This window comes from Faecalibacterium prausnitzii (genome assembly GCF_003287405.1).
Classification (GTDB): domain Bacteria; phylum Bacillota; class Clostridia; order Oscillospirales; family Ruminococcaceae; genus Faecalibacterium; species Faecalibacterium intestinale.
On sequence record NZ_PRLD01000015.1, the window covers coordinates 1 to 46,899 of the forward strand.

The following is a 46,899-nucleotide window of genomic DNA, read 5'->3' on the forward strand; positions in this document are numbered from 1 at the left end:
TTCCGGCTCTACAAGCAGATGGGCGAACCGCTCTACTGTGAAACGATGCGGCTGATCGTGGCAGCATGGGAGGGCAAACCGGATTCGTTCCGGGCCTCTGTTCTGAAAGGCATGATGCACTTTGTGGAACTGTACCACGGCGAGTTCAACGAAGAACGGCTGCTCCGTGCGCTGCGCAACATCCACCCGGTCGATATTTATCGCATCGGGCAGGACGACCCCGCAAAGCTGCGCGGATGGAAAAAGTACGTTTTCCCCATCTACACCGCCTACAACGGCAAGTGCAGAAAAGACGCACTGCCGATGAAATTCTGATATTCACAGGCATTCCTCCCATATACACAAGGGGCATCCGCAAACCGCAGATGCCCCTTGTTACATATTAAGACCCTATTATTTAATTATTAAAACACACAGGAAGGGTGATTGAATGGTCGATAAATTTTCTCAGGTCGCATCCAACATCCCTGCGGCTAATGCTGATACCAACAAACAGTATTTGGTAATCAACGGCTATCCCGTTGTTTTCAGCTTCTCCAACGAACCGAACCCGGAAGCATTTGAACGTATCCGGGATATTCTGCTTGCCACAAGCTACACAAAGAAAGCGGGTTGACATCGTGGACGAAAACCTAAGCACTCGTTATACTGAGGATGGCTGTGGTGTTTTGGTCAGACAAAGAACCACGACCACCCGTTCTTTGGCAACCGAATAGTACCCATTCTCACTTCTATTATAAAGTGAGGAATCGAAAATGAATGAAATGAACAATCGCGTCTGCTGCCTGTACCGTGTTTCCACCGACAAACAGGTGGATTTCAACTCGAATCATGAAGCAGACCTTCCTATGCAGCGCAAGGCGTGTCACAAATTTGCCGAAGCGAAGGGCTGGGTCATCGTCCATGAGGAACAGGAAGAGGGCGTGTCTGGCCACAAAGTCCGTGCAGAAGCCCGTGACAAGCTGCAAATCATCAAGGATTATGCCCGAAAAGGCAAGTTTGACATTCTGCTGGTGTTCATGTTCGATCGAATCGGACGCATCGCAGATGAAACGCCGTTTGTTGTAGAATGGTTTGTGCGAAACGGCATCCGGGTGTGGAGTACCCAAGAGGGTGAGCAACGATTCGACAACCACACTGACAAATTGTTGAACTATATCCGCTTCTGGCAGGCAGACGGTGAAAGCGAAAAAACTTCTGTCCGTACCCGTACCAGCCTGCGGCAGCTTGTGGAAGAAGGACACTTCAAGGGCGGCAGTGCGCCGTATGGTTATGACCTTGTGAAAAGTGGCCGCATCAACAAGCGCAAGCACGAACTGTATGAACTGCACATCAACGAGCGTGAAGCTGCCGTAGTTCGGATTATTTTCGACAAGTATGTGCATGAAGGCTATGGACCGCAGCATATCGCAACTTATCTGAATGATAACGGCTACCGCGCAAGGTCTGGGAAATGCTGGCATCCGGCAAGTATCCGTGGAATGGTTCGGAACCTGACCTATACAGGCGTTCTCCGCTGTGGGGATGCCCATTCGGAATTGCTGCAAGAGTTGCAGATCATCCCAGCGCAGCAGTTTGAAGCCGCCCAGCGTATCCGTGAAAATCGTTCTAACCGTGCAGCACAAGAATCCGAATATCGCGTTCCGCTGAACATTCACGGACAATCTCTGCTTTCGGGCAATGCTTATTGTGGACATTGCGGTGCAAAGCTGACCTTGACTTCCAGCCGGAAGTGGCGCAAGCTCTCCGATGGAACACTGGACGATACGCTCCGTGTCCGTTATACCTGTTACGGAAAGCTCCGTAAGCAGACCGGCTGCACCGGGCAGACGGGTTATACGGTACATATTTTGGATGAGATCATTGATAAGTCAGTCCGTCAGATCTTTTCCAAAATGAGAGGCATCCCGAAAGAGCAGATCATTACAAGGCGTTACGAGCGGGAAGTTGTCGAACGCAAGAATCATCTGCAAACTATTCAGGTAGAGCGGGATAAAGCCCAAAAAGACTTGATTTCCCTGAAAGCCGAGATTCTTGCCTGTATCAAAGGTGAGAGCGTCTTTCCCAAAGAAACCCTTGCCGAGATGATTACAGCGCAGGAGGAAAAACTTCGGGAATTGGATGCTCTTTATGAATCTTCCTATGCAGAAACAGAAAAAACTGCCGAACTGATGGACAACGTATCAAAACTGTACGAAGAACTGATTTCTTTTTCTGATCTCTACGACAGTGCCAGTTTTGAAGCAAAGAAAATGATCGTCAATCAGCTTATCCGCAGGGTAGATGTTTATCGTGGGTATCAGCTCAACATTACCTTCAACTTCGACCTTACGCCGTACATTGAAGGGGATGATACAACAGCCTGCTGAAAAAACGGGCGGAAAACATTCCTTTTTGAAAATGGTGTAAAGTCAAAAGTTGGGGGTTGTATAGGAACCGCCTGCAAAAGCCTGAAAACGGTGCAGGCGAAGCAATGCAGCCCCCAAAAATCGGCTTCAGCAAAAAGAAAAGCACCATACTTCCTACGAAGTACAGTGCTTTTTTGGTGGAGAATAGCGGGATCGAACCGCTGACCTCTTGCATGCCATGCAAGCGCTCTCCCAGCTGAGCTAATCCCCCATAAATTCCAGAAGCAAGCCTCTGGAATGGAAAATCTTTAGTGGGAACTTAATCGTCATCAACCATCGCTGTGGGGGTGTGTTTCTGGGTGCATCGCGCTCCCAGCTGAGCTAAACCCCCAGATGTCTGGCCTGTTGCCTGACGACATGGGTTATTATACCAGCCGGAGGGGCGCTTGTCAACGGTTTTTTACAAAAATCTATTCTCTTTTTTCAGCGGCGCAGCGCACCCGGAAGCTTTTGACGCAGCTGCGTTTTTCCCGGGGCTGCTCTGCCGCAAAAGACTGCCGCATTACCTGTCCCATTTGTCACACAGGGCGTTGATCTGGTCGGCAAATTTTGCCAGATCCTTATTTGCGCCGCCCTCGTTGTGCTCGATGACCCGCAGCAGGCGCTTGCCGGCGCTGACCAGCCGCTGGAACACGGTAGCGGCGCGGTTTGCACCCTCGCCGGTCCTCTGCTCCACGCGGACTTTCGTGCCCTCCTGCAGGCAGACTGCGCCCTCGGCACCGATCGCCCACTGCGCACCGTTGTAGGGCGCACAGGCGGTAAAGCCCTGTTCGGTCAGGGTGTCCACAAAGCGGTTCTCCACCTCGTCCTCGCCGTGGATCACGAACACCCGCAGGGGCTTTTCTGTAAAGGCGTTCACCCAGCGCAGCAAGCCGTCTTTATCGGCGTGGCCGGACATTCCGGTCAGCTGGCAGATCTCCGCCTTCACCTCGATGGGCTCGCCGAACAGCTTGACCGAGTCCACCCCCTCGATGAGGGTGCGTCCCAAAGTGCCCACCGCCTGAAAGCCCACGAACAGGATCGTGCATTCCGGCCGCCACAGGTTGTGCTTGAGGTGGTGGCGGATGCGTCCGGCTTCGCACATTCCGCTGGCGGACAGGATGACCTTGGGCGTGCGGTCGGTGTTGATCATGCGGGAGTCCTCGCTGGTCACGCTGATGCGCAGCCCCGGCACGTTGATGGGGTCGATGCCCTTTTCCAGCAAAGCGCGGGTCTGGGCGTCAAAGCAGCCGGGGTCTGTATCCCGGAAGATGCGGGTGGCTTCGGTGGCCAGCGGGCTGTCGATGTAGACCGGGAAGTTGCCGTGCCCTTTGACCAGCCCTTTTTCCTTGATCTCCCGCAAAAAATACAGCATCTCCTGCGTGCGTCCCACCGCAAAGCTGGGCACTACCACGTTGCCGCCCCGGTCAAAGGTGCGCTGCAAAATTTTTGCCAGCTCTGCCACATAGTCCGGTCGAGGGTCGTGGTTGCGGTCGCCGTAGGTGGACTCCATGAACACATAGTCCGCCTGCTGGATATAGGTGGGGTCTTTGATGATGGGCTGCTCCAGATTGCCGATATCGCCGGAGAACACCAGCTTTGTGGTGGTGCTGCCCTCGGTGATCCACAGCTCGATGCTGGCAGAGCCCAACAGGTGTCCCACGTCCACAAAGCGTGCTTCGATGCCTGAGGCAAGCTGGACGCGCTTGTCGTACTCCACGCCCCGGAACAGGCGGCAGGCGGCTTCGGCGTCCTGCACGGTGTACATGGGCTCTACCGGCTCTGCGCCGGAGCGTTTGCCCTTGCGGTTTTTCCACTCGGCTTCAAACTCCTGAATATGCGCCGAGTCCCGCAGCATGATGCCGCACAGTTCCACGGTGGGGATGGTGGCGTAGATCCTGCCCCGGAAGCCGTTGTGCGCCAGCAGCGGCAAAAGGCCGGTATGGTCGATATGGGCATGGGTGATGAGCACAAAGTCGATCTCGCCGGGGGCTACGGGCAGGGGCTGGTTCTCGTACACATTTTTGCCCTGCTCCATGCCGTAGTCGATGAGGAATCGCTGCCCTGCCGCTTCCAGCATGGTGCAGCTGCCGGTCACCTCGTGGTTCGCGCCTAAAAACGTAAGCTTCAATGCAGAACACCTCCGGTTCGTTTTATAGCTTTAGTATAGCATATTTTTAAGGTACACGCCGCACAAATCTGCGGAAAGTTTACGGGCATAATGCTGAATTGCAGAAAAAATTTTTATACAATCTTGACAAACCACCCTGTTCTGTTATAAACTTAGGTTTGTATGACGTTCGTTCGTATTTTATGAGTCTTTTTAAATAGAGAGGTAGAAATTTATGGTTCGTAACGATTTGCGCAACGTTGCCATTATCGCTCACGTTGACCACGGCAAGACCACGCTGGTGGATGCCCTGCTGCGTCAGAGCGGCGCTTTCCGCGACAATCAGGCCGTGGCCGAGCGCGTGATGGACAGCGGCGATATCGAGCGTGAGCGCGGCATCACCATTCTGGCAAAGAACTGCTCCTGCACCTACAAGGGCGTCAAGATCAACATCGTCGACACCCCGGGCCACGCCGACTTTGGCGGCGAGGTGGAGCGCGTGCTGAAGATGGTCAACGGCGTGCTGCTGCTGGTGGACGCTGCCGAGGGCTGTATGCCCCAGACCCGCTTTGTGCTGCAGAAGGCTCTGCAGCAGAACCTGAGCCTTGTGGTGGCCATCAACAAGATCGACCGTCCCGATGCCCGCATCAAGGAAGTCATCGACGAGGTGCTGTACCTGCTGATGGATCTGGGCGCTACCGACGAACAGCTGGACTGCCCCATGCTGTTCTGCTGCGGCCGTGACGGCACCGCCAGCCTGGACCCGGATGTGCCGGGCACCGACCTGATCCCCCTGTTCGACACCCTGCTGAGCACCATCAAGCCGCCCGAGGGCGACCCTGAGGCTCCCTTCCAGATGCTGGTGTCCTCTGTGGACTACAACGACTTCGTGGGCCGCATCGGCATCGGCCGCATCCAGAACGGTGTTGCCAAGGTAGGCGAGGAAGTGGTCGTGTGCGACTGGCACAACCCCGACCTGAAGATGCGCGGCCGTCTGACCAAGCTGTACGACTTCCAGGCCAACGGCCGTCAGCCCTGCGACAACATCACCGCAGGTGATATCGTGGCATTCTCCGGTCTGCCGGACGTGACCATCGGCAACACCCTGTGCAGCCCCTCCAACGTGGAGCCGCTGCCCTTCGTCAAGATCAACGACCCCACCGTGGAGATGACCTTCTCGGTCAACGACAGCCCGCTGGCCGGCCGTGAGGGCAAGTTCGTCACCAGCCGTCAGATCCGCGACCGTCTGCAGAAGGAACTGTTGAAGGACGTGGCCCTGAAGGTAGAGGACTCCGCCACCACCGATTCCTTCCGTGTCATGGGCCGTGGTGAGATGCACCTGTCCATCCTCATCGAGACCATGCGCCGTGAAGGCTATGAGCTGCAGGTCTCTCCCCCGCACGTTCTGACCAAGGTGATCGACGGCAAGACTTACGAGCCCATGGAGCATGTCGTCATCGACGTGCCCACCCAGTATCAGGGTGCCGTCATGACCGGTCTGGGCCAGCGCAAGGCCATCCTGCAGCAGATGGAGTCCCTGGGCTCTGACCGTGTGCGTTTGGAGTTCCGGATGCCCAGCCGCGGCCTGTTCGGCTACCGCAACCAGTTCCTGACCGATACCCACGGCGAGGGCATCATCAACCAGATCTTTGACGGCTACGATGTGTGGGCTGGCATGATCGCCAACCGCTCCACCGGTTCTCTGGTCAGCTTTGAGACCGGCGAGGCCGTCACCTACGGTCTGTTCAACGCTCAGCAGCGCGGCACCCTGCTGGTGGGCCCCGGCGAGAAGGTGTACGAGGGCATGGTCATCGGCTACACCGCTTCCGGCGAGGATGTGGACGTGAACGTCTGCAAGACCAAGCACCTGACCAACACCCGTTCTTCCGGCTCCGACGACGCTCTGCGCCTGATCCCCATCAGCAAGCTGAGCCTGGAGGGCTGCCTGGAGTTCCTGGCACAGGATGAGCTGCTGGAGGTCACCCCGGAGAATCTGCGCATCCGCAAGCAGATTCTGAACCATGAGCAGCGCATGAAGGCCAAGAGCAAGCTGAAGTAATTTCAACTTATAATAGCAGCGCAGAAGCACCCACGGGCGTTTCTGCGCTGCTTTTTGTGCCAGTTACCCCCTCAGTCAAAGCCTGTCGGCTTTGCCAGCTCCCCCAAGGGGGCGCCTTCAAAGGGAAATTGATTTCCGAATTTTTGCAAAAAAGGCTTGCAAAAGCGCGGTGACTGCGGTATAATGTTTCTCGCAGTCACTGTTATGCCTCTTTAGCTCAGTCGGTTAGAGCACCTGACTGTTAATCAGGGTGTCGCCTGTTCGAGTCAGGCAAGAGGCGCCAGCAAAGCGATGGATATTTTTCCATCGCTTTTTTGTATTTCTGTATCTTTTTTTCACGCATTCTTAACGGTTCTTAAAAAATATCGCCTTGAAGAACACTAGTGGATGTGGTATACTTTTATAAGTTTATAGATGTAGAAAGGCTGCATGGCTTTCCCGCATCCGCAGACAGGCGCTCCTCCGGTCAGAAAGCTGCCGTGCAGGAGCGCAGTTTTTTCGTTGGTCAAATCAGCAGGCAGGCCGGCGGCTCTGTGCGGCAAGCACGGGCGGCAGGGCGGCTTTGTGTCGTTTGAATAAATCTGTAGAATAAAAGGAAACATCTATGCGTTATACCTACGTCCGGCAGCACGATACCACCGACTGTGCGGCTGCCTGTCTGGCCATGGTGTGCCTGCACTACAAAAAGGAAGTGACCATCACCCGCCTGCGGGATATGATGGGTACCGACCTGAAAGGCACTAACCTTGTCGGCCTGCAAAAAGCCGCCAATGAACTTGGCTTTACCACCGCCGCAGTCCGCGTGGACCGCGAAAACTTCCTGAGCGACTTCTCGCTTCCCTGCATTGCACAGGTGATCACCGATCAGGGTCTGGCTCACTTTGTTGTGGTGTTCAAAAAGACCACCATCAAGGACGAAGGCGCGCGCCGCAAGCATATGCTGCAGGACGCCGAGACCCGCAAGGAAGAAGAGAAAAAGGGCAAAAAGCATAAGTGCAAGGATTACGTCATCATCGGCGACCCCGGCACGGAGCTGAAAAAGATCAGTCTGGACGAGTTCTACAAGAACTTTACCGGCGTGCTGCTGCTGCTGAACCCCACCTCCGAGTTCAAGGGCGGCAAGCTTGGCAGCAGGGACGGTAAAGACGGCAAGGACGGTAAGGACGGCAAGAGCGGCAAGTACGGCATGATGAAGCGGTATATCGACCTGCTTCTGCCCCAGAAAAAGCTGTTCTTCTACGCCATCCTCAGCTCGGTGATCACCACCATTCTGGGCATCGCGTCCTCCATGTTCAATAAGATCCTGATGGACGAGGTGCTGCCCTACGGGCTGAATAACCTTTTGGTCACCCTGATCCTGGTGTTCAGCGTGGTCAGCATCACCAGCACGCTGATCGGCTTTGTGCGCCAGTGGGTGCTGATCCATCTGTCCATCAAGATCGATATCCCGCTGATGCTGGGCTACTTCGGGCACATCTTCAACCTGCCCATGAAGTTCTTTGCCACCCGCAAGACCGGTGATATCACCACCCGTTACTCGGACGCTGACACCATCAAATCCATCTTTACCAGCATTGCGCTGAGCCTTGTGATGGATATCTCCATGGCAGTCATCACCGGCATCATCCTGTTCCGCATGAACGCCATGCTGTTCTCCATCTCGCTGTTCATGGCACTGGTCAGCATCCTGCTGGTGCTGGTGTACAAGCAGCCCTATAAGCGGATCAACGAAGAGAGCATGGCACAGTCTGCAGCGCTGAACAGCCAGATGATCGAGAGCCTGCGCGGCATCGAGACCGTCAAGTGCAACGCCAACGAGCAGACCGAGCTGGATAATCTGGAACGCGAGTACATGAAGAGCCTGAAGATCAGCCTGCGCTCCAGCCGCATCAGCACCACGCAGGGTCTGATTTCCTCCTTCATCTCCACCGGCTTCAGTATGCTGACCACCTATGTGGGCATCAGTCAGGTGCTGAACGGCGAGATGACGCTGGGCGGCTTTATGGCATTCAGCACCCTGTCCAGCTACTTCACCTCCCCCCTGAGCAACCTGATCGGCCTGCAGATGCAGATCCAGGAAGCCAGCATCTCCATGAAGCGTCTGACCGAGATCATGGACTACCCCGCTGAGAACGAGACTGCCGAGGGTATGGAGCAGAGCGAGATGGAAAAGGTGGAGGGCGACATCGAGTTCAAGGACGTCACCTTCCGCTACGGCAACCGTGCCCCGGCACTGGATCATGTCAGCTTTACCATCCCCGCCGGCAAAAAGGTGGCGCTGGTGGGCAGCAGCGGCAGCGGCAAATCCACCATTACCAAGCTGCTGCTGAAGTACTACGACCCCGAGGACGGCGAGATCGATGTGAACGGCGTGAATCTGGCGGAGTACAGCAGCCACTCGGTGCGCCGCGCCATCGCCTATGTGCCCCAGAACGTTGAGCTGTTCAGCAAGACCATCTACGACAACATCCGCATCTCCCGCATGGACGCTACGCTGGACGAGGTGAAGGAAGCTGCCAAGAAGGCTGACGCGCACGAGTTCATCCGCCACCTGCCGCTGCAGTACAACACCTATCTGGAGGAAGCCGGCAACGGCCTGTCCGGCGGTGAGAAGCAGCGCATCGCACTGGCGCGTGCCTTCCTGAAGGACTCCAACCTTTACATTCTGGACGAGTCCACCAGTAATCTGGACTTTGCCACCGAGACGCTGATCTTCAACATGATCTACGAGCAGCTGGCAGACCGCTCCATGCTGATCGTGGCGCACCGCCTTTCCACCATCCGTGACTGCGACCTGATCCTTGTGATGGATCACGGCAAGATCGTGGAGCGCGGCAACCATGAGGAACTGATGGCAAAGGATGGCCGCTATGCCGAGCTGTGGAATATGCAGCAGGGCATCTTCCGCAAGCGCAAAGCCGAGCCTGCTCCGCAGGCAGTTGCCGCTGTGGTGGAAGAGGACGACGACGGCGAGTCCATCACCTACTGACCGCATCCGCAACTCTTGCCCGGATGCAGCATAAGCTTTTTCCCGCCCGGCGGGAAACCGAAGAATGCCTCGTTATGGTGTGCCCGGAGGCAGACGCTTCCGGGCACCTTTTTGTTCCGGCTTACATTGAAAAAATAACAGGATTAGGGGTAATTTACTATGAACGAGATCAAAGTTGCTGAAAACAAGACCCTCAAGCTGACCAATGTTCTCTCCCGCGTTGTGCAGCCGGAGGAGCTGGCAAACCTGCCGGTCATCCTGACCCAGATGCAGAACTTTATGAAGAGCAACGGCGCACAGCCCATCGGCCCGCTGGTGCAGGCTATCGTGGAAGGCACCGGCCCGGACCATATGCCCGTCATGTACATGATGCAGCAGGCCACCCAGATGATCACCCAGATGGAGCCCGGCTACCACATGGACGCTGTGCTGCGGGTAAAGAACTGCTTGTACGCCCACTTTACCGGCCCTCTGGCCTTCAACCAGCTGGCCACCGCCAAGCTGCAGGTCCTGGCTTTTGAAAACGACATCAAGCTTAGCGGCAACAGCTACACCATCTACGTCAATCAGGACGAGGACGACGGCGTGATCGACGTGTTTATGGAGACCAAATAATTATGACAACGACCATTCAGAACCTTTCGGATCTGCAGGACCGCCGGATCATGATGGACAAAAAGCTGCCCCCTTACGGGTACGCCTTTGTCATTCTGACCGGGCTGTTCATGATCTTTCTGGTGATCTGGAGCACCCAGACCAACCGCATCTATGTCAGCCAGAACAGCGGTGTGGTGCAGGCCGCCAACAAGACCTACATCATGTCCAGCTACTCCGGCTCCATTACCGAGCTGTATGTCTCGGAGGGCAGCTATGTGAACGAGGGCGACCTGATCGCCCGGCTGAAGAGCACGGATCTGGATATGCAGAAGGACACCCTGCAGAGCCAGCTGGATATCTACCAGAAGCAGCTGGATCAGTACAACAAGCTGCTCAAGTGCATTCAGGACGACACCAACTACTTCGACGAGACCAGCGCTGAGGATCAGCCCTACTACTACCAGTACCAGACCTACAAAAGTCAGGTAGCACAAAAGACCTTTGACGCTTCTACCTATCAGGCTGCCGGCTACTCCGACACCCAGATCAAGGCTTTGATGGAGCAGAACCAGAGTGAGCTGGAGTCCCTATACTACTCCACCATGCAGTCCATCTCCCAGAGCATCAACAGCGCACAGGTCAATGTGGACAACCTGCAGGCGCAGATGGATTCTTTGAACACCGGCGCCAACGATTACTTCATCTATGCGCCCACCTCCGGCGTGATCCACATGGACACCCCCTACAAGGAGGGCATGGTGCTGAGCGCCGGCTCTGCAATGGCTACTATTGCCAGCGAGAACGACGATCTGGAGATCGTGGCTATGGTGTCGGTGAACGACCGTCCCCTGCTGCACGTAGGCGACCCCTGCAAGATCGCCATCACCGGCCTGTCGGAGTATTCCTACGGCACGCTGACCGGCACCGTCACCTCCATTGACAGTGATGTGACCTCCAGCAACAGCACCTCCTACTACAAGATGACCATCAAGCCCGATGCCACCTATGTGGTGAGCCGCAGCGGCGACAAGGTGGATCTTGCCAACGGTATGAGCGTGACCGCCCGCGTGGAATACGATCAGGTCACCTATTTTGAATATGCCATGGAGGCACTGGGCGTGCTGTTCCGCTAAAAGCGGACTGCACAGCACGGCAGGATGCCCCCCTTTTACACCACCCCAAAGAGGTACAAACAACATGATTCGAACCGCAAAGAAACTGGCCGCCTGTGTGCTGATGCTGGGTGTGCTGGTATGCGGCACCGCCCTGAGCGCTGCCGCCGCCGGCCTGCCTGTTGAAGCGCAGAACGGCGTTTCACTGCCCTGGTCCAAGGATGTCCCTGCCGAGAGCATTTCCACCGGCAGCTACTCTGCCAATATGCTGCTGGGCGCTTCCCAGCAGCTGTCCCCCGTGGTCAAGCCCAGTTACAGCACCGACTCTGTGGTCTTTTTGACCGATGACAGCAGCGTGCTGACCGTAAGCAGCAGCGGCGTGGTGCAGGCTGTGGGCGTTGGCACTGCCACCATTACCGCAGCCGCCGGCAACCAGATCTGCGCCTACACCATCGTGGTCTCCATGGACTCCTCCATGATCGTGACCGAGATGGACCTTTCCCTCTCCTCCAACACCATCTATGTGGGCAACTCGGTGTCGGCTTCACTGCAGGTGCGCCCCAGTTCCGCTTCCAACTACGCCACCGTCACCCTGACCTCCTCTAACGAGAAGATCGCCACGGTGAACAGCTTTGGCCGCGTGACCGGCGTAGCGCCCGGCACTGCCACCATTACCGCTGCCTGCGGCTCGGTGGTGGCCACCACCACCGTTACGGTGCTTGCCCTGCCCACAGACTCCACCGGCACAAGCGGCACTGTGTCCAGCAACAGCGGGCAGGTGATCACCCCCAGCACCAACTATATCGTGCTCAAGCCCGGTGCCACCCGCACCATCACGGCTAAAGCCACCCCTGCCAGTGCATCCCAGTCCTTCACCTTCAAGTCCGGCAACAGCAGCATTGCCACGGTCAGCCCCTCGGGCGTGGTCACGGCGGTGGGCACCGGCTCTACCTCCATTACCATTTCCAACGGCAAGGCCACTGCCATGGTCACGGTCATCGTGAACCGCTCGGCAGATGCTTCCTCCGGCAGCGACAACAGCAATGCCGACACCAATACCCCGGACGACAACACCTCCATCCCGCTGGACCCTGTGGTGCAGACCATTCAGGACAGCACGGAGGATCAGGTAGTGTTCAACCAGTCTGAGGTGCCCATCGTGACCGGCGAGATCCTGAACGCCCTGCGCACCACCGGCAAGACCCTGTGCGTGGTGGGCGACGGCTACACCATGAACGTTTCCGGCAAAAACGTAAAGAGCACCACCAGCGAGATCGACACCGCCATCACCTTTACCGAGAGTGAAGAGGGGCTGGAGTTTGAGCTGGACAACGGCCGTGCCCTTCCCTGCGCGGTGCAGCTGGAGCTGGATGTGAGCACCTACTCCCGCCTGTACCTGTACAACACCATCAGCAACAAGTGGCAGTACCTGAACAGCTACAAGGACGGCGTGATCACCGCCGACACTGCCGGCCGCTACCTGCTGACCAACCAGAACCTGCGGTTCGGCAATATCAACTGGTCCTTCTTCATCGCCGGCGGCGTGGTTGTAATCCTGATCGCCGTGGTCTACATCGCGTTCAAGAAACGCTACTGGTTCTGGTAAGCGCCCCTGCTCTTCCCGCATATAACAAGCCGCCCGCTGCACACCATTTCGTGCAGCGGGCGGTTTTTTGTTCTATTCTCCCCTGTTACTCCACCGTTACGCTCTTGGCAAGGTTGCGGGGCTTATCCACGTCGCAGCCGCGCAGCACCGCCATGTAGTAGGCGAACAGCTGCAAGGGCACGATGAGCTGCAGCGGCATCAGGATGTCGTCGTACTCGTCCAAGCGGATGACCTCGGTGGCAACGCCCTCCGGCACTTCCGCGTCCTTTGTGGTGAACAGCAGCACCCGTGCGCCGCGGCTGCGGGTCTCCTTGGCGTTGGAGATGGTCTTTTCGTAGACGTTTTTCTGGGTCGCCAGCGCGATGACCGGCACGCCGTCCGTGATCAGGCTGATGGTGCCGTGCTTCAGCTCGCCTGCCGCGTAGGCATCCGAGTGCACATAGCTGATCTCCTTCAGCTTCAGGCTGCCCTCCAGCGAAAGGGCGTAGTCGAACCCACGCCCGATGAAAAAGCAGCTCTGGGTGTTCACATAGCGGCTGGCAAGGTACTTGATCTGCTCGCAGTCCGCAAGGCGGGGCTTGATGACCTCGGATGCGTGCAGCAGCTGGGCGGTGTAGTATTTGGTCTTTTCCTCGGTCAGCTGCCCGCGCGCATAGGCCAAGCGCAGGGCAAACAGGTACAGCACGCACAGCTGCACCATATAGGCCTTGGTAGACGCCACCGCGATCTCGGGCCCGGCGTAGGTGTACATGACGTAATCCGCCGCCCGGGCGATGCTGCTGCCCACCACGTTCACGATGGCAAGCACCGGCACGCCCCGGCTCTTAGCCAGCTTGAGGGCGGCCAGCGTATCGCTGGTCTCGCCGGACTGACTGATGATGATGACCAGATCCTCCGGCTTCAGGATGGGGTCGCGGTAGCGGAACTCGCTGGCGATATCCACCTCTGCGGGCACCCGCGCCAGCGCTTCGATGGCGGTCTTGCCCACCATACCGGCGTGCATGGCTGTGCCGCAGCCCACCAGATGCACTGTGCCGATGCTGCGCAGCTTTTCGTCCGTCAGTTCCGGGATGCGCAGCTCCGGCAGGCCGTTCTCCACCCGGGGGCTGACCGTTGCCGTGATGGCGGCGGGCTCCTCGTTGATCTCCTTGAGCATAAAGTGGGGGTAGCCGCCCTTTTCGGCTGCTTCCATGTCCCAGTCTGCGGTCAGCTTTTCGCGCTCCACCGCCTCGCCGAACTCGTTATAGAAGCGGATGCCCTGTGCCGTGCACACCGCCATGTCCCCTTCTTCCAGCACGCTGTAGCTGCGGGTGTACTTGAGCAGCGCCGGGATATCCGATGCCACAAAGTTTTCGCCCTCGCCCCAGCCCACGATGAGCGGGCTTTCCCGCTTGACCGCAAAGATGGTGTCCGGGTAGTCCTTGAACAGCACCGCCAGCGCGTAGCTGCCCCGCACCTTGGCAAGCGCAGCCTGCAAAGCCTGCAGCGGCTCGCCCTGATAGCAGCTGTCGATGAGCTTTACCAGCACCTCGGTGTCGGTCTCGCTGGTAAAGGTGTAGCCTTTGGCGACAAGGCGCTCCTTCAAAGCGCCGTAGTTTTCAATAATGCCGTTGTGCACGATGCTGACCCGGGGCGTGGAGTGCGGGTGGCTGTTCACATCGCTGGGCTCGCCGTGGGTCGCCCAGCGGGTATGACCGATGCCGCAGCCGCTTTGGGGCAGCGCCAGCTCTTCCAGTTTGCTGCGCAGGGTGGAGAGCCGCCCCTTGCTTTTGACCACGCGGATGCCGTCCCGCTGGGTAAGCGCTACACCGGCAGAATCGTACCCGCGGTACTCCAGCTTTTCCAAACCGTCCAGCAGCACCTGCTGAGCGCTGCGCATCCCGACATAACCTACAATGCCACACATACAAAATACCTCCAGACCGACTGCGGCGCGCCGAAATGCGCTGCTGCACAGTCAGTTTCCTCTATCAAAGTCTATGTTCTTGTATGGCTTTCTTTGCAGGGTTCTGTTCCGGTATTGCTGCCGGTTTTTGCCCTGTTCTGCGGCTGGTATAGCCCTCAGCCGGAGAAACATCCGCCGAATCTTTCGATGATCCCTCTCCTCGTCACCCTCACGGCTGTCACCCGTGTGGCCCGGCGCTTTGCGTCAGCTTGCGGTACACATTCCTTCTTTCAATGGATTTTTTGGGGCTCAGTGCATCCCCAGCATTTTATGCAGTTTGGGCTGCCACTTCAGCTTGTACAGCAGCAGCAGATTGCACAGGGCGCGGTCGTAAAGAGCAAACGCCACGTTGCCCATACCCAGTGTGAGCAGAGTCATTGCCAGTGCGGTGGTGCGCAGCTCCTGCGAAATGCTGCCCGCCGGCACCAGCACCAGCAGCAGGCCGTACATCGCCAGCACCGCCCCGTTGCACAGCAGCAGCTTGCACACCAGCTGCAATGCCCGGGGGCGGATGCGGTCGAACCGGGGCTTTACCAGCGGGTAATAGCCCAGCAGCACGGTGAAGATCAGGGCGATCTCCTTATCCGGCACAAAGAGCAGCCCCAGCAGGCTGACGGCGGCGTACGCCGTCCACGCCATGGTGATGCCGCACTCCATGCACACCGTTGCAATGAGAAAGCTTGCCACCGCCGGTGCGATGAACATGGCAATGGGGATGATGGTGCCCAGCAGCATCAGTGCCACGCACAGTGCTGCCGCCATGCCGCAGTACGCCATGGCCCAGCTTTTGCTTCTTCGCTTCTTCATGGGATCTCCCACTTTTCGGTATCTACATCCTGCTCCAGCGGGTAGACCGCGTGCTGCAGGCCTAAGATCATGATATTGTTCAGCAGGGTGTCATTCAGTTTGAGATCCAGCATCTTGTATGCCCGCATCAGGTCGTTGACCGCTGCCAGCGCCTGCCGCCGGGCGTTCTCTATAGCGGCAGCCTGCCCGTTGAGCTCGTTGACCACGAACACGTTGTACTGGCCGTTGCGGCGGTCGGCTTCAAAGCGCTCGGCCTTGTCCAGCAGATAGAAGATGCGGCCGATGCAGCTGCCGATATACCGCATACTCTTGCGCTGGTTGGGGTCATCCGTAGCCAGCGTGGAGTACAAAGCGCCGTAGACGTTGCTCATAGGTTCAGCCGCAAGGGCGTAGTTTTTGGCGCTCAGGTTCATCTGCACCACCGCCTGCTCCCGCTCCTGCGCAAACAGCCGCTCCAGTGCCGGGTTCTCCTGCCGGGCTTTCTCGTAGGCGCGGCGCAGCAGCAGCTTGTCCGCTGCGCGGCGCAAGCGCTTGACCGGGCGCAGCTCGCTGTACTTGCGGTCCTGCAGATTATGCCAGCCCATCAGGATCTCCGTCTGCGCCGCCTGCCGGATGCCCAGCGTCTGGCACATCATGCTGCGCTGGAACGGCGTACCGGGCATCCGCTGCCGTTTGCAGGTGGGCATACGCCCCGCCAGACTGTCGGACAGGATGGCAAACAGCACCCCGTTGGTGCGCAGCAGATGGCAGGCGTAGAAGCCGTAGGACTTATACATCTGCCGCCGCACCCCGCGGAGATAACGCATATAGGTGTTGTAATCCCGGATCGTCAGTTCCGGCAGATAGGGCCGCATCCGTCCCTTCATATAAGCCAGACATCCTTTCTGTACAGTTTTTGTATCCTGCGGTCAATAAGGTTAGTATAATCCTTTTTGTTCGGCAACGCAACTGCCGGATGCAAAAACTGCTGTAATTTGTCATTATGCCGAATTTTGTGAAATCTATTTTTCTATTAAAAATACCCGCAGACCGTCTCTTTTCAGCAAAAGATGATCTGCGGGTGTTTGTGCCGGATTTTCCCGGCAAAAGGCACACTTTTCCGGTGTAACGTTTGCCGGGGCAGGGCTTAAATGCCCTTACTTCTTTTCAAAATGGGTGCGCTTGCCGTCAAAGCCGGATTTGGGCATGGGCTTTGCCATCTTTTCGGTCTTGGGGGCGTTATAGTACATATACAGCTGGCAGGGGATCATGCCGTTGTACATCTTGCGGCGCTTGTTGGCGCGCTTGCCGTAGTGCAGCTCAAAATCCATATCGGCGGTAATGGCGTACAGCCCGGCGCAGGGGCTGGCTTCCATCTGCTGTCCCAGCGTGCGTGCCAGCTTGGCAGCGCCCTCAATGGTGCCCAGACGTTCGCCGTAGGGAGGGTTCGTCAGCACGATGGCCTCCGGCTTTGCGGCAAAGGTGGAAACATCGGCCACCTCAAAGTGGCAGCGGTTTTCCACACCCGCCAGCTTGGCGTTGACGTTGGCCTGTGCCACGGCTGCGGGGTCGATATCGTAGCCGTAAGCTTCAAAGCCCACGTCCAGCTTGGACTCTGCCAGTGCCTTCTGGCGCTGCTCTGCCCACAGGGCAGCGGGCACAAAGCTGTAACGCTCGGCGGCAAAGCGGCGTTTCAGACCCGGGGCAATGTTCATGGCCTTCTGCGCGGCTTCGATCAGCAGGGTGCCGCTGCCGCAGAAGGGATCCTCCACCAGGCTGTCGCGGCGCACACGGCCAAGGTCGGCGATGGTCGCCGCCAGCGTCTCGCGCAGAGGGGCTTCCATGGCGTTGCGGCGGTAGCCGCGCTTGTGCAAGCCCTCGCCGGTGGTGTCCAGCATGATCTCGCACATATTTTTGCGCAGCATAAAGCGCACCTTGTACTCCACGCCGCTCTCGGGCAGCACGGTGGTGCGGTGACCCTTCATCAGGCGCTTGACCACCGCCTTTTTGATGACGCTCTGGCAGGCGGGGATGCTGGTCAGCTGGCTATTCAGGGAAGAGCCGGTGACCGGGAAGGCGGCATCCGCAGGCAGAAACTCCTCCCACGGGATGGAATACACGCCGTCGAACAGCTCGTCGAAGGTGGTGGCCTTGTAGCGTGCCAGCAGCAGCATCACACGCTCCACGGTGCGCAGGTTGAGGTTTGCTGCGGCGATCATCTCTGCCCCGCCGCAGAAGCTCAGACGGCCATCCTCCACCCGGATGTTCTCTGCGCCGATGCGGGTCAGCTCAAATTTAGCGGTGGATTCGCACCCGAAAAAGCAGGGCGCGATCAGTTCAAATTTTGCGGGCATGGTAGTTCCTTTCTGTTCTGTACCGAAAAAACAGACCTGTCCGACCGGGGACAGGCCTGCCTGTGTTCCTTGTGATCCCAGCTGATGCGGTGGCTCAGCGGCCGCGGCGGCTGCGGGGGGCATAACCGCCGCCCCGGCGGTTGTTGGTCTCGTGGTCGAGATCCGCCATCTTTTCCTCGCTCTGGCTCTTGAAGCGGCTCATCATGTCCTCAAAGCTCAGGTTGTCGGAGCGGACGGGTGTCTTGGGCTGCCACACGCGGGGAGCCGCCTCCCGGGCAGGGCCACGGCCGCCTTCACGGGGGGCACGGCCTGCGCCACGACCGCCGGAGCGTCCGCCCTCCTGCCCATTGCGGAAGCCGCCCGGACGGGAGCCTGCGGGGCGGCCTTCCCGGGGCTGACGCGGCGCCGGGGGCAGCAGCCGCTTGATGGACAGTGCGATCTTGCCGTCCGGTGCAATGTTGATGACCTGCACCTTAACTTCATCGCCATCGTGCAGCACAGTGTTGATATCCTGCACGAACTCGTTGGATACCTCGGAAATGTGGACCATGCCGACACGCCCCTCCGGCAGCGCTACAAATGCGCCAAAGGGCTTTACACCGGTCACGCGGCCTTCGAATACGTTCCCTACCTCAATTGCCAAAACTCAATACTCCTTGTTTTCCAAAACTCTTGACCTGCCGCGTGGTCAGTTACCGGTCACATCCACAAAGATGCGCTCGTTGGGTGCGGCGTAGTTGTAAGAGTCGCGTGCGACCCATTCGGTGATCTGGTCGGCATCGCCGCTCAGTACGCGCTGCAGTTCCTGATTTTCCGTCTGTTGCTGCGCCACCTGTTCGTTCAGTGTTTCCAGTTCTGCCCGCTTGGAGCTGATGGTGACCTGATTGGAGATATAAGCCGCCAGCATACTCAGCAAAAGCAGCACGAAAAACAGGCGGAACGCCATGGTGACCACTGCATTCTTTCTGCGCTTTTTGCGTCCCGTATTCGTCATTGCCTTACGCTCCTGTCTGAACAGCAGACCTTCTGCGTCTGTTCTCTTACTTTGATACGTTTGAATTATACAACAATGCCCGCTGGTTTGGCAAGTTCTTTTTGGATTTTTTTGCGGTTCTTTCCGCGTTCCGGCGTAATTTGCGGGCAGTTTTCGCCGCAGCGCGGCGGCGGCGCACAGGCTGCACCGCAAAACGGCGCAAAACAGCCCCGATCCCCCGCCCCAGCGCCCGCAGCGGGACGCCCAGCACCCCGGCAGCGCAAAGGGCAGCGGCAAAGGCTGCCGCCGCCATGTACCACCGTAGCACCCCGGCGGCGCTGTACCCGGCGGCGTAGCTCTGGCACGCCAGCAGCACCGCACCGGAAAGCAGCACGTCCGGCGCAAAAGCCGCCCTGCCCCGCACCGGCAAAAACGCCCGCGCCGCGCCAAGGGCAGCGCCCAGCACGGCACAGGCGGCAGCTTCCTGCAAAAGCCGGGCGGGCAGCAGCACCTGCACCATCAGCGCAGCAGCCGGTGCCAGAAGCCCCCGGCTGCGCGGGCGGCGGTGTACTCCAGCCCATCGAACCGCCCGGTCAGCTTTGCTTCCCCGGCTTCCAGATCCAGTGTCTGCATACTGATCTGCGCACCGGACAGGTGCAAAATGCCCTTGCCGGTCTCCAGCGCGGCGCTTTCGGCGCTGCAATGCAGCACCCGCTGCACCCCGGTGACGGTCAGCCTGCTGCGGCTCTCCAGGATCAGGTCATGGGGCAGCGGCGGCCTTGCGGCAGCTTTTTCCATAGGCAGTCCCCCTCTGCCAGCATTGTATGCGGGCAGGGCGGGCGGTTATTCCGCGATCACCTCGTACATCTCGCGGGCAACGTCCTTGGTGCGGGGCTCTTCATCCGAGAGCACCCGCACCTTGATGGGACGGTTGCCGAAGGTGACCTCGATGATGTCCCCGGCGTTGACGGCCTGACTGGCCTTGGCCACCTTGCCGTTGATGAGGATGCGGCCTGCATCCGCCACCTCGTTTGCCACGGTGCGGCGCTTGATGAGACGGGAGACCTTGAGATATTTATCCAGACGCATTGGCGTTATTCCTTTCCTTTCAGCAAAAAAGCCGCCGCACCTTGTGCAGGCAGCGGCGGCGTGACAGAACCGATTACAGGGTGTCCTTCAGGGACTTGCCGGGCTTGAACACGATGCTGCGGGAAGCAGCGATGGTGATGGGCTCGCGGGTGCGGGGGTTGATGCCCTGACGCTCGGCGCGCTCGCGCACCTCAAAGGTGCCAAAGCCGGAGATGCTGATCTTTTCGCCCTCGGTCATGGCCTTGCCCAGTGCCTCAAAAACGGCGTTGACAGCCTGCTCGGCGCTCTTCTTGCTCATTTCGGTGTTTGCCGCAACCTGTGCGATCAAGTCGGTCTTGGTCATATTATTTGCCTCCATCTGATTTTGTCTTGAATTCTCTCGTTCTATCGGAGCAGGTCATTCGACCTGAGTACCGCGTTGTTCCTGTTCCAGACACTGCTGTGCAAAGCGCTTGGATGCAAAGGTCAGTGCTTCCTCTGCATCCACCCCCGCAAGCCGGGCGGCGTTTACCGCTGCAAACAGCAGCTGGCCTGCGGCTTCCTGCTTTGCGGCGGCGTCTGCCGTGGCAAAGTCCTGCACGGCGGCTTCCAGCCGGTGCTGTGCTGCGGCTGCATCCTGCTGCCCAAGGCCATGCCCGGCGGCACGCTTTTGCAGCTTTTGCGCCCGCATGAGCGCGGGCAGCGTAGCGGGCACGGTGGCCAGCTCGTCAGCAAGGGTGGTGCGCCCCTTTTCCTTATTTTTGAGCGCATCCCAGCCATTTATACCGGCGTTTTCCGCTGCGGAGGATGCAAAGATGTTGGGGTGCCGGAACACCAGCTTTTCGCAGACATTGCGGCACACATCCTCAAAGGTAAAGCGTCCCCGCTCTTCCTCTATGGCGGCGTGGAACACCACCTGCATCAGCACGTCTCCCAGCTCCTCCCGGAGCAGCACGGCGTCGTCTGCATCAATGGCTTCCAGCGCTTCGCAGGTCTCTTCCAGAAAATTTTTGCGGATGGAAGCATGGGTCTGCACCTTATCCCACGGACAGCCGTTTTCCGGGTCCCGCAGGATGCGGATCACCTGCAGCAGCTGCTCCGCTGTATAGGGCGGCTGTGGGGTCCAGTCCAGCACACGTTCCATCTCCTTTTGAAAAGATACTGTAAATTGTACCGCAGCTGCTGCGGTTTTTCAAGCAAAAAACCGCAATTTTCCAGCATTTTTCATGGTTTTCTGCGCTTTTCACAAAAACAGGACGGCATCCTGCGGGGGATACCGCCCTGTTGCAGTTTTTTCCTGTTTTCAGCTTACAGCTGTGCGCCGCACTTATTGCAGAACAGCGCATCGTCCGAGACGGGCGCGCCGCACTGCGGGCAGGTCTTGCGGGCAGGCTGGGCGGGCTGTTCCGGGGCAGCTTCTTCCTCCTCCACGGGAGCTTCGTAGTCCACCTCGGCGGCTTCTGCCGGGGTCAGGGTAGCCTTCAGGCGGGTGATCTCCTGCTCGATGGTATCGATCATCTCGATGTATTTATCCACCAGCGGCTGGTTCTCCTCCTTGCCCTTGGCAAGGCTGTACACCAGTGCACCCAGCTGACGCTGTGCCTTGAGCAGCTTGCCCTGTTCGTTGACCAGCAGCGCCTGCGTCTTGCCCTTTTCAGCCAGATCCATGGCAGCGTTCTTGCCCTTTTCGGCATATTCCAAACCCATTGCTTTGATCTTGTTAAAATCCATAAAAGACACCTCTCTTATTCTGGCAGTATATTCTCTGCAGATGGCGGCGCATCCTGCGCCATACCGGAGTCGTATCCTCATTATAGCGCAGCGTTATGGCAATTGCAACGAATGCACCGCAATTTTTACAGTTTGGTGCTGGTTTGGAAACAAATTTTACGCATTTTTCACCGGTTAGGTGCGGCTGCCGTAGAACTCGCACAGCATACTGTCGGCGGGCAGCAGCTCCAGCGGCAGCGGGTCCACCTGCTCAAAGCGGCGGGCGGTCTCGTCCCATAGCTCGGCGTTGTGGCCTTCCAGCGTGAACTGACGGCGCACCTCGCCCAGCAGCCGGGAGATCAGTCCCAGCTCGTAGGTAAAGGAAGTGTCCAGCAAAAAGTCTGCGGTGGTCTTGAAGCCCTTGATATACCGCGTTTCGCCGTCCAGCACCCTGTCCCACATGGAAAGGGTCTTGGCGGGGCTGCGGCCGCGGGCTGCGGCGTCCCGCAGGGTGCGGCGGCACAGGCGGATATCCTGCGTATTGATGACCCGGCGCCCGTCGATGCAGTATTCCTCCCGCAGACCGGCGTAGATGCGGTAGATCTGGTCGTCCGGCACAAGGCCGGTCAGCTCCGGGTTCAGAGCATGGATGCCCTCAACGATGCACACACCGCCCTGCAGATCGATGGGCTCCACCTCGGCAGAGCGCTGCTCGGTGGCAAAATCGTAAATGGGCAGCTCGGTCTTGCCGGTCTCGCTGAGCTGGCGCAGGCACTGCTTGATAAGGGGCAGATCCAGCGTTTCAAGGTTTTCGTAGTCCAGCGTGCCGTCCGGCATTTTGGGGTAGTAGGCAGCGCCTTTAAAAAAGTTGTCCAGACTGACCACCTGTGCCGGGGTGCCCTGCTGCACCAGCGCCTTTGCCAGACAGTGGGCGCTGGTGGTCTTGCCGCTGGCCGAAGGGCCGGTCAGCATAACGATCTTTGCCCCGGAGCCGCGCACCTTCTGGGCGGCATACTGCACCCGCCGGGCGTAGCTGTTCTCGCTCAGCTGTGCCAGCGCCTGCGGGCTGCGGGCTGCTACGTTATAAAGATCTATTTCAACCAGTCGTTTCGGTACCCAGATCGTGATCATAAAACTCAGCCACTCCTTTTTTCCGTTCCAGTACCTCCGCAAAGCGCTGGATATACTCGTTCGGATACTTAAAATTGAAGATGCGCTGCATCCGTTTGCCCCCATCGGCCACCAGTTTGGTGCTGCCGCCTGCACCCGCCGAGAGGATGGTCTGGACTTCCTCCATGATATAGATATTATAGTAACCTTCGTGACCCGGCTTGCACCAGCCCACGTTTTCCAGATTCTGCAGCGTATTCTTCTGCCGGTAGAGGTAATAGGGGCGGTAGCCCGCTTCGGCCAGCAAATGGCATTTTTCCAGCATAGCGGCTACGTCTGCGTAGTCGTTCTCCTTCTGGTCCTCAATGACGATGCGGGACGCCCGCTTGAGGGTAAGGGTGTGGACGGTGATATTCTCCGGCTGCAAGGCAATGGCCTGCCGCAGGCTGTGCTCAAAGCCCTCCACCGTATCCCCGGGCAGACCGGCGATGAGGTCCATGTTGATATCCTCGTGCCCGGCGCGGCGGGCATCGGCATAGCAATCCAGAATATCCTGTGCCGAGTGCTTACGGCCAATGTTCGCCAGCACCGCGTCCGAGAAGGTCTGGGGGTTGATGGAGATGCGGGTAGCGCCGTATTCCTTGATGACCGCCAGCTTTTCAGCGTCGGTGCAGTCCGGGCGGCCGGCTTCCACAGTATATTCTACGACCTTGGTCAGGTCAAAATTCTCCCGCACGGTGCCCATGAGCTGCCGCAGCTGGGCGGCAGAAAGGCTGGTGGGCGTGCCGCCGCCGATGTAGATGCTGCACAAGGTCAGCCCGGCACGCTCGGCCTGCACCCGGATCTCTGCAACCTCTTTGCACAGGCAGTCCACATAGGGCTGCACCAGCTTGCGGTCGCGGTCCAGATTGCAGCTGACAAAGCTGCAATAGCTGCACCGGGAGGGGCAGAACGGGATGCCGATATACAGGCTGTAGGTCTTGGGGGCGTTGCCCAGCCGCAGGATCGGCTCCTGCAGGTCGGCAATTTCCTTCGCCATTTCGTATTTTTGCTCCGAGCAATCGAACCGCTGCAAAAAGAAGCGGTCGATCTGTTCTGCGCTCCACCCGGCGGCGCGCTTGTCGTGGATAAGCCGCACCGGGCGCACACCGGTCATCTTGCCCCAAGGCGGGCGGATGCCCGTCCACTGGCGCAGCAGGTCATAGGTCAGGCTGGCAAGGGCAAACTCCGGCGTTTCGCCGCCCTGCTCCACCGGCAGCGGCAGCGGGGCTTCCAGCGTTTTGCTCTTTTCTCCCTGCCGCACCAGCACCCGCAGACCGGTATCGGTCTTTTCAGCCCACAGACAGTCCTCGGCAGGCTCCGGCGGGGTCAGGGTCAGGGGTGCCATGGGGTAAAACAGGCGGGCAAGGTGTTCCACCTCGTACCCGGAGGGCAGCCCAGTGATATAGATCTTCATGTCGTTCTCTCTTTAAAAAATGTCGTTGCCGCCGCGCAGGGCGCTGCGGATATAGTAGTTGTCGTCCAGCTCCGCGCCAAAGGTGGAAAACTCGCCGTGGCCGGGCAGCACCTGTGTTTCGCGGGGGATGGGCAGCTGTGCCAGCTTGCGCAGGCTGTCTGCCATCTGTGCGCTGCTGCCGCCCTCAAGGTCGGTGCGGCCGATGCTGCCCGCAAACAGCGTATCACCGCAGAACAGATGCTCGCCGCACAGCAGCACCACGCTGCCGGGGGTGTGGCCGGGGGTGTGCCACGCGGTAAAGCGCAGCTCGTCCACCGCGATCTGCTCCCCTTCCGTGTAGCCGCAGTCCGCAGCGGAAAGCGGGTACATCCTGTCTCCGGCAAGGTCTGCTTTTTCACAGTAGAGGGCGGCGTTCCACTCTGCTTTCAGGGCGGCGGCGCTGCCCACATGGTCGTAGTGGCCGTGGGTGCACAGGATGGTGGTAAGGGTGGCGTTGTGCTGCTTTAAAATTTCGTCGTAGCTGTGCACCTCTGCCGCCGGGTCGATGACCACGGCATGGCCTGCATCGGAGATGAGCAGAAAGGTGTTGGTATACAGCGGCGGTGCCGCAGGAATGTGAAAACCTTGCATGGTTACTCCTTCTTTTTCCACTCGTCGGTATCAATGATGATGGTGCAGGGGCCTTCGTTCACCAGCGACACCTGCATATGGGCACCGAACTCGCCGTGCTGCACGTCCTTCAGGCCGTGCTTCGCCATCTCGGCAAGGAACAGCTCGTAGGCATCCACCGAGAGCGGCGGCTTTGCAGCCTTGATAAAGCTGGGACGGTAGCCCTTTCTGGTATCGCCGTAAAGGGTGAACTGGCTGACCACCAGCGCGGAATAGCCCAGATCCCGGGCGCTCAGGTTCAGCTTGCCCTCGGCATCCGGGAAAATGCGCAGACCCGCGCATTTATCGGCAAGTTTGGGCACGATGTCCAGCGTGTCGGTGTCCCTGACCCCCAGCAGGATCATGATGCCCGGCCCGATGGCGCGGGGCTCGCCGCCTTCCACCCGCACACTGGCGGAGGATACGGCCTGAATGACTGCTCGCATTGCGTTAACTCCTTGTCACCTTGAGCACGTCCCGCACCTTGGAAAGGCGCGCCACCACACGGTTGAGGTGCTCGGTATTGTTGATGCCGATGGTCAGGCTGACCACGGCGCAGTTGTTTTCTACCTGACGGGCGTTCATGGCATAGATGGGCACCCGGATATCCGCCAGTGCGCTGAGCACGTCCTGCAGCAGTTCGTTGCGGTTCAGGGCAATGATCTCCAGCCCGGCCTTGTAGCTGTCCTTGACGCTGTCTGCCCAGTAGGCCTTGACCCAGCGGGGGGCGTTGGATGGATCCTTCATGCTGGCAACGGCGTTGGCACAGGTCTGCTTGTGGATGGAAACACCAAAGCCACGGGTGATAAAGCCCACGATGGGGTCGCCGGGCAGCGGGCTGCAGCACTTGGCAAACTTGATGGGGGTGTTATCAAAGCCCTCCACCACCACGCCGTCGGTGGCGTGCACGCGGCTCAGGTCTACCTTGGGCAGATCCTCCACCGACTTATTCTCCTCGGCTTCGGCTGCCTTGAGCTTCTGCCACTCTTCCTTGAGCTTGGGCAGGCAGTTGGCAATGGTCATGCCGCCGTAGCCGATGGCGGCGTACAGCTCCTCGGCGTTGTTCTGGCGCATCCGGCGGGAGCAGCCGTCGATAAAGGCATCCAGCTGGTCGTCCGGGATGAGGATCATCTCCCGGCGCAGTTCCTTGGACAAGGCGTCCCGTCCCTGCTGGATATTCTCTTCCCGGCGCATCTTCTTGAACCAGTTGCGGATCTTGCTCTTGGCTTCGCTGGTGCGCACGATCTTGAGCCAGTCGCGGCTGGGGCCTTTATCTGCCGGGCCCAGCAGCACCTCAATGATCTCGCCGGTAGCCACCACATGGTCGATGGGCACCATGCGGTTGTTCACCTTGCAGCCCACCATGCGGTTGCCCACCGCCGAATGGATGGCGTAGGCAAAGTCGATGCAGGTAGCGCCGGTGGGCAGGTTGATGACATCGCCCTTGGGGGTAAAGGCGAACACCTCCTCCGGCAGAAGGTCGCTCTTCAGGTCATGGAGCAGATTGCCGGAATCCTCGCTCAGGCGCTGGTTCTCCAGCAGCTGGCTGACCCATGCCAGACGGTCGTCCAGCTTATCGTGGCCTTCGCGGCCTTCCTTGTACTTCCAGTGGGCGGCAACGCCGTACTCGGCCTGCTCGTCCATTTTGCGGGTGCGGATCTGCACCTCAAAGGGGATGCCCTCGTGCCCGATGACGGTAGTGTGCAGGCTCTGGTAGCCGTTGGGCTTGGGGGTGGAGATATAATCCTTAAAGCGGTTGGGCAGCGGATGGTACATATCGTGGATGAGGCCAAGGGTGCTGTAGCACTCGGCCAGAGAATCCAGAATGACTCGTACCGCGTAGATATCGTAGATCTCGTCAAAGGACTTGTTCTGCATGATGGTCTTGCGGTAGATGCCGTAGATGCTCTTGACCCGGCGCTTGATGGTGGCACCCTCGATGCCGCTTTCCACCAGACGGCGCTCGATGACGCCGGACACCTTGATCAAAAACTCCTCACCGGAGCGCTCGCTGAGCATTCGGCTGATCTCGGAATAGCCCACAGGGTCCAGATAATGCAGGCTGCGGTCCTCCAGCTCTTCCTTGACGTTCAAAATGCCAAGGCGGTTGGCGATGGGGGCGTACACCTCCATGGTTTCGCGAGCCTTATCGCGGCGCTTCTGCTCCGGCCATGCATCGCCGGTGCGCATATTGTGCAGCCGGTCGCACAGCTTGATGATCATCACACGCACGTCCCGGCTCATAGCCAGCAGCATCTTGCGCAGGTTCTCGGCCTGCAATTCTTCAATATTGGAGAACTGGATCTTGGTCAGCTTGGTCACACCGTCCACCAGCAGCGCCACTTCCTCGCCAAAGGCGGCTTTCAGGTCGTCCAGCGTGGTGTGGGTATCTTCCACTACGTCATGCAGCAGGGCGGCGGCAATGCTCTCGGAGTCCATGCCCAGATCCAGCACCAGCCGGGCGACTGCCAGCGGGTGGCAGATATAGGGCTCGCCGCTGCGGCGGCACACGCCGTTATGGGCGTTATTGGCCAGCTCGTAGGCCTTTTGGATCATCTCCATATTGTAAGCCTTGCCGCTGGCCTGAATGGCCTCGCACAGCTTTTCCCATGTTACGATCTCCGGGCGCACCTCAGAGGGCAGCGCCCCCTCCGGTGCGTCTGCCAGCAGCGCCGTAGCAGCTACGGTGGCGGTCTCCTGCACCGGCTGGTGCAGATGGGTCTTGGCAGAGTAGCCGTCCTCGTCCCGTACCGGAGCCGGGACCGGGGCAGTATTTTTCTTTCCCTCAGGCATTTATAGTTCCTCCAGACATTTCAGGATGGGGGCATCGCCAAGGTTCTTTTTGCCTGCTGTCGGCACCAGCTCCCAGAACTTTGCCCCGCCTTTTTCCGCTGCGGTGATCAGCCCCACCTGCTCCAAAGCGGCAACTGCCACCAGCGTTTTGCCGGTCTGCTCCTCGCCCAGCTTTGCGCACAGGGGCTGCAGATCCTCGGCGTGCCAGCGGCGGGACTGCAATTCCCGGTACACGGCAATGATATCCGTGCGTGCGGGGGCGATCTGTTTCTTTTGTTCATCGGTCAGGGGGGTGCCCCGGCGCAGTGCCTGCACCAGTGCAGCCTGCCGCGCCAGCTCTGCGCCCAGCCCTGCCGGGTGCAGGTCGATGATGCGGCCGGAAAGCTGCGCGCCCCGGGCGGACTCGTAGACCGAAAGGTTCAGCGCTGCGTCCACCACATCGCCCAGCGCATAGGGCAGCTGCTCGGCGGGCATCCCGAACCAGACGGCGTACAGGCAGCTATTGCCCTGCCGCAGCCGCAGACGGCTGTGCCGCCCCTCCGATACCGGGTATACGCCGTCCACCACGGCGCTTTGCAGCAGGAACACCGGGGTGGGGTTCTCCGCCCCGTAGGGTGCCAGCTGGTCCAGATGCCGCACGCATTCCACCGTGATACGATCCAGATGGATGGCTACATCACAGGTAAGCGGCGGGGTGTGCAGCACCGGGCACTCCCGGGCAGCCCACTCGTTCAGGCGGCGGCGCAGCTGGGGCAAATTTTCTTCCCGGACGGAAAGTCCCGCCGCCATGGCGTGACCGCCGTAGCGCACCAGAAGGTCGGCACAGGAGCCGATGCAGGCGTGCAGGTTGAAGCCCTGCACACTGCGCCCGCTGCCCTTGCCCTCGCCGTGCTCGTCGATGGTGACCACGATGACCGGGCGTCCGGTGCGTTCCACCAGCCGGGACGCCACGATGCCGATGACGCCGGGATGCCAGTCCCGTCCCCACAGCAGCATGATGCGGTCGTCCAGCCGCTCGGGCTGCTGTTCCAGCAGCTCTTCGGCAGCTTTGAAGATCTGCTGCTCGGTCTCCTGCCGGTGGGCATTGATCTCGTTCAGTTTGTGCGCCAGTTCCTCGGCTCTGTCCGGGTCCTCACAGAGCACCAGCTGCAAAGCGGTAACGGCGTTATCCATGCGGCCTGCCGCGTTGATGCGGGGCGCGATGGCGTAGCTGATGTTCTCGGCGGTGATGGGCTTGCCCGCAAGGCCGACTTCCTCTAAAAGTGCCCCAAAGCCGGGGCGGTCGGTCTGCTGCAGCTGCCGCAGCCCGGCTTTGACTAGAGTGCGGTTCTCCCCTACCAGCGGCATCACGTCCGCCACCGTGCCCACAGCGGCAAGGTCGCCGCAGTAATCCAGCATTTCCTCCGGCGGGCAGCCGTCCAACGCGGCGCAAAGCTTGAAGGCCACGCCCGCGCCGCACAGACCCTTGAAGGGGCTGTGGTCGTCCTCCCGGCGGGGGTCCACCACGGCCACCGCCTTGGGCAGAGTCTCCGGCGGCAGATGGTGGTCGGTAATGATCAGATCCATGCCCAGCGAGGCGGCAAACTCGGCTTCCTCCACGGCAGAGATGCCGTTATCCACCGTCACGATGAGGGTGCAGCCCTTGTTGTGCATGGACTGGATGGCGTTTTTAGAAAGGCCGTAGCCGTCCCCCTCGCGGCTGGGCAGCATACACTTGACAGTTGCGCCCATGCCCTTGAGGTGCTGGTACAGCAGGGCGGTGGCGGTCACGCCGTCCACATCGTAATCGCCAAAAACCGCGATGGTCTCGCCGTTGTCGATGGCCTGCCAGATGCGCTGACAGGCGGCGTCCATATCGGTCAGCAGGGCGGGGTCGGAAAGCTCCTCCTCCCCTGCCAGCAAGGTCAGCGCTTCGGCGGGGTCGGTGATGCCCCGGGCGGCAAGGATGCCCGCCAGCAGGGCGTTTTCCTTTTGCTGCGCAGCCAGCACGGCCTTATATTTTTCGTCTGACCACGGCGCTTCGTCCATGGCCTGCTCTTCCAGCTGTGCCGCTGCCTGCTCGGCAATGGCGGCGGTCAGTTCCCGCACAGCGGTGCGGTCCAGCGGTTTTTGTTCCCAAGCGCGGTAGGTCATTCAAATTCCCTCCCGGTCAGGCCGTCGTTGGCCAGCATTCCCTGCAAAGCGGCGATCTCGGAAGAAATATCCATGGCTACGTCCGAAAGCAGATTGTTATACAGGTTCTCATACGCCTGATTCAAGGTATGCAGGATGCCTGCGATATCCCGGCGGATGGTCTCGGCGTTTTCGCCCTGCTGCCCCTGCACATCGTTATAGGTGTGCAGCAGCTTGAGGGTAGTGGGGATATAATATTCCGCAAAGCGGCGGGTCTTGGGCTGGCTTTCCGGGTGTGCTTCCAGCCAGTCGCAGATGGCGGTAGTGGTCTTGTGCATCGCCACCAGCTCTTCCCGTGCCTGTGCGTCCTGCATGAGCTGCTGCTCTTTTTCCAGCACGGCAGCAAAGCGGCGGGCGGTGTCGAGATTGAGCGGAGCATCGCCGGTTTCTGCCTTTTCCGGCTGCGGCTGCGGCGGCACGGCGGCAGCGGCAGCTTTCTCCTTGGCGGCGCGGTAGTCCTCTGCCGTCAGGTAGAGCGTCTCGGTCTCATCGTCCAGCCATGCGTTCAGCCAGCCCTTATGGATGTAGCTGCGCAGCTTTTTCAGCGCTTTTTTCTTGGTCTGGTGGGTCTGGTCTGCCAGCATCGAAACAGGCAGGCCCTTATGGTAGTCCACGCTGTCGGCGTAGTCGGCAAACTGGCCCATCTGTCTGCCCGCCTTCATCCGGGCTGCACCACAGGCCGTCATCCAGCCAAAGCCCGCCGTGGCAAGGCCCAGCACGCTGCTGACGATGCCCAGCACGTTGTAGGCGGTGTTCATAACGTAGTCCGTGCCCGTCATCAGGATGCCGCCGCCCTCAGTAGCCGACACCACAACGTCACCCAAAGCAGCCGGCGAAATAGTGCCCAGCCCGATGAGACAGCCCAGCGTCCCCAGCCCGAAGATCACCGCAAAGGTGATGCCCACAGCCAGCAGGGTGCAGCCTGCGCTATGGCGTTTTTTTGCGCTGATACGGATACTTTCCACCGGGGTCGGCTCCGGCTTTGCAAAGATCTGCCGGAACCAGCCGGGCATCCCGGCGGGGTCGGCATCCGCAGCACCTTCGTCAGAGGGCTGCTTTGCGTCCCCATAGGGATAACCTCTGCGCCCCTGCCGGAAAGCTTTTGCGGCCTCCCCGATGCCGTAGTTGGCTGCATGAACAGCTGCCTTGCCCACATCCCACGCCCGGTCACCGATGTCCATGCCCCTGCCCTCAAAGCCGTGGGCAAAGGCATCGGTCATGGTATCGCCAAAGGCGCGCAGCTGATCTTCCAGCTCCTGCTGCACCTGCCGGCCTTCGTTATTTCGGTTATCGTTTTCACGATCGTACATCAAAATTTTCTCACCCTTCTGCCGGTGCATACCGGCTGATGATGGCACGTGCTACCCGCAGGCCATCTACGGCAGCGCTCATAATGCCGCCCGCATATCCCGCACCCTCGCCGCAGGGGTAAAGCCCTGCCAGCTGGGTGCACACAAGATCCTCTTCCCGCTTGAGCCGCACCGGGCTGCTGGTGCGGGTCTCAAGGCCGGTGAGGATGGCGTCCGGCGCGGTGTAGCCCGCGATCTTGCGCTCGTAGGCGCGCAGACCCGCCCGCAGGGTGTCCGCCAATTCCCCGGGCAGCAGTGCGCCCAGGTCTGCGGCAGTCACGCCGCGGTCGTAGGTGGGCTGCACGCTGCCGATGCGCAGCTGCCCGCGCCCTTCCAGAAAGCTTTGCACGTTCTCTGCCGGGGCGGCGTAAGCCCCGGCGGCACGGCCGGCGGCGTAGGCTTTTGCTTCCAGCTCCCGCTGAAAAGCGATGGCGCGGCGGGGGTCATTGGCAAAATCTGCCCCGCCTACGCTGACCACCACCGCCGCGTTGGCGTTTTTGCCGCTGCGGGCATGGTAGCTCATGCCGTTGGTCACAACACGCTCTTCCTCACTGGCGGAAGCCACCACCTGACCGCCGGGGCACATACAGAAGGTGTACACGCACCGGTCGCCAACGTGCTGGGAGAGCTGGTACTCGCCCCGGGGCAGCGCCGGATGCCCGGCGGCTTCGTGGTACAGGCTTTTTTCGATCTCGGTTTGCAGGTGCTCGGCGCGGAAACCCACGCTGAAAGGCTTGCACTCCAGCACAAGGCCGCTGTCCATCAGCATACTGAAGGTATCCCGTGCCGAGTGTCCCACTGCAAACACCAGCGTCTCACAGGCAAAGCTGCCATTTGTAGTAGTGATGCCCACAAGCCGGCCGTTTTTGCGCTCCAGCCCGGTAAGGGCGGTGTTGAAGTGCACCTCGCCGCCCAGAGACTCGATCTCCTTGCGGATGGAGGTGATGACGCCGCGCAGCAGGTCGGTGCCCATATGGGGCTTTTGCTTCCACGCGATCTCTGCCGGGGCACCGTGCTGCAAAAACACCTCGGTGACAAAATCACACAGTTCATCCCCGATGCGGGTGGTCAGCTTGCCATCCGAGAAAGTGCCCGCGCCGCCCTCGCCGAACTGGATGTTGGCGTTGGGGTCCAGCTGACCGGTGGCGGAAAAGTGCTCCACCGCCTGCACACGGGCATCCAGCGCGGGGCCGCGTTCCAGCACGATGGGGCGGTAGCCCTGCCGTGCCAGCAGCAGAGCGGCAAACAGCCCCGCCGGGCCCAGTCCGCACACCACAGGGCGGTGCGCAAGCGGCTGGGTGCCCGCGTGCAGGGTAAAGTCTGCCCGGCGGTGCAGGGCGGCGTCCGGGCAGCGCGCCGCAAGGGCGGCTTCCTCCCCGGGCTGCCTGAGGGTGACCGCCACGGTATACACCAGCTTGGGCTGGCCGTGGCGGGCATCCACCGAAAGCTTTGCCACGCCGATGTGCTCTACCTTGCTGCGGGGCACCCGCAGGGTGTGCAGCGCCTTTTCAAATGCCTGCGGCTCTCCTGCAGAGAGGGGCAGACGGATGTTGCGAACCAGAATCATTTGTTGTGTTATCCTTTTACTTTAGTTGCTTTCAATGCGGCACTGCAGCACATAGCTGCCCAGTGCAAAGATCTTGCCGTTGGAGGGCACATACAGCCGGCAGGCAATGTTCTGCTGGCCGGTAGCCACGGCAAAGTCCTCGGCATCGATCTCAATGACCACCTGCTCGGGGGTCAAGGTCTCCATAGCGCCCTTGGGGCCGCAGAGGATCACGTTCATCAGCCGCTCGGTCTCCACCGTCAGCTGATAGGTAGCGGGCAGGTTGATCACCTGCACACAGCTGGCGGGCAGGTTCATGGTCTTGGTCTCCAGCCCGGAGCAGTCAAAGCTGATCGTGATGGTGGAGATATTGTCCAGCAGATAGATATCTGTCGGCAGCTCAATGGGCATCTCGTACACCTTGTTCAGGCTGAAGGTGGAAAGGTCGATGGTGCCGATGGACAAGGTGGACAGCGCATCGATCTTTTCTGCCGGGCCTGCCACCTTGAGCTGCTTGCAGCTGAGGGCGTAGCTCAGCACCGAGTTATCGAACCCGCGCGGCGCGTTGATAAAGTTCACCTTCACCGGCAGGGTCGCCATCTTGTACACCTGCAGCGTCACGTCCACGCTGCTTTCTTCCAGCGTGGTGTACTGGAACTTGATCTCCTTGCCGCCGCTGGTGTAGAAGCGCAGGGGGGTGTCCAGCGTGACCGACTCGGTCAGCTCGCTGCTGTAAGACGCTTCGGCGGTGCAGGTAGCCACCTTGCTCAGCTCGCTGCTGGGGCCGGACAGGGTAACAGTCTCCTTGGAGACCTCGGTGCTGTAAAGGATATAGCCATCCGCAATGCGCAGATAGTTGGTGGTAACGGTAACGGGCAGGGTCTTTTCCTCCACCACGTCAAACACCACGTCCACCGTGTTGTCGCTGCCCTCCATGGTCACGGTCACGCCGTTGAGCAGACCGTTTGCACCGCGCACCAGCAGCCGCAGGGTCTTTTCGCCGCTGTCGCGCACGCTGGACCAATCCGGGTAGACCACAAAATCCGAGGCGCTGAGCCCGCCGATGGTGTAGCCATCGCCGGAGAGCTTCAGGTTCACTGTCTTATCCTCGGCGCTGACGATGCTCAGGCCCCGGGAAGTATAGGCAGCGGAATCGTAGGTGTAATCCACCGGCACATTGTAAATGGTGTTGGTGGTGCCGGGCTGGACGATGATAGTGACCACCATCCATGCAACGATGGCGCCCAGCACGGACAGCGCCAGCCGGATGCGGCGGTCATCCAGAAGATTCTTCTTTTTGCGGACGGCAGGCTTTGCGCCGTTCGTCTTGTTCGGCTGGTTGCTCATTGCTGCTCGTCCTCCCCTTTCTGGCTGATCCAGGTCCACAGCTTCTTCGCCTGCTCTGCCCAGCTGTCGGCGGTGTTCTTTTCCACCGTGGACTCCTTGGGGATCATCTCGTCGATCAGGCGGGTATATAGGCTCTGGCGGTCAAAATGACGGATCAGCACACCATTTTTTGCCATAGAGATGATGCCGGTCTCCTCGCTGACCACGATGGCAATGGCGTCGGAGTTTTCCGCAATGCCAAGGCAGGCGCGGTGGCGGGTGCCCATATCCTTGCCCAGATCCAGATTGTTGGAAAGGGGCAGCACACAGCCCGCCGCCTTGATGCGGCCGTTTTCGATGATGGCAGCGCCGTCATGCAGCGGGGTGCCCTCGTAGAAGATGGTGCCCAGCACCTCCAGATTGACCGCGCTGTTCACCGGGGTGCCGGTGCGCACGATCTCGGAAAGGTTGGTATGGCGTTCCAGCACGATAAGTGCACCGGTCTTGGTCTCGGAAAAGCGCTCGGCGGCATCGCAGATGGCAATGATGGCGCTGCGCCACGCGCCCTTCAGGCTGGGGTCGTTGTAGCGCCCTTTTACGTTGAACAGCTTGGACGCCCACTGATCGGTCTGACCCATGCGCTCCAGCGCGCGGCGGATCTCCGGCTGGAACAGCACCACAAGGGTGAGCAGACCGACCTGCAGCAGCGAGTTGAGCAGCCATGTAACGGTACGCATATTCAGGGTATTTGCCACCAGATATACGACCATGACCAGCAGCGCACCCTTGGCCAGCTGCCCGGCGCGGGTGCGGTTGATAATGCCCAGCAGCTGGTAGATCAGAAACGCGATGATGATGATATCCAGCAGATCGACAATTTTAAAGGTCTGAAAATTGGCGATGATCGCATTCAGTGTCATGAGAGTGTGTGCCCCCTTACACTGCTTCGATCAGGGCAACAGCGTGGGCGGCAATGCCCAGTCCCTCGCCGGTAAAGCCCAGATGCTCCTCCGTGGTGGCCTTTACGCTTACCGCTTCCACCGGCAGGCCGAAAGCCGCCGCCAGATTGGCGCGCATGGCCGGGATATGGGGTGCAAGCTTGGGGCGCTGGCACAGCAGGGTGGCGTCGATGTTCTCAATGCGCCAGCCGTGCTCCTTGAGGATCTGTGCCACGCGGCAGGCCAGCTTCAGGCTGTCGGCACCGGCGTACTCCGGGTCATTGTCCGGGAAATGCTGGCCGATATCCCCCAGCGCCGCTGCGCCCAGCACGGCATCCATCACCGCATGGGTCAGCACGTCTGCGTCCGAATGGCCCAGCAGACCCTTTTCAAAGGGGATCTCCACCCCGCCAAGGATCAGCTTGCGCTGCTCTACCAAACGATGTACATCATAGCCGTGTCCAATACGCATTTCCGTTTCCTTTCTTTGTGCCGGGCGGGGCAGATCCTCCCGGGTGGTGATCTTCAGGTTTGCATAGTCGCCCTGCGTCAGCTGCACCGGGCGTCCGGTCAGCTCAAACAGGCTGCAATCATCGGTAACAAGGCGGGCGCGGGTCTCGTCCAGCTCCGCCAGTGCCGCAAGATACGCTGCACGGTCAAAGCACTGGGGGGTCTGCACCGCATACAAGGTGCTGCGGTCCGGGGTCGTCTGCACCGCGCAGTCCGGGGGCACAGTCTTGCCATCGCCCCGGGCAGCGGCCTTGATGGTATCCTTCACCGGCACCGCCGGGGCTGCTGCGCCGCACCGGGCAGCGGCTTCCAGCGCCGCCGTAATGACCGCCGCGCTCACAAAGGGGCGGGCGGCATCGTGCACCGCCACCAGTTCTCCGTGCGCTGCCAGCACACCGTTTTTTGCGCTCTCGGCGCGGGTAGCCCCGCCCGCTACGATCTGCACAGGCTTTGGGCAGTCCGCCGCCTGCTGCGCCACAAAATCCCGGTTTTTGCCCGCCACCAGCACAAGCTCGGTGACCTGCGGGCACTGGGCAAAGGCGCGGATGCTGCGGTGCAGCACCGTTTCGCCCCCCAGATCAAAACTGAGCTTATCAAAGCCCATGCGGGTCGAGGAGCCCGCCGCCACCAATACTGCCGATACAGTTTTTTCCATCTCTTCCACCTACCCTGCTGCTGTGCCGCGCTGCGCGCCCACAGCTGCTTATAATAAACCATGTTTTATTATAGCGTATCACAGCGCAAACTTCAACCGATTTTACACAGCAAAAGTGCATCTGTGCTGTAGTAAGACTACCCCCGCTCCGTGGGAAGATGTCACCGCAGGTGACAAAAGGGGGAATCTGGCGCGTCAGCGCCTGAGGTGGTATTAGGGGTAGCAGGCTAACCCCTTCCGTCTGCTCACTGCGTTCGCAGCCACCTTCCCCAAGGGGACGGCTTTTCGCGGTGGCGGTAAACTTTGCAGCATCTCCATAAGGCTTTTACCATGCTCAACGCTCTGCGGAGCACAAAAAAGGGCTGCTGCACAAAAACGTGCAGCAGCCCCGCGGATGCTTTGGGATAGTTTTACTTCAGGATGGGCTCGATGGCAGCAGCCAGAGCGTCCTTCTGTGCCTGTGCTTCCGCCAGATCCTTGCCCAGCGTGGTGAAGTAGGTCTTGATCTTCGGCTCGGTGCCGGAGGGACGCACCACCACGGTAGCGCCGTTTTCCAGCGTGTAGATCAGCACGTTGGCAGCGGGCAGGCCGGTCTCTTCCGGCTTCTTGTAATCGGTCACCTTGACCACCTTATGGCCGGCCAGCTCCACAGGGGGCTGGTCACGCAGCTTCTGCATGATGGAAGCCATCTTCTCCATGCCGGTCAGGCCGGGGAACTCGAAGCTGTCCACCTTGTTCAGGTAGCGGCCGTACTGAGCGTAGATCTCTTCCAGACGCTGCTTGATGGAGGAACCGATGCTGCGGTAGTAAGCGGCCATCTCGCAGATGAGCATGGAGCCGATGACGGCGTCCTTATCGCGGACGTAGGGGCCAGCCAGATAGCCGTAGCTCTCCTCAAAGCCGAAGATGAAGCGATCGACCTCACCGGCAGCTTCGAGGTTTGCGATCTGGTCGCCGATCCACTTAAAGCCGGTCAGCACATTGCGCATCTCCACGCCGTAGTGCTTTGCCACAGCGTCTGCCAGCGGGGTGGACACGATGGACTTGACTGCCACGGGGTCCTTGGGCATGGTGCCCTTCTCGATGCGGCCAGCGCAGATGTAGTCCAGCAGCAGAACGCCCATCTCGTTGCCGGAAACCAGCTCATAGCTGCCGTCCGGGCACTTCATGGCAATGCCCACGCGGTCGGCGTCGGGGTCGGTAGCCAGCATCAGGTCGGCACCAGTCTTGGTGGCCAGCTCCAGACCCAGCTTCAGCGCCTCGAAGATCTCGGGGTTGGGGTAGGAGCAGGTGGTAAAGTAGCCGTTGGGGTACTCCTGCTCGGGCACGATGGTGATATCGGTGATGCCCATATCGTTGAGCACATGGGTCACGGGCACAAGGCCGGAGCCGTTCAGCGGGCTGTACACCAGCTTCAGGCCGGCAGTCTTGCACAGACCCGGGCGCACCTGACGTGCTTCGATGGCATCATACAGCGCCTTTTTGCAGTCGTCGCCCACAAAGCGGATCATGCCGTTCTCCACGCCCTCGGCAAAGGAGATGTACTTTGCACCGGTGAGCACATCGGTCTTCTGGATCTCGTCATAGACGATGGCGGCGGCGTCATCGGTCATCTGGCAGCCGTCCGGACCGTAGGCCTTGTAGCCGTTGTACTTGGCAGGGTTGTGGGAAGCGGTGACCATGATACCGGCGTTGCAGTTATAGTAACGGGTAGCAAAGCTCAGGGCAGGCACGGGCATCAGGGCATCATAGATGCGCACCTTGATGCCGTTGGCTGCCAGAACGCCAGCGGCGGTCTTGGCAAAGACATCGCTCTTCAGGCGGCTGTCGTAGCTGATGGCCACGGTCTGGGTACCGCCCTGGGTCAGCACCCAGTTTGCCAGACCCTGCGTTGCCTGACGGACAACGTAGATGTTCATGCGGTTGGTGCCGGCACCCAGCACGCCGCGCAGACCTGCGGTGCCAAACTTCAGCGCCACAGCAAAGCGATCCTTGATCTCATCGTCATTGCCTTCGACCTTTGCCAGTTCCGGCTTCAGGTCTGCATCCTCCAGATCCGCTGCCAGCCAGCGCTTATATTCATCCAGATACATCTTGTACACCTTACCTTTGTTTAAAATCTTTTTCCCCGGATCGAAATGGTTTGTATAAACCTACTTATACTATAAACTCTTGCTCCGCTTATGTCAATTGCGTAAAATGGCCGAAGTTTGTGCCCTTAAAACCGACAAATACCACAAAAAACCGGTTCTTCCGCTATGTTCATTGCGTTTTTTGATGTATCCAGCAGCTGGTAGGGCTGGTGCACATCCTCCAGCACCTCCAGCCACTGCTCCGGCCCCACGCCGTTTTCGCACAGGTAGCGCAGCAGCCGCATTATCCGGCCAAAGCTGTCTGCCGGAGCAAGTACCGTGCTGCTGCGCACCCTGCCGCCCTGCTCCCGGCGCAGCTGTGCCAGCACCCCCTGTGGGGTGGAAGCGGCACAGTATACCAGCGTGCAGGCGTGCTGCAGCCCCTCCAGCTCTGAATAGGTACGGATATAACGGCAGCATTCCCCATTTGTCATGATCTCTCGTTCTCCTTTCTGCTGCATTGACAACTTTCCTGTGCTTTACTATAATGATTTCAAACAGAAAAAACTGTCGAAGCATAGTAGATATATCCATTATTTTCCACTTTTGGCATTTTTGACAAACCATGCGCCATGCAGGGAGGGACACCATGTATTCTGTGACCAACAGCTTTGGCCTGAACGGACTGCGCGGCTTTGCCGTTGCGGTGGAAGCCGATGTTTCCGGCGGGCTGCCCGCGTTTTCCATCGTCGGTCTGCCGGACTCTGCCGTGCGGGAAAGCGCCGACCGGGTGCGCGCTGCCATCAAAAACCTTGGCTTCCGCTTCCCCGACCGGCGCATCACCATCAACCTTGCTCCTGCCGATGTGCGCAAGACCGGCCCGGTGTACGATCTGCCGCTGCTTTTGGCGCTGCTGACCGCCAGCGGACAGCTGGAAGAAGTGCCTGCCGACGCCGCCTTTCTGGGCGAGCTTGCGCTGGACGGCAGTCTGCGTCCGGTGTCCGGCGTGCTGCCCATGGCGCTTGCCGCTGCCGAGTACGGCATCCGGGCGCTGTACGTCCCGGCAGAGAACGCCGCCGAAGCAGCCGAAGCCTGCGCCGACACCATGACCGTCTACCCTGCCCACACCGCCCGGGAGGTGGTGGAAGCGCTGAAGGGCACCCGTCCCCTCTCCCCTGCCGCCGCCATCCCCTTTGACCCGGAGGACGCATGGCAGCAGGTGCCGGATTTTGCGGACGTGATGGGACAGTCGCTGGCGCGGCGCGCCATGGTCATTGCAGCCGCAGGCGGGCACAACGTGCTTTTGACGGGCGCACCCGGCACCGGCAAATCCATGCTGGCAAAGCGCCTGCCGGGCATCCTGCCGCCCCTGACCCGGGAGGAAGCAGTGGAGACGACCAAGATCTACTCCATCGCCGGGCAGCTGCCGCAGGGGCGCGGACTGATCTCTGCCCGTCCCTTCCGCAGCCCGCACCACTCGGCAAGCGCTGCCGCCCTTGCCGGCGGCGGGGCGCAGTTCCGCCCGGGCGAGTGCAGTCTTGCCAACTGCGGGGTGCTGTTTTTGGACGAACTGCCGGAGTTTTCCCGCGAGAGCTTGGAGGTGCTGCGCCAGCCGCTGGAGGATGGGCAGATCACCGTGAGCCGCGCCGCCGGAAGCGCCACCTACCCCAGCCGCTTCCAGCTGGTAGCCGCCATGAACCCCTGCAAATGCGGCTATTACGGCCACCCCACCCGCGCCTGCACCTGCTCGCCCAGCGCGGTGCGGCAGTACCGCAGCCGGGTGTCCGGCCCGCTTTTGGACCGCATCGACCTGTGCGTGGAGATGGACCCCATCGCCTTTGACGAGCTGCACGCCGCCGCACCCTCCGAGAGCAGCGCGGAGCTGCGCAAACAGGTGCTTGCTGCCCGCGCCATTCAGGCCAAGCGCTACGCAGCGCCGGGCTTTAAGGGGGTGCACTGCAACGCCCAGCTGAACGCCGGGCAGGTGCGGCGCATCTGCCGCATGACCCCCGGTGCCGAGCAGCTGCTGCGCAGCTCCTACGATGCACTGGGGCTTTCTGCCCGGGCGCACGACCGCATTTTGCGGGTAGCCCGCACCGTGGCCGACCTTGCCGGTAAGACCCTGCTGGACGAGGACTCCCTGCTGGAAGCGCTGCAGTACCGGGCGCAGGAAAAATTGGACGGATAATACAGCACATCAAAAACGCGAGTGGCTGAAACGGTCACTCGCGTTTTTGTTTGCTATCGGGAGGTGCATTTTCTCTTTTCAGGTGCCGCCCGGTGTGGTATACTGGAAATGCAAAAGCCAGAAAATGGAAGGGGCAAAGTACAAATGAACATTCGTAAAGCCGAGGAAAAAGACATTCCCAGACTGCTTGCGCTGCTGGGGCAGGTGCTGCAGATCCACGCAGAGATACGCCCGGATATTTTTATTCCCGGCACCACAAAATACACCGTCTGTGAACTGGCAGCGCTTTTGAAGCAGGAGGATAAGCCCATCTACGTTGCCGTGAACGAGGAGGATGTGTGCATGGGCTATGCCTTCTGTCAGCTGAAGGAGCAGCCTTTTTCCACCAACATGGTGCCCTTCAAGTCGCTGTTCATTGATGACCTTTGCGTTGACAAGCAGACGCGCGGACAGCACATCGGGGAAAGTCTGTTTGACTATGTAAAGCAGCAGGCAAAAGCACTGGGCTGCTACGAGGTGACCCTGAACGTCTGGGCGGGAAACACTTCGGCAGAGCACTTTTACGAAAAAATGGGCATGAAGACCAAGGAGCGGCAGATGGAGTATATTCTGTAATTCGGGCGAGCGCGCCTTATTTCGGATGTCCAAGTGGGAAAATAGGGTTACTGTCCAGTCTGTTTACTGCGCCAAGCTATAGAAGAAAAGGCATCGCAAGAGAATTGCTTTCCCGGGTGATAAATGATGCAAAAGAATACGGATGCGGAGTTATCCAAATAACAGCATCCGATATGAGAATAAAGCTGTACTCCAATTTTGGGTTTGTTCACAATGGCAATTTTATGCAATATAAGTTATAAGATCGCACGGCACCATACGCTTCTGCACCCGGTCAAACAGTTTTTTGGGAACGATAGCTGGAATCGCTTCCGGCACAATGATATCCCTGAAAGACAATTCGCCAATGTACCGGCGGTTCTTCAGCATGGTATTCACGCTGCTGTGGGTCATTTTGCCGCCCAGCATATTGCGGACTCCCTTGTCGTTGAGAAAGTTTACGATCTCCACCATGCCCCAAGCGGCGAAATATCCGTAGCATCTCCAAGTTTTCGACTTTTCACGTTTTATCGAAAATTTAGAGGTTACACATGGGCTTTAATTATGGTTTGGAAAAGAAAAACTTTGACCGTCAGTGGGTTATCATGCGCAAGCAGTATGAGGACGCTGGCATGAGCATTGAAGTGATTCAGGCAATGTATGAGTATGACTGGTCTGTTTTCAATGCTGCACGTTCTTACCAGAACCACACACAGGAAATCGCTGCCCCGTCCTTTGAGCAGGGCGGAGAATCCTACTCGTCCCTTATGAACAAGTATCAAGAAGCTATTCCCGAAACAACTTGACATCAGGAAGGAGGCAATATGCAGGCATTGGGCGTGGATATTCAGACCATCCAGAGCATCGTAGGCCATGCCGATACCGAAATGACTGAGCATTATCTCCATGTTCAGGAATCCATTCGGCAGAGTGCGATCCAGTTGTTCAGCGAGGCGTTTTCGGCCTGAAAATTGGACGGAACGGCACGAATTATCGTGAGCCATCTTTTCAAAGCGTTGGCATCAACGCTGGCTCGCATATCGCAGCAGATGCTGTTGCGTCCAGAAAAGCCCACTTGCCCCTGCGATCGACCAGATAAAATCGCCCGCATTGTGGTCAAAATTGTGGTCAAAACCAAATAAGGCCAGCCTATAAGCAAAAAAATCCAACGATTTCTAACGTGAAATCGTTGGATTTTATGGTCCGAGTGGCGAGAATCGAACTCACGGCCTCTTGATTCCCATTCAAGTTAATGTGGATTTGGTGGGATACCAAGTGGACCGGTATCTGGGTGAAGTGCTGATCGACGAGCGGCAGTACGAAAGTCTGGAAGATCTGACCGAAACTGAACTGGAAGCTCTGGATTTCTCGGAATTGGTCAGTGTCACGGATGAAGAACTGGAACACTACCACAGCAAGGCGGAGGAACGCCCGGCATTGCTGCCGCTGGATGCCGCCACCGAGTACAATGCCTTGAAGGAGCAGCACCCGGATGCGCTGGTGGGCTTTGAGCAGAACGGACAGTTTGAGTTTTACGCAGATGACGCGCAAAAAGTCAGTGAACTTCTGGGCGGCAAACTTCTGGAAAAAGAAACAGCACTGGGCACCGTCCCGGTCATCGGCTTTCCCCGCGACCAGTGGGCGCACCGTGCCAAGCAGCTGTGGCAGTGCGGCGAGAACGTCTATCTTGCCGGGCTAAATGAGGACGGCACTCATCACCAGACGAAGTATCTGCGCCGGGAAGATTATCTGCCGCTGGGAGCCACCGTCCACATGGAGGGGCGAGCCTTCCGGGTGGATAACGTCAACTTCGATAAGGACAGCGTGACCCTGCAGGATGTGGCACTGGCAGAAATGCGGATGCCGATTTTCCGGGAAGAACCACTGGCGGTTGTCCGGGAATTGTACGAACAGGAACAGGACGAGCCGCAACTCTCTGACGGGGAACTGGATGCGTTGCCTATCTCTGCCGTGGTGGATGGAAAAGTTCAGACTTTCCCGGATGCTGCTGCCTTGGATAAAGCCCTGAATGCTGAACCTGCGCCGGAACCTGCCGGGAACTTCCACATCACGGACGACCATCTGGGCGAGGGCGGCGCAAAACAGAAATATGCCCGGAACATTGAAGCCATCCGCACCTTGTTCAAGCTGGAACAGGAGCATCGTGGTGCCACCGCCGAGGAGCAGCAGGTGCTTTCGCAATATGTGGGCTGGGGCGGTCTGGCAGATGCCTTTGACCCCGGCAAGGACAGTTGGGCAAAGGAACACGCCGAACTGAAAGGACTGCTTTCCGAGGACGAATACGCCGCTGCCCGTTCCAGCACCCTGAACGCCCACTACACCTCCCCGGTGGTGATTCGCTCTATTTATGATGCGGTCGAGAAGATGGGCTTCCAGTCTGGCAACATTTTGGAGCCGTCCATGGGCGTGGGCAACTTTTTTGGTATGTTACCAGATTCTATGCAGAACAGCCGACTGTACGGCGTGGAACTGGACAGCATCACCGGGCGTATTGCGAAAAAACTGTACCCGCAGGCTGACATTACCGTAGCCGGTTTTGAGACCACCGACCGACGTGATTTCTACGATTTAGCGGTGGGCAATGTTCCCTTTGGTCAGTACAAGGTCAACGATAAGGCGTACAACAAGCTGGGATTTAGTATCCACAATTATTTCTTTGCGAAAGCCATCGACCAAGTGCGACCGGGCGGCGTGGTGGCGTTCGTCACCAGCCGCTACACCATGGACAGCAAGGACAGCACCGCCCGCAAGCACATGGCAGAACGTGCCGATCTACTGGGGGCTATCCGTCTGCCGAATAATGCGTTCCGTGCCAACGCTGGCACAGATGTTGTCAGTGATATTATCTTTTTGCAGAAGCGTGACCGCCCCATCGACCATGAGCCGGACTGGGTGCAGCTTGGAAAAACGGAAGACGGCTTTGCCATCAACCAGTATTTTGTAGACCACCCGGAGATGGTGCTGGGCGAGATGACCACCGAAAGCACCCAGTACGGACGAGAGGAATTGACCGTTGCGCCCCTTGAGGGCACAAACCTTGCAGACCAGCTTGCCGAGGCGGTGAAGCACATCGAGGGGCAGTACACCGCCGCCGAGGTGGACGCTCCCGACATTGCCGAGGAAGAAGCCACCCGGCGCACCCTGCCTGCCGACCCGGAGGTCAAGAACTTCTCCTACACCGTGGTGGACAGTGAAGTGTTCTACCGGGAAAATTCCGTGATGACGCAGGTAGAACTGTCCGACACCGCCAAGGGGCGCGTCACCGGCATGGTGGAGCTGCGGCAGATCGTCAACGACCTGATTCAGCAGCAGTTGGAGGATTACCCCGATGCCGATATTAAGGCGACACAGGCAAAGTTGAACACCGCCTACGATGCCTTTACCGCAAAGTACGGTCTGCTGAATGACCGGAAAAACGGCAGGCTGTTTGAAGATGACAGCTCCTACTACCTGCTTTGCTCTCTGGAAAATCTGGATGAACAGGGACAGCTGAAATCAAAGGCAGACATGTTCACTCAGCGCACCATTCGCCCGGAGCGCACCGTCACCAGCGTGGATACGCCAAGTGAAGCGTTGGCGGTGTCTATTGGTGAGCATGGCAAAGTGGACTTGCCCTATATGGCAGAACTGCTGGGCACTCCCGGTGAGTACGGGCGCATTACCACCGAACTTTCCGGTGTGATCTTCAAAGACCCTGCCGCCGACCCCACCGACCCGGAAGCAGGCTGGCAGATGGCAGACGAGTACCTGTCCGGCGATGTCCGGGCAAAGCTGCGGATGGCACAGTTCGCCGCTGAGACAAACCCGGAGTTTGCCGTCAATGTTACAGCATTGGAAAAGGCGCAGCCCAGAGAACTGGAAGCATCTGAAATTGATGTATGGCTGGGTGCTACTTGGCTGGACCCGGACATTATCCAGAAGTTTATGACCGAGACGTTCCAGATTCCCTACTATCTGCGCCATGCAGTCAAGGTGAGATATTCTCCTTATACCGCAGAATGGCGTGTGGAGGGCAAGACTGCCACCGGCAGAGGGGATATTATCTCCTCCGAAACCTACGGCACCAGCCGTGCCAATGCCTATAAGATTCTGGAGGAGACCCTGAACCTGAAAGATGTCCGCATCTACGACACCATCGAGGATGCCGAGGGCAAGCCGAAACGTGTGCTGAACAAGCGGGAGACCATGCTGGCGCAGCAGAAGCAACAGGTCATCAAGGATGCTTTCGCCAACTGGGTCTGGCAAGACCCCCAGCGGCGCATTGCGCTGGTGAAACAGTACAATGAGTTGTTCAACAGCACCAGACCCCGTGAGTATGACGGTTCCCACATTCACTTTGTTGGCATGAACCCGGAAATCACCCTCCGGGAGCACCAACGCAACGCCATCGCTCATGTGCTTTATGGCGGTAATACGCTGCTTGCACACGAAGTTGGTGCCGGAAAAACTTACGAAATGGCGGCATCAGCTATGGAAGCAAAGCGGCTGGGGCTGTGCCAGAAAAGCCTTTTTGTCGTGCCCAATCACCTGACAGAGCAATGGGCATCGGAGTTTTTGAACCTCTACCCTAACGCCAAACTTTTGGTGGCACGGCGCAAGGACTTTGAGACCGCCAACCGCAAAAAATTCTGCGCCCGCATCGCCACCGGCGACTACGATGCGGTCATCATCGGGCACAGTCAGTTTGAGCGCATTCCGCTGTCCTTTGAGCGGCAGGAGCGTATCATTCAGGAGCAAATTTATGAAACGCTTGCCGCCATCAATGAGCTGAAAGTCCACGCAGGCGAGAATTTCTCCATCAAGCAGATGGAAAAGACCCGGAAAACGCTGGAAACCAAGCTGGAAAAACTGCGCTCCGATGAGCGAAAGGATGATGTAGTTACCTTCGAGCAGTTGGGCGTTGACCGCCTGTTTGTGGACGAGTCACATGCGTTCAAAAATTTGTTCCTCACGACAAAAATGCGTAATGTCGCAGGATTATCCACCAGCGAAGCCCAGAAATCCAGCGATATGTTCGGCAAGTGTCGCTATCTGGATGAGATCACCGGCGGGCGGGGCGTGGTGTTCGCCACGGGCACGCCCGTGAGCAATTCCATGACCGAGTTGTACACGGTCATGCGGTACTTGCAATACAGCACCTTGCAGCAGAAAAAGCTGACCCACTTCGACTGCTGGGCATCCACCTTTGGCGAGACCACCACCGCCATCGAGCTTGCACCGGAAGGTACAGGCTATCGGGCGAGAACGAGATTTGCCAAGTTCTTCAACCTCCCGGAATTGATGTCCATGTTCAAGGAGGTTGCGGACATTAAAACCTCTGACCAGCTTCATTTGCCGGTTCCCGAAGCGAAGTTTGAAACAGTGGTGGCAAAGCCGTCCGAAATTCAAAAGGAAATGGTGCAGGAACTGAGCAAACGTGCCGCAGATATCCACTCCGGCATCGTGGATGCGTCCGTGGACAATATGCTTTGCGTCACCAACGATGGGCGTAAGATCGGCTTGGATGTTCGCCTGATGAACCCCATGCTGCCGGACGACCCCAACAGCAAGCTGAACGTATGCGTTCAGAACGTGCTGAAGATCTGGGAGGAAGGCAAAGACCAGAAGTTGACCCAGCTTTTATTCTGCGACCTCTCGACACCGAAAAACGATGGCAATTTCAACGTCTACGATGACATTCGCAAAAAGCTGGTTGCTGCCGGTGTGCCGGAAAACGAAATCGAGTTTATCCACAACGCCGACACCGAAGCGAAAAAGGCGGCATTGTTCTCCAAAGTGCGCTCTGGCGATGTGCGAGTTTTGCTCGGAAGCACTGCAAAAATGGG

The 46,899-nt window shown here is 59.0% G+C and carries 40 protein-coding genes, 2 tRNA genes and 1 pseudogene; 15 read left to right on the top strand and 28 right to left on the bottom strand.

Annotated elements, in window-relative coordinates; all coding sequences use genetic code 11:
- From C4N24_RS12610 to C4N24_RS12620, 3 genes are all read left to right on the top strand, one after another.
- A partial coding sequence (locus C4N24_RS12610) for a DUF6551 family protein (protein ID WP_347475236.1) occupies positions 1 to 315 on the top strand: 315 nt, incomplete at its 5' end.
- A 115-nt stretch (positions 316 to 430) separates the two neighbouring features.
- Positions 431 to 616, top strand: coding sequence for a hypothetical protein (locus C4N24_RS12615; protein ID WP_097786090.1), 186 nt, complete (start codon positions 431 to 433; stop codon positions 614 to 616).
- Positions 617 to 755: 139 nt separating this feature from the next.
- On the top strand, positions 756 to 2,369 hold the full coding sequence (locus tag C4N24_RS12620) for a recombinase family protein (RefSeq protein WP_181573092.1): 1,614 nt from the start codon (positions 756 to 758) through the stop codon (positions 2,367 to 2,369).
- A 174-nt stretch (positions 2,370 to 2,543) separates the two neighbouring features.
- On the opposite strand, the gene C4N24_RS12625 is transcribed toward C4N24_RS12620, so the two are convergent.
- Together C4N24_RS12625 and C4N24_RS12630 are read right to left on the bottom strand one after the other, a co-directional pair.
- Positions 2,544 to 2,619, bottom strand: a tRNA-Ala gene (locus C4N24_RS12625).
- 291 nt (positions 2,620 to 2,910) lie between these two features.
- Positions 2,911 to 4,518 (bottom strand): MBL fold metallo-hydrolase RNA specificity domain-containing protein, encoded by a 1,608-nt coding sequence (locus tag C4N24_RS12630; RefSeq protein WP_112091701.1) that lies wholly within the window; start codon positions 4,516 to 4,518, stop codon positions 2,911 to 2,913.
- Positions 4,519 to 4,732: 214 nt separating this feature from the next.
- On the opposite strand from C4N24_RS12630, the gene typA reads away from it, so the two are divergent.
- The 6 genes from typA (at position 4,733) to C4N24_RS12660 (ending at position 12,860) form a co-directional block, all read left to right on the top strand.
- A complete protein-coding gene (gene typA / locus C4N24_RS12635) occupies positions 4,733 to 6,556 on the top strand; it encodes a translational GTPase TypA (protein ID WP_112091702.1) in 1,824 nt (607 codons plus the stop codon).
- 206 nt (positions 6,557 to 6,762) lie between these two features.
- Positions 6,763 to 6,839: transfer RNA gene (locus C4N24_RS12640), tRNA-Asn, on the top strand.
- Positions 6,840 to 7,160: 321 nt separating this feature from the next.
- Positions 7,161 to 9,545 carry a peptidase domain-containing ABC transporter gene (locus C4N24_RS12645; protein ID WP_112091703.1) on the top strand — a complete coding sequence of 795 codons (2,385 nt, stop codon included), beginning with the start codon at positions 7,161 to 7,163 and terminating at the stop codon, positions 9,543 to 9,545.
- A gap of 159 nt (positions 9,546 to 9,704) precedes the next feature.
- Positions 9,705 to 10,160 carry a hypothetical protein gene (locus tag C4N24_RS12650; protein WP_112091704.1) on the top strand — a complete coding sequence of 152 codons (456 nt, stop codon included), beginning with the start codon at positions 9,705 to 9,707 and terminating at the stop codon, positions 10,158 to 10,160.
- Positions 10,161 to 10,162: 2 nt separating this feature from the next.
- Positions 10,163 to 11,275 (top strand): HlyD family secretion protein, encoded by a 1,113-nt coding sequence (locus C4N24_RS12655; RefSeq protein ID WP_112091705.1) that lies wholly within the window; start codon positions 10,163 to 10,165, stop codon positions 11,273 to 11,275.
- 64 nt (positions 11,276 to 11,339) lie between these two features.
- Entirely contained in the window at positions 11,340 to 12,860 is a 1,521-nt protein-coding gene (locus tag C4N24_RS12660; RefSeq protein WP_112091706.1) for an Ig-like domain-containing protein, read from the top strand.
- Between the two features lie 85 nt (positions 12,861 to 12,945).
- Here the strand turns inward: C4N24_RS12660 and glmS are convergent, their stop codons facing one another.
- From glmS to C4N24_RS12785, 25 genes are all read right to left on the bottom strand, one after another.
- Positions 12,946 to 14,766, bottom strand: coding sequence for a glutamine--fructose-6-phosphate transaminase (isomerizing) (gene glmS / locus C4N24_RS12665; protein WP_112091707.1), 1,821 nt, complete (start codon positions 14,764 to 14,766; stop codon positions 12,946 to 12,948).
- Between the two features lie 288 nt (positions 14,767 to 15,054).
- Positions 15,055 to 15,612, bottom strand: coding sequence for a hypothetical protein (locus C4N24_RS12670; protein ID WP_112091708.1), 558 nt, complete (start codon positions 15,610 to 15,612; stop codon positions 15,055 to 15,057).
- A complete protein-coding gene (locus tag C4N24_RS12675; RefSeq protein WP_112091709.1) occupies positions 15,609 to 16,478 on the bottom strand; it encodes a DUF5685 family protein in 870 nt (289 codons plus the stop codon). The genes C4N24_RS12670 and C4N24_RS12675 overlap by 4 nt, the downstream gene beginning before the upstream one ends.
- A 270-nt stretch (positions 16,479 to 16,748) precedes the next feature.
- Entirely contained in the window at positions 16,749 to 17,945 is a 1,197-nt protein-coding gene (locus C4N24_RS12680; protein WP_112091710.1) for a THUMP domain-containing class I SAM-dependent RNA methyltransferase, read from the bottom strand.
- 94 nt (positions 17,946 to 18,039) lie between these two features.
- A complete protein-coding gene (locus C4N24_RS12685; RefSeq protein WP_112091711.1) occupies positions 18,040 to 18,588 on the bottom strand; it encodes a S1 RNA-binding domain-containing protein in 549 nt (182 codons plus the stop codon).
- A 45-nt stretch (positions 18,589 to 18,633) separates the two neighbouring features.
- Positions 18,634 to 18,939 carry a septum formation initiator family protein gene (locus C4N24_RS12690; protein ID WP_005926847.1) on the bottom strand — a complete coding sequence of 102 codons (306 nt, stop codon included), beginning with the start codon at positions 18,937 to 18,939 and terminating at the stop codon, positions 18,634 to 18,636.
- A gap of 46 nt (positions 18,940 to 18,985) precedes the next feature.
- The gene (locus C4N24_RS12695) at positions 18,986 to 19,438 is read right to left on the bottom strand and encodes a hypothetical protein (protein ID WP_112091712.1); all 453 of its coding nucleotides are present in this window, start codon (positions 19,436 to 19,438) and stop codon (positions 18,986 to 18,988) included.
- Positions 19,438 to 19,716, bottom strand: coding sequence for a YabP/YqfC family sporulation protein (locus C4N24_RS12700; RefSeq protein ID WP_112091713.1), 279 nt, complete (start codon positions 19,714 to 19,716; stop codon positions 19,438 to 19,440). The genes C4N24_RS12695 and C4N24_RS12700 overlap by 1 nt, the downstream gene beginning before the upstream one ends.
- 45 nt (positions 19,717 to 19,761) lie before the next feature.
- Positions 19,762 to 20,007, bottom strand: a complete 246-nt coding sequence (locus tag C4N24_RS12705; RefSeq protein WP_112091714.1) for an RNA-binding S4 domain-containing protein — start codon at positions 20,005 to 20,007, stop codon at positions 19,762 to 19,764.
- Positions 20,008 to 20,080: 73 nt separating this feature from the next.
- On the bottom strand, positions 20,081 to 20,350 hold the full coding sequence (locus tag C4N24_RS12710; protein ID WP_055184818.1) for an HU family DNA-binding protein: 270 nt from the start codon (positions 20,348 to 20,350) through the stop codon (positions 20,081 to 20,083).
- A 54-nt stretch (positions 20,351 to 20,404) separates the two neighbouring features.
- Entirely contained in the window at positions 20,405 to 21,130 is a 726-nt protein-coding gene (gene mazG / locus C4N24_RS12715) for a nucleoside triphosphate pyrophosphohydrolase (protein WP_112091715.1), read from the bottom strand.
- A 164-nt stretch (positions 21,131 to 21,294) separates the two neighbouring features.
- Entirely contained in the window at positions 21,295 to 21,717 is a 423-nt protein-coding gene (locus C4N24_RS12720) for a zinc ribbon domain-containing protein (RefSeq protein WP_112091716.1), read from the bottom strand.
- 174 nt (positions 21,718 to 21,891) lie between these two features.
- Positions 21,892 to 22,827 (bottom strand): uridine kinase family protein, encoded by a 936-nt coding sequence (locus tag C4N24_RS12725; protein ID WP_097780022.1) that lies wholly within the window; start codon positions 22,825 to 22,827, stop codon positions 21,892 to 21,894.
- Positions 22,793 to 24,262, bottom strand: coding sequence for a coproporphyrinogen dehydrogenase HemZ (gene hemZ, locus C4N24_RS12730; protein WP_112091717.1), 1,470 nt, complete (start codon positions 24,260 to 24,262; stop codon positions 22,793 to 22,795). Before hemZ ends, C4N24_RS12725 begins: the two co-directional genes overlap by 35 nt.
- Positions 24,263 to 24,274: 12 nt before the next feature.
- On the bottom strand, positions 24,275 to 24,892 hold the full coding sequence (locus C4N24_RS12735; protein WP_112091718.1) for an MBL fold metallo-hydrolase: 618 nt from the start codon (positions 24,890 to 24,892) through the stop codon (positions 24,275 to 24,277).
- A 2-nt stretch (positions 24,893 to 24,894) separates the two neighbouring features.
- Complete coding sequence (gene dtd, locus C4N24_RS12740) at positions 24,895 to 25,356, bottom strand: D-aminoacyl-tRNA deacylase (protein ID WP_097783793.1); 462 nt, start codon at positions 25,354 to 25,356, stop codon at positions 24,895 to 24,897.
- A gap of 4 nt (positions 25,357 to 25,360) precedes the next feature.
- Positions 25,361 to 27,703 (bottom strand): RelA/SpoT family protein, encoded by a 2,343-nt coding sequence (locus C4N24_RS12745; RefSeq protein WP_112091719.1) that lies wholly within the window; start codon positions 27,701 to 27,703, stop codon positions 25,361 to 25,363.
- Positions 27,704 to 29,836 (bottom strand): single-stranded-DNA-specific exonuclease RecJ, encoded by a 2,133-nt coding sequence (gene recJ / locus C4N24_RS12750; RefSeq protein WP_112091720.1) that lies wholly within the window; start codon positions 29,834 to 29,836, stop codon positions 27,704 to 27,706.
- A complete protein-coding gene (locus C4N24_RS12755) occupies positions 29,833 to 31,215 on the bottom strand; it encodes a 5-bromo-4-chloroindolyl phosphate hydrolysis family protein (protein WP_112091721.1) in 1,383 nt (460 codons plus the stop codon). Before C4N24_RS12755 ends, recJ begins: the two co-directional genes overlap by 4 nt.
- Positions 31,196 to 32,791, bottom strand: a complete 1,596-nt coding sequence (locus C4N24_RS12760) for an NAD(P)/FAD-dependent oxidoreductase (protein ID WP_112091722.1) — start codon at positions 32,789 to 32,791, stop codon at positions 31,196 to 31,198. The genes C4N24_RS12755 and C4N24_RS12760 overlap by 20 nt, the downstream gene beginning before the upstream one ends.
- Positions 32,792 to 32,812: 21 nt before the next feature.
- Complete coding sequence (locus tag C4N24_RS12765) at positions 32,813 to 34,117, bottom strand: CdaR family protein (RefSeq protein WP_112091723.1); 1,305 nt, start codon at positions 34,115 to 34,117, stop codon at positions 32,813 to 32,815.
- Positions 34,114 to 35,016, bottom strand: coding sequence for a diadenylate cyclase CdaA (gene cdaA, locus C4N24_RS12770; protein WP_112091724.1), 903 nt, complete (start codon positions 35,014 to 35,016; stop codon positions 34,114 to 34,116). The genes C4N24_RS12765 and cdaA overlap by 4 nt, the downstream gene beginning before the upstream one ends.
- A 16-nt stretch (positions 35,017 to 35,032) precedes the next feature.
- Complete coding sequence (ispF, locus tag C4N24_RS12775) at positions 35,033 to 36,199, bottom strand: 2-C-methyl-D-erythritol 2,4-cyclodiphosphate synthase (protein ID WP_112091725.1); 1,167 nt, start codon at positions 36,197 to 36,199, stop codon at positions 35,033 to 35,035.
- A gap of 410 nt (positions 36,200 to 36,609) precedes the next feature.
- Entirely contained in the window at positions 36,610 to 38,292 is a 1,683-nt protein-coding gene (locus C4N24_RS12780; RefSeq protein WP_112091726.1) for a phospho-sugar mutase, read from the bottom strand.
- 125 nt (positions 38,293 to 38,417) lie between these two features.
- Positions 38,418 to 38,792: a hypothetical protein gene (locus C4N24_RS12785; protein ID WP_112091727.1), complete on the bottom strand. Its 375-nt coding sequence runs from the start codon at positions 38,790 to 38,792 to the stop codon at positions 38,418 to 38,420.
- A gap of 128 nt (positions 38,793 to 38,920) precedes the next feature.
- Between C4N24_RS12785 and C4N24_RS12790 the strand changes: the two genes are divergently transcribed.
- From C4N24_RS12790 to C4N24_RS12800, 3 genes are all read left to right on the top strand, one after another.
- A complete protein-coding gene (locus C4N24_RS12790; protein ID WP_112091728.1) occupies positions 38,921 to 40,459 on the top strand; it encodes a YifB family Mg chelatase-like AAA ATPase in 1,539 nt (512 codons plus the stop codon).
- A gap of 144 nt (positions 40,460 to 40,603) precedes the next feature.
- Positions 40,604 to 41,074 (top strand): GNAT family N-acetyltransferase, encoded by a 471-nt coding sequence (locus C4N24_RS12795; RefSeq protein WP_112091729.1) that lies wholly within the window; start codon positions 40,604 to 40,606, stop codon positions 41,072 to 41,074.
- Positions 41,074 to 41,316: a GNAT family N-acetyltransferase gene (locus tag C4N24_RS12800; protein ID WP_431733136.1), complete on the top strand. Its 243-nt coding sequence runs from the start codon at positions 41,074 to 41,076 to the stop codon at positions 41,314 to 41,316. Before C4N24_RS12795 ends, C4N24_RS12800 begins: the two co-directional genes overlap by 1 nt.
- Here C4N24_RS12800 and C4N24_RS12805 read toward each other — a convergent pair.
- Positions 41,297 to 41,584 carry a recombinase family protein gene (locus C4N24_RS12805; protein ID WP_278320372.1) on the bottom strand — a complete coding sequence of 96 codons (288 nt, stop codon included), beginning with the start codon at positions 41,582 to 41,584 and terminating at the stop codon, positions 41,297 to 41,299. The genes C4N24_RS12800 and C4N24_RS12805 overlap by 20 nt on opposite strands.
- A gap of 20 nt (positions 41,585 to 41,604) precedes the next feature.
- Between C4N24_RS12805 and C4N24_RS12810 the strand changes: the two genes are divergently transcribed.
- From C4N24_RS12810 to C4N24_RS12820, 3 genes and pseudogenes are all read left to right on the top strand, one after another.
- Positions 41,605 to 41,859 (top strand): hypothetical protein, encoded by a 255-nt coding sequence (locus C4N24_RS12810; RefSeq protein ID WP_242983272.1) that lies wholly within the window; start codon positions 41,605 to 41,607, stop codon positions 41,857 to 41,859.
- An 18-nt stretch (positions 41,860 to 41,877) separates the two neighbouring features.
- Positions 41,878 to 42,021 carry a tyrosine-type recombinase/integrase gene (locus C4N24_RS12815; RefSeq protein WP_015537780.1) on the top strand — a complete coding sequence of 48 codons (144 nt, stop codon included), beginning with the start codon at positions 41,878 to 41,880 and terminating at the stop codon, positions 42,019 to 42,021.
- A 523-nt stretch (positions 42,022 to 42,544) separates the two neighbouring features.
- A pseudogene (locus C4N24_RS12820) lies at positions 42,545 to 46,899 on the top strand (SNF2-related protein); the annotation flags it as partial.

What these genes read in the sequence shown, in the direction of transcription:
- C4N24_RS12615 (WP_097786090.1), top strand. Translation starts at nt 431, where the DNA reads ATGGTCGATAAATTTTCTCAGGTCGCATCCAACATCCCTGCGGCTAAT.
- C4N24_RS12620 (WP_181573092.1), top strand. Translation starts at nt 756, where the DNA reads ATGAATGAAATGAACAATCGCGTCTGCTGCCTGTACCGTGTTTCCACC.
- typA (WP_112091702.1), top strand. Translation starts at nt 4,733, where the DNA reads ATGGTTCGTAACGATTTGCGCAACGTTGCCATTATCGCTCACGTTGAC.
- C4N24_RS12645 (WP_112091703.1), top strand. Translation starts at nt 7,161, where the DNA reads ATGCGTTATACCTACGTCCGGCAGCACGATACCACCGACTGTGCGGCT.
- C4N24_RS12650 (WP_112091704.1), top strand. Translation starts at nt 9,705, where the DNA reads ATGAACGAGATCAAAGTTGCTGAAAACAAGACCCTCAAGCTGACCAAT.
- C4N24_RS12655 (WP_112091705.1), top strand. Translation starts at nt 10,163, where the DNA reads ATGACAACGACCATTCAGAACCTTTCGGATCTGCAGGACCGCCGGATC.
- C4N24_RS12660 (WP_112091706.1), top strand. Translation starts at nt 11,340, where the DNA reads ATGATTCGAACCGCAAAGAAACTGGCCGCCTGTGTGCTGATGCTGGGT.
- glmS (WP_112091707.1), bottom strand. Translation starts at nt 14,766, where the DNA reads ATGTGTGGCATTGTAGGTTATGTCGGGATGCGCAGCGCTCAGCAGGTG.
- C4N24_RS12670 (WP_112091708.1), bottom strand. Translation starts at nt 15,612, where the DNA reads ATGAAGAAGCGAAGAAGCAAAAGCTGGGCCATGGCGTACTGCGGCATG.
- C4N24_RS12675 (WP_112091709.1), bottom strand. Translation starts at nt 16,478, where the DNA reads ATGAAGGGACGGATGCGGCCCTATCTGCCGGAACTGACGATCCGGGAT.
- C4N24_RS12680 (WP_112091710.1), bottom strand. Translation starts at nt 17,945, where the DNA reads ATGCCCGCAAAATTTGAACTGATCGCGCCCTGCTTTTTCGGGTGCGAA.
- C4N24_RS12690 (WP_005926847.1), bottom strand. Translation starts at nt 18,939, where the DNA reads ATGACGAATACGGGACGCAAAAAGCGCAGAAAGAATGCAGTGGTCACC.
- C4N24_RS12695 (WP_112091712.1), bottom strand. Translation starts at nt 19,438, where the DNA reads ATGGTGCAGGTGCTGCTGCCCGCCCGGCTTTTGCAGGAAGCTGCCGCC.
- C4N24_RS12700 (WP_112091713.1), bottom strand. Translation starts at nt 19,716, where the DNA reads ATGGAAAAAGCTGCCGCAAGGCCGCCGCTGCCCCATGACCTGATCCTG.
- C4N24_RS12705 (WP_112091714.1), bottom strand. Translation starts at nt 20,007, where the DNA reads ATGCGTCTGGATAAATATCTCAAGGTCTCCCGTCTCATCAAGCGCCGC.
- C4N24_RS12710 (WP_055184818.1), bottom strand. Translation starts at nt 20,350, where the DNA reads ATGACCAAGACCGACTTGATCGCACAGGTTGCGGCAAACACCGAAATG.
- mazG (WP_112091715.1), bottom strand. Translation starts at nt 21,130, where the DNA reads ATGGAACGTGTGCTGGACTGGACCCCACAGCCGCCCTATACAGCGGAG.
- C4N24_RS12720 (WP_112091716.1), bottom strand. Translation starts at nt 21,717, where the DNA reads ATGGATTTTAACAAGATCAAAGCAATGGGTTTGGAATATGCCGAAAAG.
- C4N24_RS12725 (WP_097780022.1), bottom strand. Translation starts at nt 22,827, where the DNA reads ATGATCACGATCTGGGTACCGAAACGACTGGTTGAAATAGATCTTTAT.
- hemZ (WP_112091717.1), bottom strand. Translation starts at nt 24,262, where the DNA reads ATGAAGATCTATATCACTGGGCTGCCCTCCGGGTACGAGGTGGAACAC.
- C4N24_RS12735 (WP_112091718.1), bottom strand. Translation starts at nt 24,892, where the DNA reads ATGCAAGGTTTTCACATTCCTGCGGCACCGCCGCTGTATACCAACACC.
- dtd (WP_097783793.1), bottom strand. Translation starts at nt 25,356, where the DNA reads ATGCGAGCAGTCATTCAGGCCGTATCCTCCGCCAGTGTGCGGGTGGAA.
- C4N24_RS12745 (WP_112091719.1), bottom strand. Translation starts at nt 27,703, where the DNA reads ATGCCTGAGGGAAAGAAAAATACTGCCCCGGTCCCGGCTCCGGTACGG.
- recJ (WP_112091720.1), bottom strand. Translation starts at nt 29,836, where the DNA reads ATGACCTACCGCGCTTGGGAACAAAAACCGCTGGACCGCACCGCTGTG.
- C4N24_RS12755 (WP_112091721.1), bottom strand. Translation starts at nt 31,215, where the DNA reads ATGCACCGGCAGAAGGGTGAGAAAATTTTGATGTACGATCGTGAAAAC.
- C4N24_RS12760 (WP_112091722.1), bottom strand. Translation starts at nt 32,791, where the DNA reads ATGATTCTGGTTCGCAACATCCGTCTGCCCCTCTCTGCAGGAGAGCCG.
- C4N24_RS12765 (WP_112091723.1), bottom strand. Translation starts at nt 34,117, where the DNA reads ATGAGCAACCAGCCGAACAAGACGAACGGCGCAAAGCCTGCCGTCCGC.
- cdaA (WP_112091724.1), bottom strand. Translation starts at nt 35,016, where the DNA reads ATGACACTGAATGCGATCATCGCCAATTTTCAGACCTTTAAAATTGTC.
- ispF (WP_112091725.1), bottom strand. Translation starts at nt 36,199, where the DNA reads ATGGAAAAAACTGTATCGGCAGTATTGGTGGCGGCGGGCTCCTCGACC.
- C4N24_RS12780 (WP_112091726.1), bottom strand. Translation starts at nt 38,292, where the DNA reads ATGTATCTGGATGAATATAAGCGCTGGCTGGCAGCGGATCTGGAGGAT.
- C4N24_RS12785 (WP_112091727.1), bottom strand. Translation starts at nt 38,792, where the DNA reads ATGCAGCAGAAAGGAGAACGAGAGATCATGACAAATGGGGAATGCTGC.
- C4N24_RS12790 (WP_112091728.1), top strand. Translation starts at nt 38,921, where the DNA reads ATGTATTCTGTGACCAACAGCTTTGGCCTGAACGGACTGCGCGGCTTT.
- C4N24_RS12795 (WP_112091729.1), top strand. Translation starts at nt 40,604, where the DNA reads ATGAACATTCGTAAAGCCGAGGAAAAAGACATTCCCAGACTGCTTGCG.
- C4N24_RS12810 (WP_242983272.1), top strand. Translation starts at nt 41,605, where the DNA reads ATGGGCTTTAATTATGGTTTGGAAAAGAAAAACTTTGACCGTCAGTGG.
- C4N24_RS12815 (WP_015537780.1), top strand. Translation starts at nt 41,878, where the DNA reads ATGCAGGCATTGGGCGTGGATATTCAGACCATCCAGAGCATCGTAGGC.